Source organism: Streptomyces sp. NPDC008139, assembly GCF_042957025.1.
Lineage (GTDB): Bacteria > Actinomycetota > Actinomycetes > Streptomycetales > Streptomycetaceae > Actinacidiphila.
Genome location: NZ_JBIBHM010000012.1, coordinates 1 through 57671 on the forward strand (window position 1 = coordinate 1; position 57671 = coordinate 57671).

Annotated in this window: 43 protein-coding genes and 1 pseudogene (1 of these 44 running past the window's edge); 13 read left to right on the forward strand and 31 right to left on the reverse strand. The window is 69.3% G+C overall.

Translation table 11 applies throughout. The features are described from left to right. Positions 1–206 precede the first annotated feature (206 nt). The 6 genes and pseudogenes from ACFZBB_RS24830 to ACFZBB_RS24855 form a co-directional block, all read right to left on the reverse strand. Positions 207–414: pseudogene (locus ACFZBB_RS24830) on the reverse strand (ARMT1-like domain-containing protein); the annotation flags it as partial. A 109-nt stretch (positions 415–523) separates the two neighbouring features. After that, positions 524–1078 (reverse strand): flavoprotein, encoded by a 555-nt coding sequence (locus ACFZBB_RS24835; RefSeq protein ID WP_391126310.1) that lies wholly within the window; start codon positions 1076–1078, stop codon positions 524–526. A 108-nt stretch (positions 1079–1186) separates the two neighbouring features. Next, entirely contained in the window at positions 1187–2140 is a 954-nt protein-coding gene (locus tag ACFZBB_RS24840) for an FAD-dependent oxidoreductase (RefSeq protein ID WP_391126313.1), read from the reverse strand. Positions 2141–2203: 63 nt separating this feature from the next. Then, positions 2204–3106 carry an FAD-dependent oxidoreductase gene (locus tag ACFZBB_RS24845; RefSeq protein ID WP_391126316.1) on the reverse strand — a complete coding sequence of 301 codons (903 nt, stop codon included), beginning with the start codon at positions 3104–3106 and terminating at the stop codon, positions 2204–2206. Between the two features lie 4 nt (positions 3107–3110). Continuing rightward, the gene (locus ACFZBB_RS24850) at positions 3111–3680 is read right to left on the reverse strand and encodes an isochorismatase family protein (protein WP_391126319.1); all 570 of its coding nucleotides are present in this window, start codon (positions 3678–3680) and stop codon (positions 3111–3113) included. A 39-nt stretch (positions 3681–3719) separates the two neighbouring features. Continuing rightward, a complete protein-coding gene (locus ACFZBB_RS24855; RefSeq protein WP_391126323.1) occupies positions 3720–4805 on the reverse strand; it encodes a multiprotein-bridging factor 1 family protein in 1086 nt (361 codons plus the stop codon). A gap of 367 nt (positions 4806–5172) precedes the next feature. On the opposite strand from ACFZBB_RS24855, the gene ACFZBB_RS24860 reads away from it, so the two are divergent. The 3 genes from ACFZBB_RS24860 to ACFZBB_RS24870 all read left to right on the forward strand — a co-directional run bounded on the left by ACFZBB_RS24860 (position 5173) and on the right by ACFZBB_RS24870 (position 7552). Continuing rightward, entirely contained in the window at positions 5173–5457 is a 285-nt protein-coding gene (locus ACFZBB_RS24860; protein WP_391126326.1) for a hypothetical protein, read from the forward strand. Then, positions 5454–5879 (forward strand): hypothetical protein, encoded by a 426-nt coding sequence (locus tag ACFZBB_RS24865; protein WP_391126329.1) that lies wholly within the window; start codon positions 5454–5456, stop codon positions 5877–5879. Before ACFZBB_RS24860 ends, ACFZBB_RS24865 begins: the two co-directional genes overlap by 4 nt. 278 nt (positions 5880–6157) lie before the next feature. Further along, positions 6158–7552 (forward strand): hypothetical protein, encoded by a 1395-nt coding sequence (locus tag ACFZBB_RS24870; RefSeq protein WP_391126331.1) that lies wholly within the window; start codon positions 6158–6160, stop codon positions 7550–7552. A 167-nt stretch (positions 7553–7719) separates the two neighbouring features. On the opposite strand, the gene ACFZBB_RS24875 is transcribed toward ACFZBB_RS24870, so the two are convergent. Beyond that, complete coding sequence (locus tag ACFZBB_RS24875; protein ID WP_391126334.1) at positions 7720–9570, reverse strand: DUF262 domain-containing protein; 1851 nt, start codon at positions 9568–9570, stop codon at positions 7720–7722. Between the two features lie 168 nt (positions 9571–9738). Next, positions 9739–15318: a DUF4011 domain-containing protein gene (locus ACFZBB_RS24880; RefSeq protein WP_391126337.1), complete on the reverse strand. Its 5580-nt coding sequence runs from the start codon at positions 15316–15318 to the stop codon at positions 9739–9741. Positions 15319–15626: 308 nt separating this feature from the next. Here ACFZBB_RS24880 and ACFZBB_RS24885 point away from each other — a divergent pair, with 308 nt between their 5' ends. Continuing rightward, the gene (locus tag ACFZBB_RS24885; RefSeq protein WP_391126340.1) at positions 15627–16034 is read left to right on the forward strand and encodes a hypothetical protein; all 408 of its coding nucleotides are present in this window, start codon (positions 15627–15629) and stop codon (positions 16032–16034) included. A gap of 13 nt (positions 16035–16047) precedes the next feature. Here the strand turns inward: ACFZBB_RS24885 and ACFZBB_RS24890 are convergent, their stop codons facing one another. Further along, positions 16048–19323, reverse strand: coding sequence for a type ISP restriction/modification enzyme (locus ACFZBB_RS24890; RefSeq protein ID WP_391126342.1), 3276 nt, complete (start codon positions 19321–19323; stop codon positions 16048–16050). Between the two features lie 389 nt (positions 19324–19712). Here ACFZBB_RS24890 and ACFZBB_RS24895 point away from each other — a divergent pair, with 389 nt between their 5' ends. Then, positions 19713–21485: a hypothetical protein gene (locus ACFZBB_RS24895; protein WP_391126345.1), complete on the forward strand. Its 1773-nt coding sequence runs from the start codon at positions 19713–19715 to the stop codon at positions 21483–21485. Between the two features lie 161 nt (positions 21486–21646). Here ACFZBB_RS24895 and ACFZBB_RS24900 read toward each other — a convergent pair whose 3' ends face one another. Then, positions 21647–22396 carry a DUF6928 family protein gene (locus tag ACFZBB_RS24900; RefSeq protein ID WP_391126348.1) on the reverse strand — a complete coding sequence of 250 codons (750 nt, stop codon included), beginning with the start codon at positions 22394–22396 and terminating at the stop codon, positions 21647–21649. 134 nt (positions 22397–22530) lie between these two features. Here ACFZBB_RS24900 and ACFZBB_RS24905 point away from each other — a divergent pair, with 134 nt between their 5' ends. Continuing rightward, positions 22531–23073: an SMI1/KNR4 family protein gene (locus tag ACFZBB_RS24905; RefSeq protein ID WP_391126351.1), complete on the forward strand. Its 543-nt coding sequence runs from the start codon at positions 22531–22533 to the stop codon at positions 23071–23073. Positions 23074–23226: 153 nt separating this feature from the next. On the opposite strand, the gene ACFZBB_RS24910 is transcribed toward ACFZBB_RS24905, so the two are convergent. The 5 genes from ACFZBB_RS24910 to ACFZBB_RS24930 form a co-directional block, all read right to left on the reverse strand. Then, positions 23227–23583, reverse strand: coding sequence for a DUF6368 family protein (locus ACFZBB_RS24910; protein WP_391126354.1), 357 nt, complete (start codon positions 23581–23583; stop codon positions 23227–23229). A gap of 48 nt (positions 23584–23631) precedes the next feature. Further along, on the reverse strand, positions 23632–25863 hold the full coding sequence (locus tag ACFZBB_RS24915; RefSeq protein WP_391126357.1) for an FG-GAP-like repeat-containing protein: 2232 nt from the start codon (positions 25861–25863) through the stop codon (positions 23632–23634). Positions 25864–26167: 304 nt separating this feature from the next. Further along, complete coding sequence (locus tag ACFZBB_RS24920; protein ID WP_391126360.1) at positions 26168–27322, reverse strand: FG-GAP-like repeat-containing protein; 1155 nt, start codon at positions 27320–27322, stop codon at positions 26168–26170. A 170-nt stretch (positions 27323–27492) separates the two neighbouring features. After that, on the reverse strand, positions 27493–27957 hold the full coding sequence (locus tag ACFZBB_RS24925; protein WP_391126363.1) for a phage tail protein: 465 nt from the start codon (positions 27955–27957) through the stop codon (positions 27493–27495). A gap of 94 nt (positions 27958–28051) precedes the next feature. Next, on the reverse strand, positions 28052–28501 hold the full coding sequence (locus ACFZBB_RS24930) for a DUF2199 domain-containing protein (RefSeq protein ID WP_391126366.1): 450 nt from the start codon (positions 28499–28501) through the stop codon (positions 28052–28054). A gap of 175 nt (positions 28502–28676) precedes the next feature. On the opposite strand from ACFZBB_RS24930, the gene ACFZBB_RS24935 reads away from it, so the two are divergent. Continuing rightward, on the forward strand, positions 28677–29186 hold the full coding sequence (locus ACFZBB_RS24935; protein WP_391126369.1) for a hypothetical protein: 510 nt from the start codon (positions 28677–28679) through the stop codon (positions 29184–29186). A 46-nt stretch (positions 29187–29232) separates the two neighbouring features. On the opposite strand, the gene ACFZBB_RS24940 is transcribed toward ACFZBB_RS24935, so the two are convergent. The 4 genes from ACFZBB_RS24940 to ACFZBB_RS24955 form a co-directional block, all read right to left on the reverse strand. Continuing rightward, positions 29233–29904, reverse strand: coding sequence for a response regulator (locus ACFZBB_RS24940; RefSeq protein ID WP_391126372.1), 672 nt, complete (start codon positions 29902–29904; stop codon positions 29233–29235). Continuing rightward, a complete protein-coding gene (locus ACFZBB_RS24945; protein ID WP_391126375.1) occupies positions 29901–31163 on the reverse strand; it encodes a histidine kinase in 1263 nt (420 codons plus the stop codon). Before ACFZBB_RS24945 ends, ACFZBB_RS24940 begins: the two co-directional genes overlap by 4 nt. A 356-nt stretch (positions 31164–31519) precedes the next feature. Beyond that, complete coding sequence (locus tag ACFZBB_RS24950) at positions 31520–32338, reverse strand: ABC transporter permease (protein WP_391126379.1); 819 nt, start codon at positions 32336–32338, stop codon at positions 31520–31522. After that, positions 32338–33267: an ATP-binding cassette domain-containing protein gene (locus tag ACFZBB_RS24955; protein ID WP_391126382.1), complete on the reverse strand. Its 930-nt coding sequence runs from the start codon at positions 33265–33267 to the stop codon at positions 32338–32340. Before ACFZBB_RS24955 ends, ACFZBB_RS24950 begins: the two co-directional genes overlap by 1 nt. Positions 33268–33794: 527 nt before the next feature. Here ACFZBB_RS24955 and ACFZBB_RS24960 point away from each other — a divergent pair. Next, a complete protein-coding gene (locus ACFZBB_RS24960; protein ID WP_391126385.1) occupies positions 33795–34106 on the forward strand; it encodes a hypothetical protein in 312 nt (103 codons plus the stop codon). Between the two features lie 13 nt (positions 34107–34119). On the opposite strand, the gene ACFZBB_RS24965 is transcribed toward ACFZBB_RS24960, so the two are convergent. The 4 genes from ACFZBB_RS24965 to ACFZBB_RS24980 all read right to left on the reverse strand — a co-directional run bounded on the left by ACFZBB_RS24965 (position 34120) and on the right by ACFZBB_RS24980 (position 40376). Further along, a complete protein-coding gene (locus tag ACFZBB_RS24965; protein ID WP_391126388.1) occupies positions 34120–35943 on the reverse strand; it encodes an alkyl sulfatase dimerization domain-containing protein in 1824 nt (607 codons plus the stop codon). A 349-nt stretch (positions 35944–36292) separates the two neighbouring features. After that, the gene (locus ACFZBB_RS24970; protein ID WP_391126391.1) at positions 36293–37618 is read right to left on the reverse strand and encodes a SpoIIE family protein phosphatase; all 1326 of its coding nucleotides are present in this window, start codon (positions 37616–37618) and stop codon (positions 36293–36295) included. Positions 37619–38143: 525 nt separating this feature from the next. Further along, positions 38144–39445: a ricin-type beta-trefoil lectin domain protein gene (locus ACFZBB_RS24975; RefSeq protein WP_391126395.1), complete on the reverse strand. Its 1302-nt coding sequence runs from the start codon at positions 39443–39445 to the stop codon at positions 38144–38146. A 382-nt stretch (positions 39446–39827) separates the two neighbouring features. Next, positions 39828–40376, reverse strand: a complete 549-nt coding sequence (locus tag ACFZBB_RS24980) for an EF-hand domain-containing protein (RefSeq protein ID WP_391126397.1) — start codon at positions 40374–40376, stop codon at positions 39828–39830. 486 nt (positions 40377–40862) lie between these two features. Here ACFZBB_RS24980 and ACFZBB_RS24985 point away from each other — a divergent pair, with 486 nt between their 5' ends. Then, on the forward strand, positions 40863–43811 hold the full coding sequence (locus ACFZBB_RS24985) for an alpha-glucuronidase family glycosyl hydrolase (RefSeq protein WP_391126400.1): 2949 nt from the start codon (positions 40863–40865) through the stop codon (positions 43809–43811). Here the strand turns inward: ACFZBB_RS24985 and ACFZBB_RS24990 are convergent. Together ACFZBB_RS24990 and ACFZBB_RS24995 are read right to left on the reverse strand one after the other, a co-directional pair. Then, complete coding sequence (locus ACFZBB_RS24990; RefSeq protein ID WP_391126403.1) at positions 43808–44425, reverse strand: DUF6879 family protein; 618 nt, start codon at positions 44423–44425, stop codon at positions 43808–43810. The genes ACFZBB_RS24985 and ACFZBB_RS24990 overlap by 4 nt on opposite strands. Further along, complete coding sequence (locus tag ACFZBB_RS24995; RefSeq protein WP_355335978.1) at positions 44418–44687, reverse strand: hypothetical protein; 270 nt, start codon at positions 44685–44687, stop codon at positions 44418–44420. The genes ACFZBB_RS24990 and ACFZBB_RS24995 overlap by 8 nt, the downstream gene beginning before the upstream one ends. A 373-nt stretch (positions 44688–45060) precedes the next feature. Here ACFZBB_RS24995 and ACFZBB_RS25000 point away from each other — a divergent pair, with 373 nt between their 5' ends. Then, complete coding sequence (locus tag ACFZBB_RS25000) at positions 45061–46047, forward strand: tetratricopeptide repeat protein (RefSeq protein ID WP_391126405.1); 987 nt, start codon at positions 45061–45063, stop codon at positions 46045–46047. Between the two features lie 5 nt (positions 46048–46052). On the opposite strand, the gene ACFZBB_RS25005 is transcribed toward ACFZBB_RS25000, so the two are convergent. From ACFZBB_RS25005 to ACFZBB_RS25025, 5 genes are all read right to left on the reverse strand, one after another. Further along, entirely contained in the window at positions 46053–48125 is a 2073-nt protein-coding gene (locus ACFZBB_RS25005) for a UvrD-helicase domain-containing protein (RefSeq protein WP_391126408.1), read from the reverse strand. A gap of 248 nt (positions 48126–48373) precedes the next feature. Continuing rightward, entirely contained in the window at positions 48374–48994 is a 621-nt protein-coding gene (locus tag ACFZBB_RS25010; RefSeq protein ID WP_391126412.1) for a hypothetical protein, read from the reverse strand. 206 nt (positions 48995–49200) lie between these two features. Beyond that, positions 49201–49599 carry a hypothetical protein gene (locus ACFZBB_RS25015; RefSeq protein ID WP_391126414.1) on the reverse strand — a complete coding sequence of 133 codons (399 nt, stop codon included), beginning with the start codon at positions 49597–49599 and terminating at the stop codon, positions 49201–49203. Further along, positions 49596–50444, reverse strand: coding sequence for an IS5 family transposase (locus ACFZBB_RS25020; protein ID WP_391126417.1), 849 nt, complete (start codon positions 50442–50444; stop codon positions 49596–49598). The genes ACFZBB_RS25015 and ACFZBB_RS25020 overlap by 4 nt, the downstream gene beginning before the upstream one ends. Before the next feature lie 102 nt (positions 50445–50546). Beyond that, positions 50547–52616 (reverse strand): ATP-binding cassette domain-containing protein, encoded by a 2070-nt coding sequence (locus tag ACFZBB_RS25025; protein WP_391126420.1) that lies wholly within the window; start codon positions 52614–52616, stop codon positions 50547–50549. 318 nt (positions 52617–52934) lie between these two features. Here ACFZBB_RS25025 and ACFZBB_RS25030 point away from each other — a divergent pair, with 318 nt between their 5' ends. Together ACFZBB_RS25030 and ACFZBB_RS25035 are read left to right on the forward strand one after the other, a co-directional pair. Beyond that, on the forward strand, positions 52935–53864 hold the full coding sequence (locus ACFZBB_RS25030; protein WP_391126423.1) for a patatin-like phospholipase family protein: 930 nt from the start codon (positions 52935–52937) through the stop codon (positions 53862–53864). Further along, positions 53861–55069 (forward strand): hypothetical protein, encoded by a 1209-nt coding sequence (locus ACFZBB_RS25035; RefSeq protein ID WP_391126426.1) that lies wholly within the window; start codon positions 53861–53863, stop codon positions 55067–55069. The genes ACFZBB_RS25030 and ACFZBB_RS25035 overlap by 4 nt, the downstream gene beginning before the upstream one ends. A gap of 162 nt (positions 55070–55231) precedes the next feature. Here ACFZBB_RS25035 and htpG read toward each other — a convergent pair whose 3' ends face one another. Continuing rightward, complete coding sequence (gene htpG / locus ACFZBB_RS25040) at positions 55232–57196, reverse strand: molecular chaperone HtpG (RefSeq protein ID WP_391126429.1); 1965 nt, start codon at positions 57194–57196, stop codon at positions 55232–55234. 359 nt (positions 57197–57555) lie between these two features. Between htpG and ACFZBB_RS25045 the strand changes: the two genes are divergently transcribed. After that, positions 57556–57671, forward strand: partial view of a YciI family protein gene (locus tag ACFZBB_RS25045; RefSeq protein ID WP_391126432.1) — the start only. Its footprint extends 436 nt past the window's final position; only the first 116 of its 552 coding nucleotides appear in the window; it begins with the start codon at positions 57556–57558; the stop codon falls past the right edge of the window.

Sequence of the window (57671 nt, forward strand, 5' to 3'; positions counted from 1 at the left end):
AACTCTTCCGGATAGGGCTTGGGCACAGCGACATCCTTCCCACCTGCCATACAGGGCAAGCCAGTTCAGATGTCACCCGATCGTGCGGCAGACCCCACCTTGTTCCCGCGCGACCTGCATCGCTTGACGCCCTGACCGTGACCGGACGCTGGTGGCTTGGGGCTTTCTGCACAGCCCGAAGCCACCGGGCCGGTCAGGGCCGGAAGCAGATCGCCAGGCGTATCGACGTACGGCAGCGGAGTGCAGGAGAAGGAGTGGCTGCGCACGCTCAGCCGACCGCTGGTGAGCGCCTCTCAGCCGGGCGCCGATCTTCCCGACCTGGCCCGGGGCGTCGGTGATGCGGCGCAGGCAGTCGACGACGTCCGCAGTCGTGGCGTCGGACACCTAGTACGGATATGGCTTGCCGTGCAGCACATGCAGTGAGGCATCGACTCGGACCTGCGCGATCTCCCTCTGCTCGGCGAGCGACCACTGGCCCTCACACTCCGGAACGAGAGAACGCTCGCTCGGCCGGAAAGGGTGCTTACCGCCGCGCGTCCACAGCTGGGCCGAGCAGTTCCAGCGCCTCCTCCCAGCGGAACCGATCAGCGCCCTCGCCCGCCTTCGGCGGGTGCGGCTCGTAGGAACTGACCATGACGCCCATCCCGCGCAGCCGGTCCAGGCTCTCCTGGTAAGCGGGATGCGCGGCCATGGCCGAGTTCACGTACGGCAGCACAGCCGTCGGAATGCCAAGTCCGTACGCCTCGCAGAGAATGCCCAACGCCAGCGTGTCGGAGACCCCGGCCGCCCATTTGTTGATCGTGTTGAAAGTCGCCGGCACCACGGCGATGGCGTCCGCAGGCGGAAGCGGCCGCGGGTCGCCGGGCAACCGCCACGCAGACCTGATCGGGTAACCCGTCTGCGCCTCGACGGCCGCGGCATCAATGAAACCAAGCCCCTGCGGGGTGGCAACCACCCCAACGCCCCAGCCGCGGCCCTGCGCCATGGTGATCAGCGTGCCCACGTCCCCCGCGACACCCGCCGCGCACACCACGACGTACAGGAACGGCTTCGGTCGCTCGTCCAACGACTCGTTCATAGGCAACTCCCTGCTCGACGGTGGAGCACGGGGGTGCGCTCCTTGGGCCGTAACGGCGAACGGGCGCAGCGTTGTCCACCGCGCCCCTGAGCGGCTCGTTGTCCCTCGTCACCGCTCACCGAGCAGGGTCAGAACGTTCTCGGCGCACCCCCAGGACAGCGTGACGCCCGCCCCGCCGTGGCCGTAGTTGTGTACCACCAACGTCCCATCCGCCAGCCGATCAGCCTCGACTCGCACCTTGCTCAGGGTGGGCCTGGCTCCGACGCGGCCGCCGAGGACCCGCGCCTCCGCCAACCGCGGCTCAATCTCGGCGCACCTGCGCAAGATCGCCGACGCTGCCTCCTCGTCCGGTCCCAAGTGGCCCTCACTGTCGATCGCCGTGCCACCGAGTACGACGGTGTCGCCGTGCGGATAGATGCACAGGAGGTCCGGCGAGTTGCCGGTGTCCTCGGAGAAAAACTCGGTCAAGCCGGGGTTCGAGACGACGACGTGCTGTCCGCGGATCGGACGCAGGTCTGGGTCCGGTACGAGAGCGCGGGAGCCGAGGCCAGTGCAGTTGATGATCGCCGAGGACCGACCGGCTTCGGCGAGGGAGCCGAGGGTTCGCTGCTCAACGGTTCCTCCGGCCCTGCGCAGGCGCTGCTGGAGGTAGGCAAGGTAGACCGGCATGTCGATGAGGGGCACCGTGAACCGGTAGCCGGCGGTGAATCCACGCGGGAGTTCGGCCGGCTTGCACGGACGGAAGCCAGGCAGCGTTGTAGCCCAGTCCGGCGCGGTTTCGGCTGTGCGGGAGGCTTCGATGCCGCTGGTGAGCCGCACCCCTGTGGCCGAGTCCTCGCTCAATGTCCCGAAGATTTCCCGCGACCGTTGACTCCAGTGATCGACCTGGTCCTTCGGTTCTACCAGGTACGGTCCCCACATCGCCCCCGCAGCAAGTGATGTGGCCCCGGGAAGCCGATCGCAGACCACATGAATTCGCCAGCCGCTCTCGGCGAGCAGCACCGCCGTGGTCAGTCCGACCACACCGGCTCCAACGACCACAGCGCGCCTCTCTGAGGTCACGGGACGACCCTAACGGCTCGTGACATGAGGGGGTTCGAGCGCTTCTCGTTCGCGTGCCGCACGTTACGCAGACCCCACACCCCGCAGGCCGTAGTACGCCCCCAGGGCGGCCTCGCTCCCGGAGCCGGTAGCGGCCATGATGCGCTGGAAGCGGGAGGAGCGCAGGTCACCGGCGGTGAGGATGCGCGGGTGCTGGCGGTCCGGCGGGCAGTAGCCGGTGCTGTCGGGCACCAGGGCACCTTGCGGCGGTCGGGGGGCGCTCCCCAGGTTGAGGTAGGCAGCGTCGGCAGTCCCCGCACCGCGATGGCCGTCTCGCCCGAGCCACTCAGCGGTGAACGCCGAAGCACCGCCCGCCTGCACCGACAGGCGGGTGACCGGGAGCAGGGTGACGCGGGCGTCCTCGCGTACTTCGTCGACCTTGTAGTCGTCCTCTGGTGGATACGCGACCAGGACCGTCGCGTCGAGAGTCGGGTGAGCGCGGAGGAACGTGCCGAGGGGGCGGTCGGCGCCGAGTACGAGGAGAGGACCGGCCACTGTGTCGGAGACCTTGGCGCCCCAGAGGGTGGGCAGGTCCAAATGGCTTCCCACCATCAGCCACGAGGCCGCCGAGACGGGGACCGGTCCCACGCCGGTGGCCACGACCGCGTAAGAGCCGCTTACGGAGCGGCCGGTATCCATCGTGACCGCCACGTGGTCGTCGTAGGCACGGACCTCGGTCACCCGCGCGCCGAGGTCCACCTCGCAGAGTTCGGTACGGGCGATGTCCTCCGCGACGGCGGCTGCGAGTTCTGTCCCGCTGGTGTGGCCGCCCACGACGTTGTTGATGGCGGCGATGTGCCGGAGCTTGGCGCAGAGGGCGTCCGGCTCGATCAGCACGGACCGCATGCCGACACTCGCGGCCATCACCGCCGCCGCGCAGCCGGCCGGGCCTCCCCCGACGATGACCAGGTCCGTGATCGCTGTCATGGGGCTATTCCAGCACCGGGACTTCGAGCCTCGGGGCGAGTTGAGCCAACAGGTCCTCGGTGGTGATCAGTTGGCGTGGTCCGATGAGGCGGCGGGCGACAGTGAGGCCGGCATCGTGGACAGTGGGCCCCGCGTCACTGGCGGAGGCGTCGGTGAGGACCCAAGGCGCGTAGCCCCGCTCGAAGGCATCTACCGCGGACTTCAGAACGCAGCTCTCGGTCGCGATGCCGCAGAAGACGAGATCGGTCCAGCCCGCGTCGCCAAGCAGGGCGACCGCCTCGTCGGTGAACAGGGTGTAGCCGGCCTTGTCGAGCACGGCACAAGCGGACGCAGCCTGGTCTGCCAGCTCCGTAACGATGTCCGTCTCCGGTGGGCTCTGCAACCGGCTCCACCCGAAGAACCGCTCGAAGGGGCTCTCGGGATAGTTGCGATAGCGGGTGAAGACGACGGGACGGCCTGCGGTGGACCACCGTGAAACGAGGCTGGAGATCACAGGAACGACGTGTCGGCTGTTGTGGTTGGTGAAGCCGTTCTGCACGTCGACAACGATCAGGGCCGCGCCGTCGATGTCCACCGCGGCATCCGTAACCTCCATGGCGTTGTTCTCCCGTCGTCAGCCCACACTGTCCCGGAGAGCGTCCTGCGCGGCACGCAGTCGTTCCGCGAGTCCGCTCGTCTTCATGATGGCCTCTCTCATGAGGACATGCTGCGCGGTCTCCCGCGCTCGGGCGGCGGTGAGACGGGAAGACGCCGCCCGGAGGAACCGCCAGCCGAAGTCTTCGTGGGTCGAAGGGTCCTGGCCGTCCTCCACGAGTTGCTGAATCTGACCGGAGAAGCACCACAGTGCCTGGACGGTGAGTTCGCAGTCGACGAGTTCGTCGATCGTGAGGCTGCGCTCGTGCGAATGAGCGGCGTAGGCGACTCCGGACCAGCCCGCGTAGCCCGTGGACACACCGCGCACGCCGAAGGAGACGACGTCGGGGTGGTCGAATCCCCCGGCCAGCAGGGACTCCTCGACGGAGGAGTGGAGCGCCGTCGGCCCACTGGGCGTACCGCGGTCGACCAGCACGGAAGGTGTGGACAGCAGCCGCAGAGCGGTGTCGAATTCCGGGCCAGTGGTCCACGGGTCCGACGTCACCCAGTACAGCGAGAGGATGTACTCGGGGTCCGGCTGTTCGCCGGGACCGACCTGCAGCAGATCCCGCATCACGGATCCGGCCCACGGCAGGTCGGAAGCGTAGGAGCGGTACCTCCATACGGCCAGCTCCGTCAGCGATTGCGGCGTCCGTTGCTGGACGAGGTGGAAGACAACCACGCCACAGGCGAAGGCGTGCAGGGTGCAGACAGCGCCGTCGTCCGCGTGGTCTACACGGGCCCAGGACGACTCCAGCCAACTGTCTTCCGAGCCTGCGTTCATCCCGGCCCGAAGGTGTCGCGCCTGCTCCGTCCCGACGAAGACGGGCAGGAACTTGTGCGAGTCGACCCGTATGTGCGCCGTCTTGGGGGCGGCGACCGCCGGCCCGCCCAACGCCTCGGTGAAGCGTGCCCTGATCTCGTCCGAGGAGCGTGCCAGAGCCGTATCGAGCACCGCCTGCGAGTCAGGTCGCGGCGTGTAGTCCTCCCCGCCCGCCTCCCACTTGGAGATGACGCGGTCGCTGACGCCCAGGTGCGCGGCGAAGTCCCGGATGCTCATCCTCATCGACGCACGAAGCAGTCGGGCTTCCCGTCCGGTCCAGCTCTGCACTGTGGCCATGGCGGCTCCATCCCCCTCCCGCACGGCGAAATACCCAGCGTAACGAGTCGTGTTCGGCAGCGGTACAGCGTTTGTGCGGCATCCGTACGTCACTTCCGGTCACCGGTGTGCAGCATGCTGTTCCCGCGGCCGACGCCGGTCGGCCTCGAAGACCCCATCCGCAGCGAGGAGTTCTCCGCATGCCCGAGATCGTCAAGCGCAACGCCCGGGCCATCCTGCTCGACGGAGACGAGCTGGTGCGCCGGAGGTCCTGGCGGAGGTCCTGCCCGGGCTTTGCCGTATCGCGCTGGAGGCGGCGCTCCACGAGGTCGTCATGCGGCGGGTGTTCAACCGGGATACGCCGTCGTGGAAGACGGCAAAGATCGAGGAGTCCCTCAGCAAGGGTGGGAAGCTCGTGCAGCTCGCGTCGCTGGCACTGTTCGGCGAGCGGCGCGCTGACGGCGTGGTTTACGCCGAACTCACGCAGCAGCTCGGGGCGGAGGCGTCCCAAGTCATCGGCTGGTGCAACCGGGGCTCGCACACGGCCGTCGACGTCAGCGACCCGCCGGCCCGGATCGACCGGACCGCGCGGGTCGCGAAGGGGTTGAGGCAGCTGTGACCCCAGCAGAGCGGCTGTCGACGGTCGACGCGCTCCTGGTCACCGGCGGCGCTGCCGACGGCAGCAGGTCGTCCGGTTCCGCCGATGGATCCGCGGTTGCCATGCCGATTGCAAGCGCCCGCACGGTCCACACGCGCGCAGCTGCTTTTCTCCTGCGGCGTGCGCTGGACGACCGGTTGAACGCCTGTCTGCAGGCACACCGCCCCGTACTTCTGCGCTGCAGCATCCGCACCAAGACCGCATGGCTGGCCCAGCAAGCCGGATCCGCCCTGGCGGGACGCTACGCCGCCACCTGGCACGGCCTCAGCCTGGCGTGCCACTACCACTGCTCGGTCCTTCCTCCGACGCCCGCGGAACTTCGCGGATGGCGGGACGACGTGGCGGCGGTCCTGCGGGAGCTGTCGGAGTCGCCTACGCTCTGAACGCTGTGTACGGCGACGAACCCCCGTGGCCGACGCCGAGCGGCGCACGCCGCTCACGCAGGCGACGCGCACAAGGTCGTCTGCTGCCCAACCGCTTCGCCGGGGGCCATCAGCTTCCCGTAGGAACGCGCGCCTGGGCATCAGCATGCGAGAGGCCGAGGCGGTCGCAACGTCACCGTTCTACGTGGCACTGCCAACGCGGACGCAAACCTGAGTTGAATCAGTGGCCCGCACAATGGGTACCGAGATAGGGTGGCAAGGTGCCTTTCATAGTAAACTTGAACTCGGGCGAACTCGACGCCAACCGAGCGAAGTTCAGGATCGAACAGCGGTTCACCAAATCTCGCCCCAAGAGCTTGAACATTGATGCGTCGCTCGATGGACCACCCATTGTCCTCTTGATCGGTGAGGCGCCGTCTACAACAGGCGGGACGCGCTCTCGGTGGCTCGCCTGGCTAGGGATCGCCGCTCGTCATGGCACCGTCGGAGCGGTTGATAAAAGTATCACTGTCGATCCCCTCCGCGAATGCATGGCCGTCATCCCGTTCGACGGTCAGAACGGCATACTCAGTTCCATTCCCGAGCACTTACGAAGTGAATTCGATCTAGCTGCTCAGCCGGGCACTGTCGGTGTCTGCAGCAACGCCGTGTGGCAGGCCGTGGAGCGTGCGCTCCGCGCTAGGTTCCCAGAACTGGGTGACCTCCTTGACTGGCTACTCGCCCAAGCCGATCCCCCTGTATTCGAAGACAATCCAGCCGACCAATCCTGGCAAGAACAACGCGACGCCACAGGAAGCTTGCTCCGCCTGGCCGACTTCCCCCTCTCCGCTCTATCCGCGTGGCGTCGCCCACCATCAGGCGACGATCCATACACCGCCGGACTGATTCCTCAGCCCGTCGAGCACAGCCTCATCGACTACGACGTCCGTGTCGCTGGAGATGCGTTCGGCATGTTCAGCGAATGGCAGCAAGGCAGCGGTACTCGTTGCGACATCCACGTGCTGCACGATGCATCGGGTCGGCGGCTTGAGGTGGTCAACGTCAACGCCACGCCGGTAGAGTCTCGGCTCGGCACCGACATGCTCTATTACCACGAGCCCACAAAGAGCTTCGTGTTCGTCCAGTACAAGCGCCTTCATCCAGATACTCGATCCATCTATGTGGATGAGCGGTTGCGAGGTCAGCTCGACCGGCTCGAAGAGACAGCGCAGTTGAGCAACCCCCCCTCTCAACCAAGCGAGTGGCGTCTTGGCGGAGACCCCTGCTTTCTGAAGCTCGCCTATTGGCCACGGAACACGGAGAAACGTCCAGCCCAAGGGCTCAGTCCGGGCATGTACCTGCCCGTCTCGTACATCCGACTACTACTCAAAGACGATTGCACGCGGGGTGCAAAGTCAAATAGTACGGCGCGCATCCTCGGATACGACCAGGTAGAACGATACCTCACAGGCACACAGTTCATCGACCTCGTCAAGAATGGACTGGCAGGGACCGTAGGTACCACGAGGGAACAGTTGTACGCGCTGATCAAAAGGCGCGCACTGGCAGGTCAAAGCGTAGTGATGGCCACCGAGTCCAGCGAAGAATCGATTCGAGCTCGGCAGACTCGCGTACGCGATCGGGGAGCCAAACACAGGACCTATATCCATCGCACCTACAGACAGGACCGATAGAGGGATTGGAAGGTGCGACAGAAGTGGGTTCCAAAATCCCCTAACCCCAAGCGCTTTGCGTGGGTCCGAAGAGGGAGAGTGAGGGGACTCCTCGGCGTGTTCTGATCGGACTCAAAATTCGTTTGCCGGGGTATGCCGTACACCCCGACAGCACTGGGCGCCCCCCGTTATGTGGGAATAACGCCTACGTTGGCATTGGCCTCAAGTAGTTGCCCGGCCGACGGCCAAATTTTGACGGCCAGCGACGCAAGGTACGCGCCACGCTCCCGGATACGGTGCTCGTCCCAGGTGACCGCCCACCCCTCGGCAGCCGCGGTCGGTGGAGGGTTGAGCAGCGTGCCATGGGTGAGGCGGAGCAAGCTGTGTTCTCCTAGCCAGCGCTTCTTGTCATGCCACCCCATATTGCCGAGGGCCGGGTTGAGGCGGGCCGTGACGAGGGTGAGGTTGCCCAGGGTGTGGACGAGTTCGTGACGGTCGGCGCCTTCGCCGGCGTCGTCCGCCAGCACAGGCCAGTTCTCTTCCCAGCTCTGCGGCATGACGTGCTCGATGGTGAGCTTCGCGCCGAAGTGCTCGCCGACAGGGACGGTGAGCTGTTCGGTGTGCCCGGTACGGAGTTCGTCCTCAAGGCCCTCAAGGAGGATGCGGACCCGATGCCGATAGAGGCGGGCGTAGATGGGGTCCTGTTCCAGAGCGGCCTGAAACGCGGCATCGGTCGGCCATTCGCGGTGCTGCCCCTGCATCGCACGGAGAGCGTCGATGATCAGTTCGTCGGCCCGCTCGGGCCCCTGCGAGGCAGCAGCGACGAGATCGCGGAACACGTGGTTGTAGTCACGGTTACTCAGGTTGAGGACGGCCCGGCGGACGATATAGCTGTCGATGGCCCTGACGGCCCGCTCCCGCCGCTCAGGCGGCAGTACGGCGTCACCCAGTCCGTAGAGGAACAGCAGAAGGGGCATGGGGGTGGAGGTCTGCAGGACCTTCATCCTGTACACGAACCTTCCCTCGACGCCGTCGAGTGGATGCTGGTCGATCCGGTCGTAGATCTCGGCATACTGTGCCAGTTCCGCGAAGACGTCTTCTGTCGCTGGAGCATCTGACCTCAGCCAGTGCTCGAACTCCTTGAACAAGGCGGAGGACGTGAATTCGCGGCGGGTCCTCATGGTGAGCCAGTAGGTGAGGAAGACATCGAGCCGGCTGCGGGTGATGCGCCCTGTGGTCTGTTCCACCCGCCACTCCGCCTGGTCGAACGGAGACCAGTAGGTCTTGTAGAGCCGGTCGACGTCAGCCCCGGCGTGCTCGGCGTCGCGGAAGAGTAGGTTCTTCACCAGATCCGCATGCTCCAGTGGTGTGCCGCGGCTGTTGAGCGTCTCAAACACGACCTGGGCGTCGTCGTGCTCCTCCAGATCGATGATGACCAGGCGTAGCTGCTCCCGCATCGTCTGGACCAGGGCACTGAGACGATCTTCCGGCTCGGCTGCCTCTGCCACCCAGGTGTCGATCTCCTCCCGGAAGTAGCTCACCGCCTGAGCCAGGACGCCGGCGCCGCCCTGCCCGCTCATGACAGCCCTGAACTGATCCCGGTCCGCATTAGTGGGCCAGACCTTGTATCGGTGGTCCGGGTGCAGACCGATATCGAACAGGTCCTCGTCGTTCTCGAGGAACTTGCTCAGCAGACGGACGGAGCGCTCGTGGTCCATCCCCGCCGCAGACAACCGGGCTGCGTACAAGAAGAGCTGCAGGGTCGTGAGCCGCTGCTGCCCGTCGATGACCTGCCGTGTCTCCAGATTCGATGACAGGTACGGCGTCGTGTCGAACACCACCGCACCCAGGAAGTGCGGCGCCACGGTATCCCCGCTGTCACCCGCTCGCTCCGTCCGCTCGATCACTCGACGGATGTCTTCCCACAGCGCTGTCCAATTCTCGTCCCTGTTCCAGACATACGGTCGCTGGAACAGCGGCACTGTGTACCGCACGTCCTTGCCGAAGATCCGCCGCAAGTCGACCGTATCCGCCTTCACGGACCGCCCCTTTCGTCCAAGATTCGCCACCTACGGTATCGGCCAACTCGCTGCCAACGCTGCCAGTTGGTCAACTCGTCGTCCACGTTCGTCCCCGACGGCGCCACCCGGGCTCGCCCAGTCTGCCTGCATTCGGGACGAGGAGAGAGCGGCTCGCTCCAGCGTGAGTCAGTCCCGTACATGGCGAATACGGACATGGCTGCGGCCGCCTCGGCCGTCGGTGTACTCGACGCGGGTGCCCGCCTCGCGCCACAGCAAGGCGGCACCGAGCTCGGTGAACGGGCTCAGAACCTGGATGCCGTCAATGATCGGCCGCTGCGAGGTGATCTCGTACTCCTCGACGGCGTCGGTGCCGTCGAAGATCAACCCCACCAACCGGCCGGGGGCCACCACCGTGCGGCCGGAGGTCCGCTGCGCGGTGGGCACCGCCTGGAGCACCCTCTGCAAGTACCCGGCCCGCTCTTCGAGCTGCTCTCGGCGCTTCTCACGCTTGCGCCGGCCGTCGTCCGCTTCACGCGGTACAGGTAGCTGCAGTTCTGCCAGAGCCACGCGGATTTGAGTCAGCTCGTGCGTGAGGCGCTGGCGCGATGTACCCGCGAGAGCGGTGATGGGGAAGGTCTCCCGCGTCACCGAGATGGCTGGACAGTTGTGGGTAGCGCCAATCGGCGGACGGACGGGGGAGCGACGCCGCGCCGCGCCGCTCGCAGATTCACCGTTGGAGCGTGCGGCCGGCGCGGAGACTTCCGGCAGAACCGACCCTTGGGGGGCCATCGTCGTGGTGTGTTCGATGGGCCGGATGACCGGGGTATCCGGCACGACAGCACGCGCTATCGCGCTTTCGACCGCTGTGCGTAGCCGAGACTCGGCTCCGGCGCGGTCGCGGTACCAGTCAGTCCCCCATATGCGGTGGAGCTCCCAGCCGAGGCCGCGCAGCACACCCTCCCGAAGCCTGTCGCGGTCTCGTGCCGCCTTCGATGAGTGGTACATGGCGCCGTCGCACTCCACGCCGAGCACGAAACGCCCTGGAAGCTTGGGGTGGCGGATGCCGAGATCGATGCGGTAGCCGGCGACTCCGACCTGTGGCTGTACGTCGTATCCCAGCTTTTGCAGAACGGCGAGCACCGACTCCTCGAACGGACTCTCCGGCTGGGCATCTCCGTCCACCACCGATGGGGCCAGGGCTGCCAGGCCACTCTGGGCGTACCGGAGGTAGCGCTGAAAGTATCGGAAGCTCTCGCTGGCGGTCTCCCGCATCTGCCCCGGGTCGAAGGAGGCAATGACCTCCATCCGGTAGCGGGCCCGAGTCGCGGCGACGTTGAGGCGACGCCACCCGTCGGGCTTGTTCATCGGGCCGAAGTTCATGGAGAACTTGCCGTTCGCGTCCGCCCCGTACCCGACGGACATGATCATCACATCGCGTTCGTCGCCCTGCACGCTCTCCAGATTCTTCACGAAGAAGCCGTCCAGTCGGCCCTCGGAGAAGCTGTCATCGAGGTCGGGCCTGGTGCGTCGGGCGGCGTCCACCGCATCCTGGATCGCCACCGCCTGCGGCTGTGAAAGTGCCACCACGCCCAGTGACTTGCCTTTGCGGGTGGTGAAGTGGTGGAGCACCCGTCGTGCGACCTCGGCTGCCTCGCCGGGGTTGTCCCGTGCCGCGCCGCCGGACCGGTAGACGCCCTCCGGCGCGCGGAAGAACGCGACACCGACATCGTCTCCTTCGGCGTGGGCGCCGGGGAAGGTGGTCATCGACTCCTTGTAGAACTCGTGGTTGCTGAAGGCGATCAGGGCTTCGTGGCGGCTGCGGTAGTGCCACCGCAGCGACAGGCTGGGGAGCAGGCCGCTCGCTTTGCACATGTCGAGCACGGAATCGAACCGCTCCGGCAGCTCTTCGTCTTCGGCGTCCGCGTCGTCATCGCCGGTCGAGGAGAAGAAGGATGTCGGAGGCAGCTGCTTCTGGTCGCCCGCGACGATGAGTGAACGTCCGCGGTAGACGCAATTCACAGCGTCCTGAGGGAGGACCTGCGACGCCTCGTCGAAGATCACGACGTCGAAGTCGATGTCCGGTGGCAGGAAGCGGCTGACTGTCAGAGGACTCATCATGAAACACGGCTTGATCAGCCGCACGGTGTCGCGAGCCGTGTTGAGCACCTCCCGTACCGGTTTGTGCCGACTCTTCTTCTCTGCCTCTCGGCGGATCAGTACGGCCCCTGGCTCGATCACTGTCCGAGGGCGACGTGCGTCGCAAGCCTGGATGACCCGATTACGGGCGTGATCGGTAAGCTTGGCGTCCAGCTGCTGGAACCGCTTCACCAGTCCATCGCGGTCGACGGCGCGTGTGATCGCCAGCCGCTTGTCTGCGCCCAATTGCCCATCGGCCCAGGCCCGCAGCACCGCTCGTTCCACTATGCGGGGAAAGTCGTCAGGCGCGACCCTTCGGCGTACCGCACGGTCGACCAGGTCGCCCAAGCCCAGCTCGTCGAGAACGCTGCGCCCTTCGTCGTAGGCACGCCACTCGTCCGGACCGCCTCGATCAGTGCCCAGGACTTCGAGAGCCCGCCGCGCGGCGTATCCGCTCAGCTGCAACGCCGCACGGAGAGGGACTGCCCGCTCCGCACGGAACAGGTCGACCAGACCCTCGGACGTTTGGGACCACCTTCGTTCCGCGGCCTCCAGCTCGGGATCGGCGTCGGCTTCGTAGAGGACCTCGGCGACCGCTGCTCCCAACACTGCGCTTCTGTCCATGCCACAGGCAGTACGGAGATCAGCGACCCACGCGACGGCCGCCGTAAGCGCGGTCCCGCCAGTTGCACGACCCTCGTAGAGATCACCGAGCCGCTTCCGATCGGCATCCGCTGTGGACTCGAAAGCAGCGGACGCAGATCGCGCGTCCCGCACCCTCTGTACTGCGGCGCGGGATGCGGAAAGTGTCCACACTCCCGGAGCGAGATCCCCACCGCCGCCCGCCGCTGCGGTCTCCTCAACGATGCGGATGAGCGGTTCCGCCGCCCGCAGCGGTGCGAGATGCGCCCGGCTCCAGGCCGCGGCCGCGAGCAGGCTGCCGGCTTCCAGCTCGTATGAAGGCCCCGGAGTCGGTGGGAGCACCAGCGAGTTCCGCCACTTGGCCAGCCACGCAACCGTCTCTTCGGCGCTCCGTTGCGCCGCATGTCGAGGTGCACCGCCGGCGGCCAGCTCACGAGCCAGCGACTCCCGACTGAGCACCCGGGGAGCGAGCGTCACGATCTCCTCGGCCCGGACGGCTATGGCATCCAGGGTGGCGAAGTCGGTTTCCTCACCCTTCCACAGCGGGCCCAGTGCCGGAGCGTGGCTGCGCGTCGCAGCGCCGAGCGCCTGCGCGGCCTGCTGCCACGCCACGGCAGCCGGCAGCGCGCCGACTACGGCCTTGGTGACTTTGCCCTCTCCGACAACCCAGGATCTGACAAGCTGGCGATCAGCTCGCCGAGCAGCCGAAAGGGTCCCTGCAATGGAGCGGTGCACGGTGGCAAAGCGCTCAGCGACCTCACCCAGCGATTGTTCGGCCAGCACCCGCTCGTTGAAGATCGCACCCGCTTGTTGCCGGGCCGCCACCAGCACTCGCACCGACTCCCGTAGGGCCTGAACAGCCCTACGGGCGTCAGCAAGCCCCTCAGCCGTGAGCCAGGAAGGGAGCGGCTTCGCGTCGTCCGGAAGTGCGGCGAACGCCGCAAGGCGGCCGAGACGGAGGACTTCCTCACAGGTCTCCGGCTCCGGCAACCCGTACATACGAGCTACGGAAGCCATCGATCGGGCCGCCTGCTCCAACCCGACCGCATCCCTCTCCAGCCGTGTCGCGAGATCTCGGACGTCATCGGCGGTGAGCTGAGTCAAGTCCACTTGTGCTGGAACCAACGAAGAAAGGGCTATCTCATCAGGACTCGGCTCCGGATCCACGCCTTGAGGCAACCGATCCCAAACGGAACCAAGCGTCCGCTCGGCGGGACGTTCGGCCTCCGTCACCGCTTTCATTCGCTCCAGAAAGGCCCGCACATCGTCGCCCAGCGACTCCGGATCCGCCGTAAGCCATTCTCGGGGCACGGGCGGGCGCCTACCCGCAATCCGTAGCACCTCTGTCAGTCGGGCAGCGGCCCCGGGACCCTCCCAGTCCAGCGCGCTCAGCAGGTCGCCATGAACGCTGAGGGCCGAGTCGAGTTGGCTCAGCGCTTCGGAGGCCAGGTCCAGCGCCAGAAGAGGATTCCCGCTGTCCTTCAGGCCGTACCAGGAGAAGCCGGTGCCTTCCAGCGCCGGGCGCCAGGATGCGGCTACTTGGACCGCGGCGTTCTCCGCGTCGCTGAGAAGCTGCTCGGACAGCGCGCTTGCGTCGAAAGAGTCGTTCGCCGGCAGTGGGTCGGCTGTGTCCAGCAGCGCTATTCGTCCCAAGGCATCATGCAGGGACATCCCGAGCCCCGGCCTGATGTCGTTCATCGCCGACGCGTATTCGGAGAGCTCCTCGCGCAGCTTCCTTGCACGCCCGAGTTCCACCTGACTGCCGCCGGACAGGGTACGGCGCGGAGCTGCGAGCGCCCTGCCGAGCTCCTGCGCCACCTGCTTGCGTCCGGCAGTGTTGCTGTGCAACGCCAGAACGTAATCTCCGAGGCCGACATCACTCAGGCGATTGCGAACCACGTCGAGAGCTGCGGCCTTCTCGCTCACGAAGAGCACAGTTCGGCCCTGTTCGAGTAATCCGGCGATCATGTTGGTGATCGTCTGGCTCTTACCCGTTCCTGGCGGGCCGTCCATCACGAAACTACGCCCGTCGAGCGCTGCGGCGACACACTGCCGCTGTGACGAGTCGGCGTCCAGGACCATCGGGGCCTTCTCGGGCGGCTGCACCGTGTCAATACGCTCGATGTCAGCAGGCTCAAAGTCGAACGTCGCGGCCGGAAGACCGGAATCCGCGCCGAGGCCTAGAGCACGGACCAGGCTGCTGCCCATAACCCGGTGCGCGTTTTCCAACAGGTCCCGGTACATGACCTCTTTGCTGGAATTGAAGGTGTCCAACACGATGCGCGTCGTCACTGTCCAGCCTCGGTGTTTCGCCACCGCTCGCCGCACGCTGTCGATCAGGTCCGGGATGCTCGCGAGCTCCACCTGGTCAGGACGCGGCCAGTCGACACTGAGCTCGCCCATCTTGATGCCGAGAGCCGGATTGAGCACCGGCTCCTCATCCGTGTTGAGCTTGAGGACGTAGGTATTTCCACGCCGCTCCAGCACTACAGGGACCATGACCAAGGGCGAGCTGAGACCCTTCTCCGCAGAAGGCGTGGGCTTCCACTCGAGGAAGCCCACGCCGAGATGCAGCACCCACAGGCCGTAGTCGTTGTACTTTTCGCGCGTCACCACCGCCAGGCGTTTGAGATGACGGTCCTGCTCGACCTGGGAAGTCTTGGAGGTGGTCAGGCTCACGGCCGGCCGACGGCCGCCCACTCCCTGGCGAGAGGCAGGAGTGTCAATGGGTCGGCTGTCCGCGGGGAGCGCCACCGAATTAGTCTTGGCCAGCGCCACTCCTCGGCCGGGCGCTCTCTCGTCATTCGTCTCAGCCTCCTTCACCTCGGCAAAGCCACAGACGCGGCTGAGCCCTTCGAGGACTGAGAGCAGGCCAGGCGCGGCGATATCCATCCCGACCGACGTCGACCGACGCTGGTAGCTGAGCAACCGGTTGCGGAAGCTGAGATCGATGAGCGAGTCCCGCCAGGAACCCAGCAGGTTCTCCAACCGCTTCCGATCCGCCGGGCCCATCGGAGGTCGGACATTCATACGGCGGAGCTCCTCACAGTGGCACTACGGCAGTTGTGGAGATTTAGTGAACGGAGCATAGCGGCGCATGGCCGCATGCGTCCGTGATTGTCCGAAGTCGAACTGGTTCTGCGCGATGCCAGGTATACGAAGCGCTCGTGGCCCTGTGCGCAGCGCCCCCGCAGTGAGACCGGCCCATCTCGCGCGCCACCTTGCGCAACTTCCAACAGCTCGCCAGGCGGAGTGGAGACGCACTGCTGTCCGTGCAGCGTGCTAGGCATGGCTTCATGCACTCTGCCGCACCCCTGCCTCACCTGGATCTCACGGAAGCGCAGTGGAGACTCCTGGCACGGCTGGCCGAAGGATCGGTCCCGGACCCGAGCGATCGGACGGCCTTCGTCGAGGCGTTGGCCTTGGACGGGCTGGATGCGGATCTGGCCCGGGAGGACCTGCCGACGCTCCGCTGGATGAAACTGGTCGACCTGGCCGACGGTTCGCTGGCGCTCACGGATCTGGGCGCTGCCGTCCACTTCCGGGCGTTGTACGAGTCCTCGCAAGAGAGGCTGGCCGAGATCGCCCGCCTGGCCGACCTGCGCGAAGCGGTGGCCCCGCACTTCGCACGGGCGGTGCGGAGTGTGGCTGATGGCTCCTGCTCACTGCCAGAGGCGCTGGCGGGTATGGACGAAACCCCGTGATTTGCGGTTGGGGTCACGGCACCTCGTGCCCCTCGAAGAGGACATCGACCGCAGCGTGCCGCGCCTTCCGGGCAGCCGCGGCAACAGGCCACACTCCAGCTGCAGTCAGCTCCGCCTCCGTGATCACGGGGCTGGCGAGAATCTCCCCCAACAGCTCGCTCTGGCGCGGTTCGAGGTCGGTGATCCGGCGGAGTACGGAGAGCAGTTCAATGAGTTCCGTCGTCCATTCGTGCGGCCAGCGCTCCGCGTGGATGTCGTCCAGCGGGCTCGTCCGCTTGCTGGTCGGCGCAGCCTTCCGGTATCCGAACCACTTGCTGATGATCTTCATGCCGCCGACGTCGTACGCCCACACGGCGTCGGGAATGGGAGCGAATGACCCGTCCCCGAGGTGGAGCGTCCTTGTCGCTGCGTCATACTCCAGTCGATCGGGAATGCGGCTACCGATCTGCGTCAAGTAGCGGACCTGCCGCTCGTCCCCCAGAGGGAACTGCACTTCACCGGCGAGCCGTCCGAGCGCGGGGTCGGCGCACCGCTCGCCATAGGTCGCGGCCCACAGGATCTCCCTGCCGAGTCCGACGGCGCGTGTCCACAACGCTCCTTCTCGGGTGAGCGGTATGCGTACGCCTGGAGTCAGCAGTTCCTCGGCGAACCTTTGTGTGAAGGCGCCGTGGCCGGTCACAGCCACGACATAAGCGGCGAGGTCAGCGGCCGTGACTCGGTCCTGGTTCGTTGCGCGCGCCAGGTACGGGAGCAGTCCCGGTGGCAAGTTCGGCGAACCATCAGGGTGCAGGAGCGGCAGAATCCGTCCTCCGCGACCGTTGAAGTGGTGCGTATCGGGGACGAGGTGTGTGGCCACGATCGCGGGGCCGGAGTCGATCTCATGGGACGACTGCTGGTTGAGAAAAATCTGCCCAGCCTGGAGGGACGCCCACAGGTCGGGGCGCGGGTAGTCGAGTACGCGGTTGTCGGCGATCAGCCACTGACGGTCGAAGCTGCGGAGCGAGATACGTATGAGGTTCGGTCTGGTGTCGGTCTCCTGCGCCAACGAATGCAGGTGGACAGGCTGGCCCGGTAACGGCTCTCTTCTGGTATTCAGATCGCTGTCTCGCGTCTCCTTGAATTGCTTGGCCTTGAGGGCCGGGTCGCCGCTTCTGATCAACGTGGTCCACCGTCGGCGAAGTACGTCGTCCGATGGATCGCTCACCCACGAGCGGTTGGACTTCGCTCCAGGGCTCCCCCACGGGAACAGGTCGTCCAGCGCTGGGAAGTCCTCCCAACCGGACTGCGTCACAGGTGTGAAGGGCCGCGGGCTCCGGGAGTGGGCGTCACGCCAGCCGTCGTCGTCGATCTGCGCCGCTTGCAGCTGGGCGAACTTTTCCGCCCGGCGGCCGGCGAGGGCCCGGTAATGCACCCTCGCCCGGTGGCCCTCATCCCGTTCGGCTGCCGCCTTGCGGACGAATATGGAGATCGCTAGTGGCTGCGCTACGCCTGGGAAAGGGCGTGTGGCCACGTCGGAGCGGTGTCCCTCCGGGGACAGGTTGATGATCCAGCCCTCGTCACAGGTGCGCCGCAGATACTCCCGCATACCCCGGCCTCCAGGACCAGTGGCCCAGCCTGAGGGCGTGATGAAGCAGACCACGCCGTGGCGTTCGCCGTCGTCCGCGTCGAAGACCTTCCAGGTGGCCCAGCGCCAGAAGTACACGTACATGTTCTTGAGCACGTGCTCGTAACGCCCGTTGCCTGGATAGCGGAAGGCGTCGAGCAAGGGCACCTCGGCGCGGTCGGTGCGCTTCTCCACCCAGCCGCCGCGGTCTTCGGCCTTGTCGTCGTAGGGCGGATTCGCGATGACGACGGTCACGGGAACGTTGGCCTTGACGTTGTTGGCTCGCCGTCGGGACTCGGACAGGGCCTCGTAGGTGGAGGCCAGATATTCGTCCTCGACAAACGGGTTGTCGAGCGTGTCGGTGACGAAGAAGTTGAGCCCTCCGTCAGGCAGCGGGGCCTCGTAGCGCTTGAGCAACTCGGAGGCCCGTAACTCCGCGACGGCGAACGGTCCCATCTGCATCTCGAACCCGTACAGCCGCGGCGCAAGGCGGGAGATGGCGTCGGCGGACATCGCGTGTCCGGAGCCTTCAGCGGCCTGCGCGGCGACCCGTTCGATGATCGTATGGAGAAAAGTCCCCGTGCCCATGGCGGGATCGACGATCCGAACGCCGTCGCTTCGGAACCCGTCGGACTGGCCGAGACGCGTACGGAGCACGTCTTCGGTAAGGCGCACCATCTCCTGAACGACCTCGTGCGGGGTGTAGTAGGAGCCGCTCCGCTGGCGCAGTACCGGGTCATAGGTCGTGAGGAAGTGCTCGTAGAGATGGAGGTAGGCGTCACGGTTGCCGGTGCGGATGGCCGGCCAGTCCACCTGGGCAATGGTTCGACGTAACAGTTCCAACGTGACGGTGAACCGCTCGTTGACGTTGTCGGTGAGGAGTTGGAGGGCCTTGCCCATGAGAGCGTGGTCGGCATCGAGGCGGCGCCCGATGTCGTGGAGGCCGATTCCCTCTTCAAGCACACCCTCGGAACGGGCGAGCAGCAGGGCGAAGGTGACGGCCTGGGCGTAGCCGTCGGCGAAGGTCGCGTCGTCCGCGGACGGGAACAGCATCCGCCGCCAGTCGTTCTTGAGCCCCGTGAACGGCCGGGCACGGACATCATCGTCCCGCTTGGACGATCGGGCCTCGGCCGACAACTGCTCGAGGACGGCGGCGCGGAGCAACCGGCAGAGCGGAGCGACGTGCTGCACGAGCCGGGCGACGCGTTTGATGGCCGGAGGTTTCCACACAAGGAACTGCTTCAGCAGCGCATCCAGTGCGCCCGGGTCCGCCGGCGCGAGACTTTCACCCGCCGAGCGGAGCGATCCTGTGAAGCAGACCGTCTCGCCGAGCTGCCGCCCGTCGCGGAACAGTCGCCACTCAGTGCCGTTGGAGTACAGCAGGTTAGGCAGGTTCCGGAGCTTTTCCCACTGCTCCCGGTTGCTCTTGCCAAAGGTGTCGGGATCGACCGACAGCCCCGGCTTCTTGAGCTCGATGTAGCCCGCTAACTCACCGCTTGCACGGATGGCGTAGTCGGGTCGGACGCCAAGGTCGGGGACACGGAACTCGTCGTGCCAGGAGATCTCGTGCTGTTGGTGATGCTCGCCAACGGCCTGGAGCAGCGCCTCAAGCGGTGCGCGTATCGCGGCTTCCGGGCTGCCGCCGCCCGACAGTTTGACCTTGCAGGCACGTCCGAACTCCGACACGGCAGCGAGCAGCCAGCTGTCTAACCCCCCTGACATCTTCCCCCCAAGGATCGCGTCAGGGCGCCGATGCTATCTACGTATGGTCATCAGGGAAAGACAGATGGTGATATGCGGTCGAACCGCCGAGGCACTGGGGGGCGCACTCGCCCCGAGCGGCGTAGTCGCGCCGCAGCGCCATAGTCGCCACCACGCTCTGCCTTTCGCCAACCTCAGCCACTGACCGCTCCATAGCCCAGCCGCCAGCCGCGAAAACTGTGACTCGGCCCGAGGGAATCTAAAAGTGAGTCCCGTAGGTGAATCCAGGCTCGCTGCGGGGCGGCCTCCCGTACCCTCCGGCAGGGAACGCTTACGGCGTCGGGCTGTTCCACGCCGCTGGGGGAGGACATCGCATGCAGGATTCTTCGGACTCGATGGAGGCCGCCGAGCCCGAGGAGAACGGCCGGGGTGACACCGCCGACGCATGTGCTGCGGACAGTCCGGCGTCGCCCTCTGGCAGCGACTCGGCCGCGACATCGACAGTCCTGGTAGAGGTCCGGCCGGCGGTTGTTGTCGCTTTCGGGGAAGTCCCCGCAGAGCTCATTGCGGAACTCAAGCTCGATCCGCTGGACATGGGGCTCATATCGGTCGACGACCGCACACGCCTCTCGACAGCAGCCCTGGCCTCGATCGGCAACGCGGCGACAGTGGGCGGCAACCTCGGCTCCGCGTTCGCCAGCGTGGAAGGGATCTATAGGCTCGGCGAGACGACGAGGGCGTTTTTGAGCGCCGGTGGAGCACTCGCGGCCAAGGACGGTGCGAATCTCGGAGCGGTGATCGCCAACGGCCGGATAGTCCATCAAGCCCGCTTGATCCCTGTGACTGGGGTGAGCGCAGCCGAGTTCGCGGCCGCGACCGGGCCCGCGCTGGCCATGGTCGCGCTTCAGGCGATGCTGAGCGAAGTCACCGGCCTCGTGAGGACGAACATCGCGCTGACAAGCGAAGTCCTCACGTCCTTGCGCAACGAGCAGTGGGCCGAACTGACCTCGCTCGTCGACACCGTCGACCGCGCGGTCAGTCGCGCGCGTGAGCTCGAATCGGTCACGACGACCGAGTGGGAGAAGGTCGCAGCCAAAGAGGACGCTCTGCGTAAGCAGCGCGAGACATACCGACTGAACGTCGGCGAACATGTTCGGCAGCTCGGTCGGCTGGACACGCCCAGCCGACGTGAATACCTCGAGACGAACGCTAGGGCAATCGTCTTCGACGCCCACGCCCTCCTGTCGTCACTCAAGGCATGGACCGGCTACCAGACGCTCCACGCTGCCCGCGCCAGGGCCGCCGGCCGCGAAGAGGCCGACGAGGCGCGGCTCGTCGAGATCATTGAGCGCGAGACCAGCGAGGAGCTCAACTCCGCCCTGGCACACACGACGAACCTCGTCGACTCGCTGACGCGGGAGCTACGCATCATCGCCGAGCTCCCCGGACGAGCAACAGTGCCGCTGATAGGGAAGCGGAAGGACGCGAAGAAGGCCCGCCTCACCAGTACCCACCTTCTGGAGGCGATCCAACCGCTTGCCGACGCCCTCCACCCGCCGGCCCCTCCGCTCGAGATTCCCGAAGTCGTCTGCGCGCCCACGTCGCTGAATCTCGAACGGTATCTTCGCATTCTGCGCTGGCGCATTGAGGACGGTGAGACCCTCCGCGCCCTCGGCCTCGATGCCCCCGCACGGATCGGAGCGATCCTTGATGGAGCAAAGGAAAAGGTGGCGCCGGCGATGGACAAGGCGGCGGCCAGGAATTTGGTCGCCGTTACGGATCGCCGCATCATCACAGCCAAGGCAAACGCCTTCCTCGGCCAAGGCGAGATCGGTCAGGACATCCCGATCGATCGTGTGCGATACGTCCGGGCACCGGCCACACGAGACGGAAACGGGCGCTCGGTGATCGACCTCATCACGTCCGAAGACAACCTCAGGTGGCTCTTCGATTCCGACATCGACAGCACTCACGTCGCCGCGCTCGCCGCCGTACTGGCCGAGTCGATGAACATCCCGGACGACGAGCGGGCTCAGCTCCAACGACCGCAACTCGCCTCGCTGAAAGCGGGCACCAAAGGCGAGAGCGTCGGTACGGAGTCCGGGGAACCGTCCGGGTCTGATGCCACGGGCGCCGATGCCGAGTAACTCTCAAGCCAAGCTGGACCGGAACCGACCGCACGCACCAATCCCAGTTACGTGCCGTGGCGCTACCTGTTCGGTCCCAGGCGTAGGTGTCGGGCCGGCTGGAGTTCCGCGGTATCAACTTGCCGACGGCTCACCGGCTGAAGCGGCTGGCTTCCTGGCGGTTACACCGCGGTGATGGTGCCGTCCGCCTCAAACCGCAGCACCCGGTGCCGGTGCATGGCCGCCACTCGCTGTTGCATCTCCGCTCTGAGCTTGGCCGCGTCGGGGCCGTTCGGGTTGGTGACGCGGTAGCCGTTCAGCAAGACTGCGCCCGGGTCCACAAGGGCGGGCGACGGTCGGCCCTCCAACACGAACCCTGCGAACGCTCGCAACGCCTCCTCACCCAGTTCGAGGGGGTGGAAGGCCAGTGGGTACGGTGGCTGGTCATCGCCCCACTCCGGAACCGGCTCGACCGGGTGCTCTCCCGCCCAAAACGGCACCTCGAAGTCGTACGGGGCACCGATGTCCTCGACGATCCCACTGTCCGGCGAGAGGCTGAGGGAACGCACCAGCTCGCCGTTCTCCCAGACAGCGAAGGTGAGGGCATCCGAGACGCTGTGCATCGCGTGGAAGAAGACCCGACCCCGGCCGCTCGCTTCCAGCAGATGCTCGGGCATGGCAGATGGGCGGAGGCTCATCAGACGCCGATCACAGACGACGTCCACACCCGAGAAGCTGGCCGCGTAGCAAACGCCGTCGGGCGGATACATCGCCTCCACCAGGGTCGTGCCATCGTCGGGCTCCACAACCCAACCCGGATACAGCCGCTGGAGCAGGTCGGCCGTCGCCGAACCGTCAACGACGTGGGCACCCCGTAGCGCGGACGGCGCTTCCCCGTCCGAAGAGATCAGAAGACTTGTCTTGGCACCCATGACGCCGTCCCACTTCCCCTGCCTTCGTTCCAACGCCCCGACGCTACCCGAGGGTTCTGACATGGCTAGCGTCTCCGATAGCGGAAGCCCCGCGGTTGATCCGGATCCGCCCGACAACTGGCCCTGGAGGCCGCGTGACCGACCTGGCACGGCTCTTTGAGCGCGTACGTGCGCGCGCCGAGCAGCAGTCGGCTGACCTTCCGCCGCGTGTCGGCGAACAAGAGATCGCGCAGGCTGAATCCGTTCTCGGCTTCACGCTTCCACCCGTACTGAACGGGCTGTACCGCCACGTCGCCAACGGCGGCTTCGGCTCCGAGTACCACCTGCTGCCGCTGACCGGGAACGGCCGGACATCTGTCGCCGAGTATGGGCAACTGCGCACAACCGCCGCCGAGTACTGGCCCCACGGTGTCCTGCCGATCCTGGACTGGGGCTGCGGCATGTACGCCGCCGCCGACTGCCTTCACCCCGATGCACCCGTCCTCCTCTTCGAACCCAACGCCGGCCCCGCCGACTGGGCCGACGCCTGGTTCCTGGACTCGCCCTCGCTCACGCAGTGGCTGTCCGCATGGCTGGACGGGACCGGTTGGTGGGAGGAGGACGTGATGGCGGCCAGCAATGTGGTGGAGCCCACGCCCTGGGCCGACGCCGCGGTGCGCATCGCGGCGAAGGGCTGAAACTCCGCAGACGGCCTGCGGAAGGCGATGTGGGCGCCGCATTTCAGTGGAGCGGTTCCAGCCCTGTCAGGAGATAGGCCACGTCAAGGCCCGCTGTGAGGTACCGCTCGAACACCTCGTTGTTCAACGCCCAAGGCGACCGCTTCCGCCGGATCAGGTCCACGGTTCGGTCATCACAGCGAGGATGCCCGGGAGGACAGCCGCAATCGGCAGCTGGTCCTCCCGTAGTTCGGCGTTGGCGACGCCGCCGGCCACGTCCATGACAGCGGCGGTCAGCAAGGCCGCGACGGCGGGGGCGACGTGGTCGGCGGGGTCGGCGGGGTCGGGCCAGAACGCGACGACATCCACGGCGTGGGTCGGGGCGGGGCCCATCAGGGGTTCCTGGTACACCTCGTCGGCGTGTTCGGTGCCGAGGAGCGGTCCAGTGCGGGGACGGCCTCCGCCGACTCGATCGCCAATGCCGGTCCGGCCATGACTCGGAGCGCGTCCAGCCGAGTCATCGTCCCCCATGGATCACGCGGATAGCGCACGAGCTGCTACGCGGCAGGGAGCTGGCGGTCAGAGGGCGGTGTTGTACTGGTGGGCGAAGAGGACTCCGGTGAGCTCTCGTTTGGCGAAGGGGGCGGCGGCGTTTCCGGTGCCGAGGTAGCGCCATGTCGTGCCGGTGCTGTCCCGGGTGATGAGGTCGGGCTTGCCGTCGACGTTGCTGTCGCCGATGCCGAACATCTGCGTGTAGATGTTCCAGCCGGGACCGATCTTCGTGCGCGGGGCGAACGTGCCGTTGCCCTTGCCCGTGTAGAGCCACAGCATGCCGGCGTTGTCCCGGGCGATCAGGTCACCGGCTGAGGAGCCGGCGATGTTGCCGACCGCGACGATCTCTTTGTAGATGTTCCAGCCCGGACCGATCTTCGTGCGGGTGGCGTAGGGCGCCTTGGCGTTCCCGGTGCCCCGGTAGAGCCACAGCGCACCGGAGCCGTCGCGGGCCACGAGGTCCGCACGGCCGTCGCCGGTGAAGTCTCCGGTTCCGGTGATCTGCGTGTAGATGTTCCAGCCCGGACCGATCTTCGTCCGCGCGGCGAACGTGCCCTTGCCCGTACCGGTGTAGAGCCACAGGACGCCCGCGCTGTCCCGGGCGATCAGGTCACCGGCTGAGGAGCCCGCGACGTTGCCGACCGCGACGATCCGGCTGTAGACGTTCCAGCCCGGACCGACTTTGACCCGATCGGAGCCGGTCAGTTGGTGGCTCCCGGGGTAGTACACGGTGTCCTCGCGCCACAGGGCGCCGGAGCTGTCGCGGGCCAGGATGTCCGGGGAGCCGTTGTCGGTGTAGTCGTGCGGAGCGGGCGGGCGCGCGACGGTGAAGCCGCCGCTCACGTTCAGCGTCGGCCCGAGGTTGTCGTACGGCTTCGCCGTGATCTGCCAGGTGTAGGCGCCATTGGGGGCGGAGCCGCTGTCGATCCCCCCCGTCCAGTCCATGAAGATCCGTCCGGCCCAGTCCATCCGCACCCAATCGGTGGTGTTGTCGGTCCGGTCCAGATGCCACCGGCCCACGGCTCCCGTCGCGGTGTGGCGCAGGGTGAGGGTCACTTCGGCGTTACTGCGGGACAGTTGCCACCGCGCCTTCCACGGCGCCGGGTCGAGGGTCGCCACCGCGGGGACGCTGGAGCTGAGGAGAGCGAGCTTGGTCGGAGCTCCCTTGCTGGCGACCATGTCGGCGACCGGCGCGCCGTCGGGGCCGACGGAAACCCGGTACACGCCCTCGCCCTTGGCGACGGTGCCGCCCGTCACGAGCACCGCGCCGTCCGGCGCGGGAACGACGGTGGTGGCGTGGTCCAGGACCTTGCGCACGGCGCCGCCGCCCACCGGGACGGCCCGCAAGGAGAAGTCCCAGTCGGCGGAGCCCGCCCCGAGCGGTGTGTTCGGACCGAACACCGCCCAGTTCCCTACCAGGCCGGTCAGGGGGTAGCCGGGACCCAGCGCGGACAGCCGCGTCACCGTGCCCGTGGCCCGGTTCTCCACGCTCAGCACCGGAGCGTTCCCGGTGCTCACGCTGGACACGTACGCCGGGGACACGGCGGTCGTGAATCCGGCCGAGGCGAGGTGCGACGTGGTCGCGGTACCGGACGCGAGGTCGACCACCGCGAGTCCGTCGGCCGTGGTCCCGCCCGCCGCGGAGGTCTTGTAGGACAGCGCGAGCGCACCGGTCGTGGCGGCCGCCGCCCGCAGTCCGAAGGCACCGCTGGGCAGGCCCGTGACCACCCGGTCGGTCGTGACTCCGTCAGCGACACTCATCAAGTGCGCCTCGGTGCACGTGGCATCCGTGGGATACGGCACCCGGCACGCCACCACCGTCGATCCGACGACCGCGTTCAGGGAACGGTTCCTCCCCAACGGAACGACCGAGATGTCACCGGTCCCCATGTCGTGCAGTTCCACCCGGTGGTCCGTGTCGTACTCGGTGCCGCGCTCCAGGGCCACGACGTCGGACACCGACCCGTGCATCAAGGTCGCGGTGGACCGGCCGATGTCCCTGCCGAGCGGCGTGGTGGCGCCGCCTGCGTACCGGGTCCACAGCAGGTCCGAGTCCTGGCCGATCGAGAGGAAGCCGGTCGTACCGGCGCTGATGACATCCGCCGGAACCGGCAACGTGGGCAGCGCCGAGGGTGCGCCGCCCACTCCGTCCGCGCCGTCCGCTCCGGACTCCGCCGCCGACGGCACCGCCAGTGGGCCCGCGACGACCGCGAGCGCGAGCGCCGCCGTCACGGCCGTCAGCCGTCGAGAAGCGCCCATGCGCGTCACATTTCCTCCTACGGGAGCCGTCGCGCGGAACACGGCGGCGTGGCGCGGGGCGCAAGGAGGGACGGTTCGAACGGTACCGATCCGCCGGGAACGTGAATCCTCCGGCGGCCCCCCACGTTCGAATTCGCCACGATCGTAGCAGTCCACGGTCTCGATCGCCGAGGTCCGCGCGGCGGGCCCGGACCCCGGCAGCTTGGCTGATCTGCGGCTCCGCGCCCCGGCCGACGCCGACAGTGACACCTCATACCTGCTGATCAACTGCGCTGCGCAAGCCGGGAGTTGGCGCGTGCCGGGGTCAGAAGGTGCCGTTGAGGCCGTACCAATCGGCGCCGGTCGCCTTTGCTGCGCGGAGGGTTCCGTGGCCGGTTCCGGAGTAGAGGAGCTGTCGGCCCTCTTCTCCGTCGTGATAGGTCCGGTTGGTGACGGTGTTGAGGTCGTTGACGCCGTCGCCGTCGGTGTCGCCGACGCTGATGAAGGAGTCCATGGCGTTCCAGCCGGGCCCGAGGAGTTTGCGGGTGCCGAAGGTGCTGTGGCCGGTGCCGGGGTAGAGCCAGAGCTTGCCGGTGGTGTCGCGGGCGAGCAGGTCGTTCTTCCTGTCGCCGGTGAGGTCGCCGGGGCCGGTGAGGGCGTTCATGGTGTTCCAGCCGCCGCCGACCAGGCGGCGGTTCATGAGGTGGCTGCGGCCGGTGCCGGGGTAGAGCCACAGTTTCCCGGTCTTGTCCGCGGCCAGGAGGTCGTTGACGCCGTCGCCGGTGAGGTCGCCGACGGCTGCGATGCGGGTCATGGTGTTCCAGCCGGGGCCGATCAGGCGGCGGGCCATGAAGCCGCCGCGGCCGGTGGCCGGGTACAGCCAGAGCTTGCCGTCCTTGTCCCGGGCGAGCAGGTCCTCGATGCCGTCACCGGTGAAGTCGCCGTGCCGGGTCATCGCCGTCATGGAATTCCAGCCGGGGCCGATCAGCCGTCCGCGACCGCTGCTGCCGGGAACGAACCACAGCCGTCCGGCCAGGTCGCGGGACAGCACGTCCGCGTACCGGTCGCCGTCGATGTCCCCGAAACCCGCCTTCACCGGGCTCTTCTCCGACAGCCACCAACCGTAGGACGGCTCTGTGCACTCGCGCTCGGTCTTGAAGAACTTCAGCGAGGTCATCGTCCGCAGATACGAGCCACCTGCGCCTTCCCCCGCACTGCCGGGCTGCTGGCTGGTGTAGGTGCCGTCCGTTCCGTACAGGCACACCACACTCGACGTACGGTTGGCGGTCGACTTCAGCTTGCCGTTGAAGGACCCCAGCGAGGCCAGATTCGTCTTGGTCTTCATCATGCTGCCGGTGGCGCTTTCGCCTTTCCACCCGCAGAAGTAGCCCTTCGGGCACGCGTAGAACCCTGTGGCCGCATGCGCGGGTACCGCGGCCGACACCACCCCCAGCACCGCGCCCGCCGCTGCCACAGCCACAGTCCGAACCGTCACTTTGCGCACCAGCGCACTCCCCCACCCTCACCGTCCCCGCCCCGGAGACATGGCCTGGGAATATAGCCCACCCGGCGGGACACCGATCCGTCGAGCCGACGCCAGGCGGTTGTGGGGGACTTGACGCGATCAGGCGGTGGCCGGCGCAGGGCGGGTCAGTATTCGCCCTTGATCACGAAGAAGGAGCCGCGGATGGTGCCGGCCAGTTTGGATTTTTGGCGGGCGAATTTGAAGTGGGGGGAGAGTTCTTCGGGGACTTCCATGCCCTCGGAGAGTTTGAATCCGACCGCGCGCTTGGCGCCTTCTTCGATGCCGTACATGACGTTGACGGAGAGGCCGGACTCGTAGAAGACGTAGGCCATTCGTAGGCCGTCCACCTCGAAGGAGGTGACTTCGAGGGGGCGGGAGGCGAAGACGAGGTCGCGCTCGGCGGAGAGGATGCGGTGCACCCAGTCGAGGGTTTCGGGTGCTTCGTCCGCCGGGCTGACGGTGAAGACGTGGTCGTATTTGTTCTTGTAATAGCGTGCTTCGTTGGCGCGCAGTCCGGCGAGGGCCTCGGCGACCGGGGAGGATTCCAGGCCGACGGTGGACACGTTCACGAAATCGACGGCGTACGGCACGGGACCTCCTGATGACGACCGGTGAGGGCGACTGTAATGCCACGGTCCTCGGGAACGCGGGCGCCGGGCCATTGCCGGTTTCCCTCGGGCGTGGTCAGGCCGGGTGGAGCACCGCCGTGGCGATCTCGCGGACGCGGGCGGGCGTGATTCCGGTGCGCTGTTCGACGGCGAGGGGGTGGTCGGTGGGTTCGAGCTTGATGAAGGGGCGGGTGCCGAGCGGCCGGGTGTGGACGTTGGTCTTGAGGTCGGTGGTGCTCTCGGGATAGAGGGACAGCTCGGTGCTGAGCCAGCCGAAGTACGGCTTCTCGGCCTCGCGGCCCTCGGTGTCCCACAGGTCGAGGGCGCGGGCGAAGCTGTCCTTGCTCAGGGAGACCCAGACGCCCCACGAGAAGACGTCCTCGCCACCGATCACGGGTATCTCGATCAGGCCCTTGACGAAGAAGTGCTGGCCCCTGATGACGCACTGGTCCGACGACAGCATGCTGTTCGTGTCGGCCTCGAAGACGGGGTCCCAGACGTCCGGGGCGAGGGTCGAGTAGCTCATGGGGAGCTCCGCGTGATGGTTTCCGCAGCACGAACACGTGAAGCCGAGATCGTCAGACATGGCGGGATCCTAGTGGTCACGAAGCGCGAGGCCGCACCCCGAGGTTTCGGGCCCGCGCCCCGGGGATTCCCGTTGCCCGTACGCATCGCCGGGCGCGTACGGGAGGATCGGTTCCATGCCGGACCCGGTCGACTCCCCCCAGCGGATCTGGGACGCCTGCGCCGCGTACGGCGACGCGGTGTTCGACGTCCACGACGAGGTGTCCTGGCAGCGCGAGCGCCGGCTGGAGGGCTACGTCACGTCGCGGATGACCGCTCCCGCGGCGGACGGCCTGAGCAGGGCGCTGCTCGCCCTGAGACTGTTCGCGCTGTCCAACGACGCCGCCGTCGCCACCGGACGCCCCCTGAACCGCGACGAGTTGGCCGCCGTCCCGCTCGCACGCGTCGTCTCCGCGTCCCGATCGCACTACGAACTCTTCGTCGGCTTCGACGCGGTGACACCGGACCCCGCACGGTCCCACTTCCTGAACATCCTCAAGCTGCTCACTTACGAACGGCCGGGCGGCGCACTGACGTTGGCCCGGCTCGACGGGGCGCTGCACACCGTCGTCGACCGGCTCACGGAGCGGTACCGGAATCCCGGTCTCACCGCCGGTGACCTCGGGTCCGGGCGCGGGCCGGGCTGAGCGTGGGACGTGGCGGAAGGGCGGCGGAATACGTACGTTCCGGCGGTCAGCGTTTGGAACGGACCAGGCCGGCGTCGTAGGCGAGGATGACGGCTTGGATGCGGTCGCGGGCGCCGATCTTGGCGAGGACGCGGCCGACGTGTTTTTTGACGGTGGACTCGGAGAGGACGAGGTGGCGGGCGATCTCGGAGTTGGTCCAGCCGTTGCCGATGGCGACGAGGACTTCGCGTTCGCGGGCGCTGAGTTCGCGCAGGCGGGGGTCCTGGGCGGCCGGGGAGTCGGGCGGGGTGAGGACGTGGTGGGCGTGGGCGTCGAGGAGGCGGCGGGTGAGGCTGGGGGCGACGACGGCGTCACCGGTGGCCACGGCCTGGATGCCCGAGACGAGTTCCTCGGGGCCCGCGTCCTTGAGGAGGAAGCCGCTGGCCCCGGCGCGCAGGCCCTCGTAGGCGTACTCGTCGAGGTCGAAGGTGGTCACGATGAGGACGCGGGTACGGCCGCCGGCGGCGACGATCTGGCGGGTGGCCTCCAGCCCGTCCATGCCGGGCATGCGGATGTCCATGAGGACGACGTCGGGGCGCAGTTCGGCCGCCATGCGGACGGCCTCGGCGCCGTGGGTGGCCTCGCCGACGGGGGTCACGCCGGGGCTGCCCTCCAGGAGCATGCGCAGGCCGAAGCGCTGCATGGGCTGGTCGTCGACGATCAGCACGGAGGTGGTCATGGCAGGTGGCTTTCCGCCTTGTGGTCGGTGGGGTCGACGGTCGCGTCGAGTTGGACGTCGACGGTCCATCCGGGCTGGTCGGTGGTCGGGCCGATGGTGACCGTACCGCCGTAGAGGGCGACGCGCTGGCGGATGCCGACGAGGCCGTGGCCGTGCTCGTCGTCCCCGTTGGCGGGCGCCGCGGGTCCTGCGGCGTGCGACGGGGGGCCGGTGTCGGTGACGTGGATCCGTACCGTCCCCGCGTCGGCGGTCACGGTGACCTGCGAGGTGGTGGCCGTACCGGCGTGCTTGAGGGTGTTGGTCAGGGCTTCCTGGACGATGCGGTAGACGGTGAGTTGCAGGCCCTCGCCCAGCTTGGCGAGTTCGCCCGTGGTGCGGTACGTGACCGCGAGGCCCGCCGCGCGGACCCGTGCGAGGAGCATGTCGAGGTCGCCGATGCCCGGTTGCGGTCTGAGCCGCCGGTCCGCGGCGTCGTCGTCCCCGCGCAGGACGCCCAGCACGCGGCGCAGTTCGCCGAGCGCCTGCCGCCCGGTGTCGCCGACCATGCGCAGGACCGGGGTCGAGCTCTCGTTGTTGCGGGCGGCGAGCGTCGAGGCGCCGTCGGCGAGGGTGACCATGACGGAGAGGTTGTGGCCGACGATGTCGTGCATCTCGCGGGCGATACGGGTGCGTTCGGCGGCGGCGGTGAGCCTCGCGCGCTGGTCCCGTTCGACCTCCAGGCGCCGGGCGCGGTCCTCCAGCGCGGTCAGGTACATCCTGCGGGTCCGCAGGGTCAGACCGGTGGCGACGGCGGCGGTCACCAGCCCGAGGAGGAAGAAGAGGACGAGGAACTCGCTGCCCGCGGGCTCCAGGGCGAAGACGTCGACCACATTCGCGGCGGCGGCCACGGCGGTGGCCCAGCCCAGCACGCGCGGGGAGCTGTGCCGGGCGACATTGTGCAGGGCGATGAGCGGGCTGAACGAGGCGACGAGCCCGGCGTCCATCGCGGACTGGACGAGGAAGGCGGCGATCGTCACGACCAACACGGTGGCCGGGGCGCGGCGGCGCCACCACAGCGGCAGGACGAGCGCGGCGAACAGCACGTAGAGGGTGGCGGTCGACGGCGCCCCCTGCGCGTCGGCCGCCGCGACGGCCGCGGACGTGCCGCCGGAGAGCAGGTTGGGCAGGCAGACGCCCGCGAAGAGCAGGACGACCGTGGTGTCCAGCAGCCAGGGGTGGCGCCGGTCGTACTCCCGCAGGAAGCTGCTGCCTTGCAGCATGAGGTTCAGGACCGGGTGCCCCAGTCCCGCCTCGGGCCCGAGGGACGGCACCGGCGTCCCCCGGTCCGGGGCGGCGAAGGCGGTTCGGGGGTCGCGGTCGGAAAATCCGACCCCGGGGCCCCGGTCCCAGGCGGAGACCTCGACCCGCGGGTCCCGCCTCCTGGCCAGAAACCGCGCCCTGACATCCCGGCCCCGAGCCGAGAACCCGACCCTGAGATCCCGGCCCCGAGCCGCGAGCTTGCCCCTGACGTCCCGGCCCCGAGCCGCGATCGTGGCCCTGACGTCCCGGTCCCGGTGCATAAACCTCATTGTCACCGCTGGTGACCCTTCCGACGAACGGTCGGCCGCTGCGACGATCAGACGTCGGACCGCTTCAGCCGGATGGCCGCGGCGGCCAGGGCCACGGCCACCCAGGCGGCGAAGACGGCGAGTCCCGCGCCGGGCGACAGGGAGTCCGACGCCTTGTGCAGGGCGTAGATGGCCGAGCCCGCGTTGCCGGGGGTGTACCGCTCGACCGCGTTTTGGAGCGAGTCGGGCAGCAGCGCGGTCAGGCCGGGCAGCAGCATCAGCAGGCCGACCAGGGCGGCGATGCTCCCGGAGGCGGACCGGATCAGCGTTCCCAGGGCCACGCCGAACACGGCGAACAGCGCGAGGTAGACACCGGCGCCGACCAGGCCGCGCAGCACGCCCTCGTCGCCCAGGGACAGCGCGATGTCGTCGCCGCGCAGGCTCGCCGCGCCCAGGCCGAAGGTGACCACGGCGGCGACCGCGGTGAGGACCAGGACCAGCGAGCCGATCACGGCGCTCTTCGACGCCAGGACCAGCCACCGGCGCGGCACCGCCACGTAGGTCGAACGGACCATGCCGGTGCTGTACTCGCCCGCGGACATCATCACCCCGAGCACGCCGACGATCAGGCCGGTGACGCTCGCGCCCGTCAGCGCCAGGCCGACCGGGTCGTCGGGCGTGCCGGTCGCGTCGGCGCCGGGGGGACGGTAGACGGCGGCGGCGATCACACCGAAGGCGACGAGTACGGCGACCGAGGCCCCCAGGGTGATCCAACTGGAGCGCAGCGAAAGGAACTTGCTCAGCTCCGAGCGCAGGACGCGGCGGCCGGTCACCCCCTGCCCGTCCCGATCGGTGGGTACGGCGACGGCGATCGTGTCGGTGGTCATCAGGCGGCCTTCCGCTCGGTGCCCGCGGGGTCGCTGTGGTACTCCACGGAGTCATGGGTGAGACGCATGAAGGCCGTCTCCAACGAGACGGACTGCGGGGCGAGTTCGTACAGCGCGATCCCGCAGTGCGCGGCGACCGTGCCGATGTCACGGGCGGCCCAGCCGTGGACGAGCAACTCCTCGTCGGAGGAGGACGTGATGGTGACGCCCGGCGCGGCCAGCGCCTCACGCAGCCGGGCGGCCTCGCCGCTGACGACCCGCACCCCGCCGCCGCCGGCCTGGTGCGTGAAGTCCTTGAGCGAGGTGTCGGCGAGGAGCCGTCCGCGCCCGATGACCACGAGGTGATCGGCGATCAGCTCCATCTCGCTCATCAGGTGCGAGGAGAGCATCACGGCCCGGCCCTCGGCCGCCAGCCCGGTCAGCAGATTGCGCACCCACAGCACGCCCTCGGGGTCGAGGCCGTTGACCGGCTCGTCGAGCATGACGGCCTCGGGGTCGCCGAGCAGGGCGGCGGCGATGCCGAGCCGCTGGCCCATGCCGAGCGAGAACGCGCCCACCCGCTTGCCTGCCACGCTGCCGAGGCCCGCCAGTTCGATGACCTCGTCCACCCGGCGGCGCGGAATGCCGTGCGTGAGCGCGAGCGCCTTGAGGTGCCCGAACGCGCTGCGCCCCGGGTGGACCCCCTTGGCGTCGAGCAGGACACCGATCTGGCGCAACGGCGCCCGGTGCCGGGCGTACGGGCGGCCCCCGACGGTCACCGAGCCCTGGGTCGGGGCGTCCAGGCCGACGATCATGCGCATCGTCGTCGACTTCCCCGCACCGTTCGGCCCGAGGAATCCCGTCACCTCACCGGGCTTCACGGAGAACGACAGCCGGTCGACCACCGTCTTGTCCCCGTACCGCTTCGTCAGTTCACGCACTTCGATCATCGGCCTCTGGTCCCCTGGTCCTCTCACGTCCCGCGCACACGCCTCGCGCACGGAACTCACGCGCTCACCGCGTTCGCAGCAGTCGTCGCACCCATCGCAGTCGTCGCAGTCATCGCACTCGTCGAGCACGCGGCGCGACCCGCACCTTCGACGTTACGAGGGCGAGCGGGCGGATTCCTGGAACCGTGGGAGACCCTTCGGCACGGCACTGGTACCGCGGTACCAGTGCGCTCTCATCACCCAGAATGACGGGCGCCGCCCCTTCCGGACCTCCGGCGCACCCCGCGGTGACGGTCCGTGGCCGCGCAGTCGGCCGCGCCGCCGTACGGACCGGGTCCGTCCACCGCCGAGGGGGTACCCCGGTACCACCGGTCCCCGCGAAGTGTCGCCCGCGGTCCCACGGGACGGGCCGCGTCCGCCCGTACCGTCGAATGTGCCGATTCCGGCGGGTTCGTACGGCACCACGCGCGTACGCACTCCGCTGTCGGCGCGCTCCGCCAGCGGCCCACGAACCGGAGGCGACCTCCATGCGCAAAGTCCGTGCTCTCCTGGCCGTCGCGGCCGTCGTCGCCGTCTTCGCGTGGTCCCAACACACCAGGCAACAGACGGCCGCGCTCCCGGACTTACGGGGCCTGTCCCTCACCCGGGCCCAACTGGCCGCCCAGACCTCCGGTTTCCACCAGATCACCAGCGAGGACGCCCTCGGCCGCAACCGCTCCCCCATGTGGTCGAGCAACTGGACCGTCTGCTCCCAACACCCCTCCCCCGCCCGCTACAACGTCTCCACCGTCGTCATCGTGAGCGTCGTGAAGTCCAAGGAGAAGTGCCCGCACCGCTGAACCGCGACCGGACTCACGGCGTGACGAGGGGGAAGTCCGGGTCCGGGGTGGCGAGGAGGGAGAGGAGGCGGGAGAGGGTGTCGGGGGTGCCCTCGGTGGTGACGTTGTCGAGGTTCCGGGTGGCGAGGGCGGTGAGGAGCTGGGCTTGGGTGAGGGTAAGGGTCAGGTCCGCGGTGGTGGCGGTGGGGGCGCCGGGAGTGGACCGGTAGGTGAGGGCGCCGTTGGAGAGGGTCAGGCGCCAGGTGCGGCGGTGGTCGGTGACGTGCCAGTCCATCGTCAGCCGGGTGTCCCAGGCGCGGGGGCCGTCGACGCGGACGGCGAGGGAGTCGATGAGCTGGTCGACGGTGAGGGCCATGGCCATCTCGGGGTTGGCGGTGTCGAGGCGGACCTTGGCGAGGTGGCCGCGCAGCTCCATGGCGCCGGTGAGGTAGAAGTTGCGCCAGGTGCCGTTCTCCGCGCCCTGGCCGAGGCGGTCGTAGACGGCGGCCAGCGCCTCGCGCGCGCCCTGGTGTCCGGGCTCGGCGAACACGGCGTGGTTGAGGAGCGTGGCGGCGAACCGCAGGTCGTCGGCGTCGGCGTACTCCCGGCCCTTGGCCACGAGGGCGTCGGTGCCGCCGTAGTCGGCGGCGAAGCGGCGGGCCTGCTCGACCGGCGGGTGCTCCCACAGGTGGGCCGGGTTGCCGTCGAACCAGCCCATGTAGCGCTGGTAGACCGCCTTGACGTTGTGCGAGACCGAGCCGTAGTAGCCGCGGGCCGCCCACGTACGTTCCAGAGCGGGCGGGAGGGTGAGCTCTTCGGCGATCTCCGGGCCGGTCAGGCCCTGGTTGATGAGCCGCAGGGTCTGGTCGTGGAGGTAGGAGTAGAGGTCGCGCTGCCCGGTGAGGAACGCGGTGATCTCCTCCTGGCCCCAGGTGGGCCAGTGGTGCGAGGCGAAGACGACGTCCGCCTTGCCCTCGAACATCGCCAGGGCCTCGGAGAGGTAGTGCGCCCAGATCCGGGGGTCGCGGACGACCGCGCCGCGCAGGGTCAGCACATTGTGCAGCGTGTGGGTGGCGTTCTCGGCCATGCACAGGGCCCGGTGGTCGGGGAAGAGGAAGTTCATCTCCGAGGGGGCCTCGGTGCCGGGAGTGAGCTGGAAGGCGATACGTACGCCGTCGACCGTCTCCTCCTGCCCGGTGCTGGTGATGTGCACCGTCGGCGGCACCAGGCTGATCGTGCCGGTCGAGGTCGTCGCGCCGAGACCGGCGCCGATCTGGCCCGCCGGTCCCTTGGGCAGCTCCGACCCGTACATGTAGACCGCGCGGCGGGTCATCGCGGTGCCCGCGTACACGTTCTCCGCGACCGCGTGCTCCAGGAATCCGGCCGGGGCCAGGACCGGGATGTCCTGCTCGGTGCCGTGCGGGACGATGGCGCGCGAGCCGCCGAAGTGGTCGCCGTGGGAGTGGGTGTAGACCAATCCGGTGACCGGGCGGTCGCCGCGGTGCTCGCGGTACAGCGCCAGGGCCGCCGCCGCGGTCTCCGTCGAGATCAGCGGGTCGATGACGACGACGCCGCGCTCCCCCTCGACCAGGGTCATGTTCGACAGGTCGAACCCCCTGACCTGGTAGATCCCCTGCGTGACCTCGTACAGGCCGTACCGGGCGCAGAGCTGCCCCTGGCGCCACAGCGACGGATTCGCGGTCGGCGGGCACTGCGCCGCCGTCATGAACGCGTACGCCCCGCAGTCCCACACCACCGACCCGTCCTCGGCCGTCACCGCGGTGGACGCGGGCGCGGCGACGAAGCCGCGGTCGGCGTTCGCGAAGTCCCGGACGTCGTCGAAAGGGAGGTCAGCCATGAGACGAGGCTAGGGCGCTATACGGCTTTTGTCCTCAGGGCGCCGAGGTGAACAGGGGGCGGCCCGGCGGCGCGAGCGGTCGGAGACCGGCCGCGCGGGGCGGTCAGGGTCAGAGACCGGCCGCGCGGGGCGATCAAGGTCAGAGACCGGCCGCGCGGGGCGGTCAAGGTCAGAGACCGGCCGCGCGGGGCGGTCAAGGTCAGGGACCGGCCGCGCGGGGCGGTCAAGGTCAGAGACCGGCCGCGCGGGGCGGTCAAGGTCAGGGACCGGCCGCGCGGGGCGGTCAAGGTCAGGGACCGGCCGCGCGGGGCGATCAGGGTCAGGGACCGGCCGCGCGGGGCGATCAGGGTCAGCGACCGGCCGCGCGGGGCGGGACGCGGAGCGCCAGCAGGGCGGTGTCGTCGCTCGCCCACCCACCGCTGTGGTCGTCGAGGACGCGGCCGATCCGCCGGACGATGGAAGGGGCGTCCATGCCGTGGCAGGCGGCGAGGGCGGCGGCGAGATTCTCCTCGCCGAACAGCGGCCGCGGGGCTCCCGGGACGATGGGGCGGGGACGGGCCTCGGTGGCCCCGTCGGTGTAGAGCAGAAGCGTGTCGCCGGGCGCGAGCCGGAAGCGGACGTCGGTGAGGCGCACGTCGGGCAGGACGCCCAGCAGGCTGCCGCGGCGGCCGGACTCCTGGACGCGGCCGTCGGCGCGCAGGATCAGGGCGGGCGGGTGCCCCGCGGTGCACAGGCGGCCGGACACCCCGGTGGCGGTGGTACGGAAGGTGGCGTGCACGGCGGTCAGGAACCGGCCGTCCTTGCGCTGGTCGAGCAGCGCGGAATTGAGGTGGTCGAGGACCACGGCGGGCGACAGGTGCTGCGTGGCCTGCGCGCGCAGGGTGTACCGGGCCAGCGCCGTGACCTTGGCGGCCTCCGGGCCCTTCCCGCACACGTCGCCCATCGTGGCGCACCACCAGGGGCCGCGCGCCTGGAAGAGGTCGTAGAAGTCGCCGACGACCATCCCGCCGTCCGCCGGCGTGTACGAGGCGGCGGCGTCCAGACCGGAGACCGTCGGCAGGACGGACGGCAGGAAACTGTCCTGGAGGCTGCGTACGAGGTCGGTGGTCGCGGCCAGCGCGGTGCGCGCCGTCTCCAGCGAGGTCCGCAGATTGATCTCGTTGCCGACCGCCCGCGCGAGGGTGGCCAGCGTGGCCAGTTCCGTGGGGCGCCAGGCGTGCGGGCGGTCGTCGATCACGCACATGCTGCCCAGCACCTCGCCGCCCGGTCCGAGGATCGGGTAACCCGCCCACGCGCCGATCTTCATCGGCTGTACGGAGGGGTGGTCGCGGGTGCGCGGGTCGGCGGCCGCGTCCTCGACGGCGAAGGGCTCGCCGTCCAGGCCGACCAGGAAGTAGCAGAAGCTGTCCCGCACCGGATTCTGCCGCCCCGCGATCTCGGTGATGTCGACCCCGACGCACGACTTCCAGAACGAGCGGCGCTCGTCGACCAGCGTGATGAACGCCCGTGAGCAGCCGGTCACCGCACCGGCCAGGGCCGCCAGGTCCTCGAACTCCGGCTCGGGACCGGTGTCCAGCAGGCCGGTCGCGGCCACCGCGGCCAGCCGCCGCGGATCGTCGAGCGCGGCGGGCAGCCCGTCCGCCCGCAGCCCGCCCCGGAAAGCCACACCCTGCATCGCAGTGCCCTCCCGGACGATCCCGGCCACCCGCGACCGGGGGCCGCAGAGGAGCCGCCGCGCACACCGACGGACGCCAAACATTTGACGTATGGCAACAATAACCACGGACGGGGGCGGGGAGCGGTCGGGCGGGCCACATTCTCCCGCCGCGGGAGGCCGGGCGGCGGCGGGTAGCCGGGCACGCCACGACCACGGGCACCGCGACGCCGAGCAGTGTGATCGTGAGCACAGGGGTCGGGGGCGCGGCGGGGGCGTGGCCGGTGCCTGGTCGGGGCCCCGTCTGGGCGTGGCCGGGGCCTGGTCGGGGCCCCGTCTGGGCGTGGCCGGGGCCTGGTCGGGGCCTGGTCCGGGAGCGGCCGGTGCCTGGTCCGGGCCCGGTCGGGGAGGCCGGCATCGGGGACGGGCGTAGAGACGCACCGCAGGGGCGTACGTACGCGGGCACGTACGCCCCTCCCGCCGCCCGGACCCGCGAACCGGCTTCTCAAGGCGCCGGCCGGTCACCCGCCCGGGGCCGGGCCGGGCTCAGCCCGGAAGCGTCCACGCCTGGTTCGCGCCCCCGTTGCAGTCCCAGATCTGCAACTGCGTCCAGTCGGCCGTCGAGGAGCCCGGATCGTCGAGGCAGCGGCCCGACTGCGGATTGAGCAGGGACCCGTCGGACCGCGCGACCCAGCGCTGATTCGCGCCGCCGTTGCAGGACCAGAGCTCGACGAGCGCGCCGTTGGCGGTGGCGGCCCCGGCGATGTCGAGGCAGCCGCCCAGCGCGCGGACCGCGCCGCCCGCGCCGGGAGTGACCGTCCACTTCTGCGCGGCCGTGCCGTTGCAGGTGTAGAGCTGGACGGCCGTGCCGTTCGCGGTGCCGCTGTTCGCGATGTCGACGCACTTGCCGGGGATGCCGGAGGTGATCGCGCCCGCCGTCGTGACGCCGGTCGACGCGAGGGCGGACTCCACCAGCGACGCCGCCGCCCGCATGCCCGCCTCGTTCGGGTGGTACGAGGTCCGCCCGGCCGCGACGGTGTACTTCTCCACCCACGGCGTGGCCGCGCAGGCGTCGTGCCCGTGGCTCGCGCCCGCGAGGTCGACCAGCGTGGCGCCGGTTGCGTTCGCCGCCGTCACGGTGACGGCCGCCAGCCGTGAGGCGATGCCGCGCTCGTACGACGCCTGGTCGTCGGTGAGCGGCACGCCGGAGCAGACGCCGGTGTCGGGCAGGATCGTGAAGTAGTCGACGAGGTAGACGCGGGCCTGCGGGGCCGTGCTGTGGACGGCGTTCACCACGTTCTCGATACGGCCCGCGAGTTCGCCGAAGGTCTGGTCGATCGCGTTGCGGTCGACGCTGCCGCAGTTCGCACCACCGCTGGTCTGGCAGGAGTAAGTGCCGATGCTGCCCAGGTAGTTGACGTCATTGCCGCCGATCGTGACCGTGACGAACCGGGTGTCGGCGGTGACCGCGGTGATCTGCGGCGGCTGACCGTTCTGACTTGTCGTCAGCACGTTCGCCGTGGTGGCCCCGCCGCACGTGGCGTCGGAGAGATTCGCCCCCAGGTCGTGGGAGACGAGGCTCGCGTAGTTGTTCGCCGAGCGTCCGCACGCCGATGCACCCGGGCTCGTCTGGAGCGGCGGAATGCCGGGCCCGGAGGCGAACGAGCTGCCCATGGCGACGTAGTTGAGGCCGGAGGCCGTGACGCTCGCGGCGGCGGGGCGGACGCTGGCGGTTGTACGGGCGGCCGTCGTCGCGGGCCGGCCGGTCGGGGTCGTACGGGCGGCCGGGGTCGTACGGGCGGCCGGGGTCACGGACCGGGCGGCCGGGGCCGTACGGGCGGCCGTCATGGCGGCCCGATCCGTCGCGGCCGTTCGCCGAACACTCGTGTCCGCCGAAACCGTCGGTGCGAGCAGGGCGGTCGCCGCCGCGGCGCCGAGGCCCGCGGTCACCACCCGGAGCAAGAGGCGCCTCCGCGACGCCCGTGCGCTGTCGTGCGGACTTCTCATCGCGAGACCTCCACCGGACGAGAACCGTAGCGGGCGGTGTCGCTGAGGCGGCTACGACTCTGGCAACGTTGTCAGCAGCGGACAGTAGCACCGCGTGCGCGGCGCGCCAACAGGTTGGACGGGTGGAAGTGGCCGCAGTGGCTGGTGAGTTGAGTGGGAGGAAGGCTCCCGAGCGGACCGACCGCGGGCCCGGCGCTTCACGCACGGGCCCGCGGCGGCGACCTCAGTGCCGCTGCGTCGGGAACCGTCCGCACAGCCAGTTGCCCGGCTCCGCCGGGTCGTCGCTGATCCAGAACTGGCGCCACAGCAAGGTGAATTCCTCACGGCTGAGGTGGCCGTCCCCGTTGAGGTCGAGGAGCGCGAAGACGCCGGTCATGTCGACGGGCTGACCGTTCCAGGTCTCGACGAGCGTGCGGTGCTCCTCAGGGGAGATGACGCCGTCACCGTTGGCGTCCACGGCCTCGAACACGGTGTCGGCGGTGGCGACGACGTCCGCGATCATCGTGGGCAACCGGTCGACGAGCGCGAGCAGTTCATCCCAGTCGACCGCGCCGTCCCCGTTGGTGTCGCCGGTCTCCAGCAGCGCCGCCCACCAGCCCATCAGCAGCGTCTCGACCCGTGCGCGCAACTCCGTGCCCGGCGCCACCGCGGGCAGCCGGTTCCAGCGGGCGACGAGCGCCCTGAAGTCCTCCTCGCGCAGGTAGCCGTCGCCGTCGGCGTCGAACGCGCCGAACATCCCCCTGAGCTTCTGCTCCTGAAACGCGCTGGCCATGAGCGGTCCCCCTCGACCTCGACCCGAACCACGAAGCACCCGTGCCCGCCGCCGCGCGGCGACAGCGGGCAACACACCACGGTAGGCCGGGACGCGCTCACGCCACCACAAGCACACATGTATGGATATTCACCCTTTGGGGCGAGCCGCCCCCCGGCCTCCAACACCCGTCCGCCGCGCGGTAGTCGACCCTGACGGATGCCCGACAGATGACTGACGCAGCCTCAGCTCTGTTGGATTCCGATCGTTTCATACCCGGCCGTCGTTCATGTAGATAGACATGGCTCCCGCAAATCCGCGCACTTCTGGCACGCGCTCCCCACTTTCACACCCCTCTTGTGAACCAGACCTCATGCACACCACGGAGCCGTCATGTTCTTTTCTGGCCGATTGTGTTGACACGTGTCATAGCGCATGTGACGGTTGCGCCAGTTGGTGCTCACCCCCTGAACGTGCACTGCTCGTCCATCGGCGGAAGTGAGAAACATGAGCTCAGGAATACGGCGGCGCAGCGTCCTCACGGCAGCCGCGCTGGGAAGCGCGGCCGGTTCACTCGCCCTCTCCGCTCCGGCGTCGGCGCAGGCGGCGGAGGTGGCGCGAGCGACGGAACCGGCCACTTCCGGTGGGTCGTCGGGGGGCGGCGGGCTGCCCGGCGAGGACGGGTACGAGCTGTGGCTGCGCTACCGGAAGGTGGACGATGCCGGGCGGCTCAAGCAATATCGGACCGCGCTGAGTTCACTGGTGTGGGAGGGCGGCGGGCCCGTACAGCGGTCGGCCGTCGACGAGTTGGCGCGCGGATTGAGCGGGCTGCTCGCCAGACGCGTGACGCCGCGCGGCAGGGCGACCGGGGCCGCGGCTCTCGTGGTGGGCACCCCGCACAGCTCCCCGCTGGTCCGCGCGCTCGTACCGGCGAAGGCCCTGGCCGGGCTCGGCGACGAGGGGTACGTGATCCGGCGGGTCACCGACCGCGGCAGGCCCCGTACCGTCATCGCGGCCAACGCCGACCGGGGGGTGCTCTACGGGGCGTTCCACCTGCTGCGGCTGGTGCAGACCGCGCGCCCGTTGGAGCGGGTCGACGTCACCGAGCGGCCGGCGGCGCCCCTGCGCGCGGCGGACCACTGGGACAACGACGACGGCTCGATCGAACGCGGTTACGCGGGCCGGTCGTTCTTCGACTGGGACAGGCTCCCCCGGCTCGACGAGCGCTACACGGACTACGCGCGCGCCCTCGCCTCGATCGGCGTCAACGGCGCCGTGATCAACAACGTCAACACGACGGCGGCCTATCTCGCCGAGCCGTTCCTCACCAAACTCGCCGCGCTGGCAGGGGTGTTGAGGCGCTACGGCGTGGCGCTGTACGTGACGGCGAACTTCGCCGCGCCCATCGACATCGGCGGCCTCACGACCGCCGACCCGCTCGACGCCGGTGTGCGGGAGTGGTGGAAGAAGAAGGCCGCGGAGATCTACGGCAGGATCGAGGGCTTCGGCGGCTTCCTGGTCAAGGCCAACTCCGAAGGCCGTCCTGGTCCGTTGGACTACGGGCGTACGCACGCGGACGGCGCGAATCTGCTGGCCGGGGCGGTGAAGCCGTACGGCGGCATCGTGATGTGGCGGTCGTTCGTACACGACACGGACGCGAATTGGGACCGGCAGGCGTACGCCGACTTCACCCCGCTGGACGGGAAGTTCGCGGACAACGCCGTCGTGCAGATCAAGAACGGGCCGATCGACTTCCAGGTGCGCGAGCCCGCGCACCCGCTGTTCGGCTCGCTGCCGCGTACCAACTCGATGATCGAACTCCAGGTGACGCAGGAGTACACCGGCCACTCCACGCACCTGTGCTACCTGGTGCCGCAGTGGAAGGAAGTCCTGGACTTCGACACGCTCAAGCCGGACGCGGGCAGCACCGTGGCCCAGGTGGTGACCGGACGGTCGTACCCGTACACGCACTGCGGATTCGCCGGCGTGATGAACTTCGGCGACGCCAGGAACTGGACCGGCTCCCACCTCGCCGCCGCCAACACCCATGGCTACGGGCGTCTTTCGTGGAATCCGGGACTCTCCGCCGACGAACTCGCCGACGAGTGGACCCGGATGACCTTCGGCAACGACGCCCAGGTCGTGACGACCGTCTCCGCACTGCTGCTCGGCTCCTGGCGCACCTACGAGGACTACACCTCGCCGCTGGGCACGGGCTACCTCACCCACCCGCCGGACGGCTCGGTCACCGGGCACTTCGAGCCGAGCCCGACCACGACCACCCAGTTCCACAAGTCCGACCGCAACGGCGTCGGTTACGACCGCACGCTCGCCACCGGCGACGGCTACACCGGCGTGTACGCGCCCGCGACCCGCGACATGTACGAATCACTGGCCGACTGCCCGGAAGAGCTGCTCCTCTTCCTCCACCACGTGCCGTACACCCACCAACTGGCCAGTGGCAGCACGGTGATCCAGCACATCTACGACACCCACTTCTCCGGCGCGGCGCGCGTGGCGGACATGCGCGACGCCTGGGACGCCCTGCGCCGCCGCGTCGACCACCGCCGACTCGCCGACGTGCACGGGCAGTTGGAGCGGCAGGCGGCGGAGGCGGCCAAGTGGCGCGACACCCTGGTCGCGTACTGGTTCGAGCTGAGCCGGATACGCGACGAGCGGCGCGGCTGGCTCCAGGCCGTCGTCGCCCCGGCCGACACGGTCCTGCTGGGCGGTGAGCTCAACGAGCTGCCCGTCCAGGTCGTCAACGCCACCGGCTCCGGGCTCCGTACGGACATCTCCCTCGACGTACCGGCCGGTTGGCGGTCAGAGCCCGCGACCGCCTACGTGGACCCGGCGGGCGACGCGACCGTGGAGCTGACCGTCGTCCCGCCGCGGACCCCCTCGCTCACCACGATTCACGCCCTCCCCCGGTCCGGCTCCGTCCAGGCCCTCGACGCCTCGCTGCGCAGCTTCGCCAAGACCGTCGTCGTCCCGCCCGCCGCGCGGTGCCTGTACGCCCTCGACGCCGGGACCTCCTCGTCCCCCGTCCTCAAGGGCTACACCCGCCTCTCCCCCGACTCCGCCTGGACCGAGGGCGCGGGCTTCGGCTGGGTCGGCGGCAGGCCCGAGGCCACCGACACGGGCCTGTTCGACGTCGTCCGCCGCGACTACGTCCGCTCCGCGGCCCCCACCGTCCTGCGCCTCACCCTCCCCGCGGGGCCCGCGACCGCCCATCTCCTCACCGGCGACCCCAACACCTTCAACCGCCCCCTGATCGTCCGCGCCGACGGCAAGGAACTCGCCCGCACCCCCCAGCTCGACGGCCGCGAATTCGCCTGGCTCCCCGTCCCCCTCGACGGCGGCCCCTCCGGCCGCTCCGTCGACCTCGAACTCTCCACCCTCCCCGCCAAGACCTGGCACCTCACCGCCTGCGTGGTTCTCGCGGACACGCCCTAGCCGACGCCGTCGATGACCGGCGGTGAGAGCGTGGCGATCTCGCGCTCGAAGAAGTCGCCGAAGGGCTCACCCCGCGCGTAGAGCGACGCGAACCCCGCCCTGGTCTCCGCGATCAGGGCGGGTTCCGCATACCGCCTGGCCCCGTCCGCGTTTCCCTCGTCGTCGTACTGCACCTCGTACATCACCACGTCGCCGAGGATCACGACCTCCGGCACCGTGCGCTCGCGTTCGATGTCCGCGATCGTCCGCGCGTCCAGGACCCTGATCCGGTCGCCCACCGCCGCGCGCAGGCGCAGGACGTGCAATTCCCACTGCACGTACGGCGTCACGGGGAATTCGACGACTCGGAGCCGCCGCTGCGCGACGCCCAGCTCCTCCGCCTCGGCGAACTGCTGGGCGTAGGCCGGACGCCTTTCCTCGATGAGCGCGAGTGCTTCTTCCCAGCGCCCGGCGGCGAATGCTTCCCAGCTCGCGAAACCGCGTTCCTGGAAATGCTGGCCGCGTTCCAGCTTGTCCTGGCTCCTGACGCCGCTTTTGAGGATTCGGAAGAATTCCTCGTGGTAGGCGGGCCGGGCGAGGCGTTCGAAGGTGCCGTTGGGAAAGGAGTCAAACACTGGGAATGTCCGGTTTCGCCGCGATCAGCATGTTTCTTGGGATGACGACGAGTCGCTCGTCGGAGCCGACCGAGACCCCGGCGGGCAGATTCCGCCCGAGGGAGGCCGTCAGATCCCGGCCGATGACGGCGATGTCGCCGTTCTCCAGCTCCCAGATGTCGGGGCAGTCGGGGGTGTCGGTCGTATTCCCCAGCTCCTGAGGTGATTTACCGAGGCGCTTTAAGAATGTGGTGTCGGGATTTGCTTCCCATGGTCTGGTCATGGTTGCCCCCAGGATCGGCTACGTACTGTCGCACCGCGTGCGGATCGTACCCGCACCGGCGTCACTACAGCCGGAGAGTACCCGAAAACCAGCCGTCTGGCATATGCCACGACGAGAGGTGACCACCTTCGGATGCCTATCGCAATTCAACTCCCGGTGCAATAATGATCCACATCGGACCCGACCGGTCCTCGTATTGACTCAAAGGCAATATGATCAGATTATTAAATGGCAGGGGGAGCCGTGGATCCGGAACTGGCGGTGCTCACGCGGACCGCCAGAGCCCCCGTGGTCGCCCCGATGGCGACCGACGCCCGGCGACAACGCGGGGCTGCGCTGCGTTCTCGGGCACGGCGTACTGCTCGACAGTGTCGTGGCCGCCACCCCGGCGGCGCAGGCCCCTCTGCTCGACGCAACGGCCGGCGGTCTGCTCGGCGCCGCGCTGCCTGACGTGCCCGACGCGGGGCCGTACGATCCGCGGCTGCGGCTCCTCGCGCCCCACGTACGCGCACTGCTCCGGAGGACGGGCGAACCCGCCGTCGTCGCCGAGGTGTTGGAGGTGGCCACCCGGCTGGCCACCGCGATGCACCGCACCGGCGACTACCCGTCGGCGTGGGAGACCGTCGGCGCGGCGGCGGACATCGCGGCGCGGACGCTCGGAGACGGACACCGGGCCGTACTCGCGGCACGCTCACGCGCCGGACGGGTCCTGTTCCGGCTGGGCCGCTACGCCGAGGCCGAGGAGTCGCTGCGGCGCACGCTCACCGCCCAGCGGCAGCAGTTCGGAGCCGAGGACCCGGACAGCCTCGACAGCGCGCACGGGCTCCAACTCGTCCTGCGCAATCTCGGCCACGCCGAGGAGTCGCTGACGCTCCTGTACGCCACGGCCGCGGGCCGCCAGGCCGCGCTGGGGCCGTGGCATCCGCTGACGCTGCGCTCCCGGTCCAGCATCCTGGCCGCGCTCGGCGCCGCGGAACTGACCGCGGAGGACGGACGCACGGGCCTGCTGTCGCTGCCGGGGCAGTGCGCGGAACACCTCGGCGTCGACCACACCGTCTCCGTGGGAGCCCGCCACAACCACGCCTGGGCGCTCTTCCAGTTGGGCCGTCTCGAGGAAGCCGACAGCGAGATCGGCGAGGTGACCGAGACCTATCTGCACCGCTTCGGACCCGACTACCCCATCGCCCTCGCCGCCCGCCAACTCCAGGCCCGCACCCGCACCGCGCTCGGTCACACCGGCGAAGGCATCGCGCTCATGGACGACGTCGTCGCACGCCGCGCCCAGAGCCTCGGCCAGGACCACCCCTTCACCGTCGCGAGCCGTGACCTCCTGCGGAGGCTGCGGGCCGAGCGTCCGTAGGCGCGTCACGCTCGCGCGGTGGGCGTGACGCTGCCCAGCCAGAGGGTGTCGCGGGCGCGGGTCATGGCGACGAAGAGCTGGCTGCGGCCGAGTTCGCGGCGCTCGCGCTCGGTCTCGGTGAGCCCTTCGCCGCCGGTCAGCAGGGAGGTGTCGTACCGCGGAAGGTAGACGCGTTTGAACTCAAGTCCCTTGGCGCGCCGGTAGCTTCCGAGCTTGACGCCCTCGACGGCGTGACCGGCGTAGCGCTCCAGCGGGCAGACCTGGACGCCGGAAGCCGTGAGGAGGTCGCGGTAGCGGCCGATGGCCCGTACGGACGGGCAGAGCACGGCGGAGTCGGCCCGCTCGGCGGGGGTCAGGGCCAACAGCGCTTCCAGCAGGGCCCGGTCGTGGTCCTCGACGGTCGGCCGGTCCACACGCCGCACCTGGCCGTCGTGGTAGGTCAGGTCGACTTCCCTGGCGCCGGAGCTGCGTACGCCGTCGATGTCCTCGAAGGCGTCGTCGGCGACCACCGCGAGGGCCGCGTCGAGGATGTTCTTGCTGTTGCGGTAGTTGGTGCTGAGCACCTGCCCGCGCTCGCCGCGGATGTCGATGCCCGCGTCGGAGAGCCGGAATCCCCCGGGGTAGACGGCCTGTTGCCCGTCCCCGACGAGCAGCAGGCCGTTGGGAGCGTCACCGATCAGGGCGTGCAGCAGCTTGACCCCGACGAGGGTCAGGTCCTGGACCTCGTCGACGATGACGGCCGCGTACGGCGCGGCGTCGGTGGAGCTGCTCGCTTCGGCGAGCGCGAGGGTCAGCACATCGTTGAAGTCGTGCACGCCGCGTTGGGCGAGCAGCGACTCGTACGCCTCGTAGAGTCCCCAGACCGCCTGCCGGTGGGGCCTTCGCAGGCCCACCCGACGGCGGCGGCGCGGCAGGACGGCGTACTCCTCGAAGGAGGTGATCCCGCGGCCCTTGATGACGTAGTCGATCTCGTCCTTCCAGTAGCGCGGCAACGGGTCGAGTTCGGTCAGCGGGCTGTCGCGCCCCGCGTGCGTCCAGGCGAGGCTGAAGGCCGTCTCGGCCTTGTCCCCGTTGAGATTCACCGGCACACCGCGGTCCTGCGTGTACTGCTGCGCCCACGAGTGCAGGCTGCGGAACTCCACCCGGTCGGCCACCGCGGGGGACATCGCGTGCAGGAACGTCTCCTGCACGCGGGGGAGGTTGCTGGCGAAGGTCACGTACAGGACGCGTCCTGTGGTGCGTTGGGCGAGGTAGGACGCGCGGTGCAGACCGACGACGGTCTTGCCCGTACCGGCGGGGCCGCTGATACGGGCGGGGCCGGACCAGTTGCGGCGGACGAGGGACACCTGGTCCTGGGCGAGGAAGGTCATCCACTGCTCGATCGGTGCCCGCATGGCGGCGTCCAGCGCGGCCTCGCGCATGCGGTCGAGGTCGAACAGCCCTGCGGGCGGCTGTTCTTGGCGTCCGGAGTTCGGGGCGCTGGACGGCTCTGCGGCCGACTCTGTGGCCGACTCTGTGGCCGACTCTGTGGCCGACTCTGTGACGGACGATCCCTCGTACTCGGGGAACACCCGCTCCAGATGGTCGGCTATGGCGCGCACCGAGTCGGCGTTGAGCCGGTGGCGCTCCGCCAGCAGATAGGGACCGACCTCCCGCTCCCCCAGGAGCCGGATTCTCCCCAGCACGGTGTCCACGCGCTTGTCGGCGAAGACCATCAGCGGCCGGACCGCGACCGGGGACATCCCCAACGAGGCGACCGCCGTCTCGGCGGTCTTGGTCACGGCCGAGAGCTTGCGCGCGTGGTCGTCCCTCACCTCACCGCCCGCGAGGAGCTGGCCGTCCTCGACCTCCGGGTCGGCGCGCCAGTTCTTGACGTCCACGACGAAGACACCGGCGGGCCCGACCAGCAGCATGTCCACGTTCGCGGACCGCGTACCCGGCCACCGCCGGTCCACCAGAAGCCGCCAGCCGCGCTCGGTCAGCACCAACAACTGTGCGCTGACGCGCTGTTCTCCCTCGCTCGCGCTCTCCCACTGCCGCGCCTGCCGCCGCGCCGCCTGCCACTGCTCCCGCAGCAACCGCTCCTGCCGACGCGCCTCTTGAGCCCGCCGCGAAGCCGATCCCCCCGCCGCCATGACCCACCCCCTCCCACGTAGCGCGACGATCATAGGACGCTCCGCTACGAAGCGGCAGGGGGCGTCGGCCGGGGCGAAGTGCGGCCGGACCGGCAGCGTGACGGCACTCCGGGCGCCTCCGAAGTCGTCACCCGGTCTCAGAGGGAGGTTCGTGAGTTGATGTCCGCTTCTGGGTGAGGCTGGGGCAAGGCTTACGTCCGCTGGTCGGCCTCGTCCATCAACTCGTCGAGGGCCGCACGCGCGAGAGAAACAAAGCGCCGCTGCATGTCGTCCACGTGAAGGCCCGTTTCCGCAGCGGAGGAGCGATAGCGATCCTTCTGCTCACCGGTCAGCGGCCCCCTGCTCAGTTCCATCAGGTATTGAATGGGCGGGTGGATGTGCTGATCGATGGCTTCTGCGTACTCGGCGCCGGCCTGCGCCACAGCGGCGGGTCCTTCGAGCTCAACCGTGTTGGCAGCCTGCCGAGTTGCCCGTACCGCATCGATGGCTGCACCACGCCATGTGTCATAACGATGCTGGTCATAGGGCTCCAGGGTCAGCCGTGACAGTTGCCAGATGGCCCCCTGCGCTTCATGAGCTGCATCCATCAAGGTTTTGTAAGCAGCTTGGCGGCGGTCCCGGCGCCACTTCTGGTGCTCAACCCGCGACTCACGAAGCGCAGTGCGATCTTGTGCGGCCTCCTGGCGTATCTGCTGCCGCTCCAGAGCCTCATTCTTCCGCCGCTCAGTCCGAGCGGTTACAAACGCCGTCAGTGCGCTGCCCAGCAGCGTGCCGACAATCGCAATGGCCGTGGTCATCCAGGTGCTCGTCACAGGGAGACATTGTGAAGCACGACCTCGCACCCATCCGGGCGATCAGCGCAAAGCCCTCCTCGGTTCAAGCAGCCCTCGGCAGGAGGCTGTTCTCGAGCCCGTCCTCCCCTGCCGATTCCCTTGCACTCCGAGAACAGATCCCGAGAGGAGGTTCGTGGGTTGATGTCCGCTTCTGGGCGGGGCTGGGCCAAGGCTGCTGGTGTCGGCTACTGGTTCCTGGTGAAGATGCCAGTGTCGGCTTCGGTGAGGATGCCCAGCTTGACCAGGCGTTTCAGCTTGGCCCGGGTGCCTTCGATGTTCGTCGGCAGCAGTTCGTGGTCGAGGGATTCGCAGACGTCCTTGGCCCGCAGCGGTCCGGTCGTGTCGTTGAAGACGGCGAGGATGCGGGGGTAGTCCGGGTGCTCGGGCAGGTCCGGCGGGCCGGCTGGGAGCAGGTCGGTGAGGCCGGTGACGGTCTTCCGAGTGATCGCGAGCTGCTCGAGATGGGTTTCGGCCTCCCGTAGGCGGGTCTGCAGTTTGCCGATCTGCGTGCGGAGGTCGTCGGCCAAGGCCCGGGCGGCGTCCTCCTGGATGTTGAGTGCCTCGAGCAGGGGCTGGATGTTCACGCGGCCGCCGTCTGCGGGTCGCGCCACGTGGGGGTGTTCGCGTCGGTGAGACGGCGGGCCATGACATCGGTCATGGCCCAGTAGACGCGGGAGACGGACGAGGACGGGCGGTGCTCGTAGTCGCGGACCAGGCGCCGGTGCAGTATCAAGATCCCGTAGGTCTGTTCGATGACCCACCGCTTCGGTTGCGGGACGAACCCCTCGTCCTGCGGGTTGCGTTCGATGATCTCGACGCCGATGCCGAGGCGGGTGCCGTGGGCGACGACCTGGTTCTTGAAGCCCTGGCCGACCAGTGCCTTGCGGACGGTTCCGCCGGCGTTCTGGGCGACATGGTTGAGCAGGGCGATGCCCGCCGCCTTGTCGTGCGCGCTCGCGGCGAGGACGTTGACGGCAATGACCAGACCGAGCACGTCCACGGCCAGGCCCCGCTTGCGGCCCGGCACGCGCTTCGCTGCGTCCCGGCCGGTCGTGGAGGCGGGGACCCCGGAAGAGACGTGGACACTCTGGGTGTCCAGCACCACCAGGGCCGGGTCCTCTAATCGGCGGGCCCGTTCACGGACCTGGCAGCGCAGGAGTTCATGGACGACCCGGTCGGTCCCGTCGTTCCGCCGCCCGGCGAAGTAGTAGTACGTCGCGCTCTTGGGCGGCAGGTCGTGCGGGAGGTAGGCCCACTGGCAGCCGGTCCGGCTCTGGTAGAGGATCGCGTTCACGATCTCCCGCATGGCATAGGCGCCCTGGTGGCCGCTGACCGAGCGATGCCGGTCCTTCCACGCGGTGATCACCGGCTCGATCAACGACCACTGCTCGTCCGATAAGTCGCTCGGGTACAGCTTGCGTTCACTCACCCCACCACCCCAACAGTCCATCGGCTGCAGGCCAGCGGATTCGGCCCGCACCCACACCATCAGGCGATGACAGAACATCTCAAAGCCTCACGAACCGCCCTCTCAGAGGTCGGCCGTCTGCTGCTGCTCCACGGGACCGGAGGGCTGGGCGGGGATGCCGGGCTCGCGGTCGTTCTGGAGGAGCCACAGGTCGTGGAAGAGGCCGGGGGTGTCGCGGAGTTGGGTGAAGGTGCCGTACTGGACGAGGCGGCCCTGGTCGAGGACGGCGATCTTGTCGGCGACGGTGACATTGGTGAGACGGTGGGTGACCAGGACGACGGCGCGGTCGGCGGCGAGGGTGCGCAGGCCGGTGAAGATGCGGTGTTCGGCTCGGGGGTCGAGGGCGGCGGTGGGTTCGTCGAGGACGAGGAGACCGGCGTCGCGGTGGAAGGCGCGGGCGAGGGCGACGCGTTGCCACTGGCCGCCGGAGAGTTCCTGGCCGCCCCACCACTCGCGGGCCAGGAGGGTGTCCAGGCCCGAGCGCAGGGAGGTGACGACCTCGTCGGCGCCGGAGGCGCGGGCGGCCGTATCAACAGCCGAGTTCGGGTGGTCGGTTCGGGGCTGGCCGAGGGTGATGTTGTCGCGGGCGGTCAGCGGCCACTTCGCGTACTCCTGGGGTACGACGGCCACGCGGGCCCAGGCGGCGTGCGCGTCCAGGGTGCGGGTGTCCGCGCCGTCCCAGGTGATGTGGCCGCTGTCGGGGAGGTAGAGGGCGGACAGGAGTTTGCTGAGGGTGGTCTTGCCCGAGCCGTTCTCGCCGACCAGGGCGAGGACTTCGCCGCGCCGCACGTCGAGGCTGACATCGAGCAGGGCGGGCCGGTCGGCGTGCGGGTAGGTGTACGTGAGGCGGTCGGCGCGTACGACGGCCGGGCCGGTCGGTACGGTCTCGCCGCGGGCGATCCGGTGGCCACCGGCCTCGTCCAGGAAATCTGACCAGTCGTCAAGGTACATCCCTGTACGGAAGATGATGGCGCCGTAGCCGATGATGCCGTGCAGCCCCATGGCGACCGTGCGCAGCGCGAACGTCGCCGTGCCCGCGGACGCGACGGACACGCGGCCGGTGCTGATCAGGAAGAGCAGCGCCGCCCAGACCGCTCCGGCCGCGACTCCGCCGGCCAGGCTGCCGATCAGGGACATCTTCGCCGCGCGCCAGGCGGCCCGGTCGGTCGCGGCGTCCACCCGCGCCCCGGCCGCCCGGTACTTGCCGAGCAGGAAGTCGGCCATCGTGCCCGAACGGATCTGGTCGGCGTGCTGCTTGTCGACCAGATTCCACCGCAGGACGCCCAGCAGGCGGCGGTCCTTCATCGTCTCCAGCGACGCGAGGTAGTTCAGCCGCGCTCCCCGTACGCCCGCGATCGCCTGCGGCAGCGCCGCGAGAACGAGCAGCGGCAGGAGAACGGGGTGGACGCTGGTCAGTACGGCCGCGGCGGCGATCAGGGAGGCGGCGGCTGCCAGGATGTTCTGGGACTGGTTGAGCATGTCCTGGGAGACCTCGACGCCCCGGTCGGCCGCGTCCCAGCGGTCGTTGTAGCCGGGGTGGTCGTACGCGGTCAGCTCCGCGTGGGTCGCCGCGTCCAGCAGCCGCAGTTCCGCCTCCCGCGAGATCCGCGGAGCCAGGCGCGTGGACAGACCGGTGACGGCGATGCCCAGCACCGCTCGTACGCCCGCCGCCGACGCCAACAGAGCCAGGGAGGGCGCGGCTTGGCGGAGCCGTTCGTCGATGTGGCCCGACGCGATGACGGCCGTGATCGTGCCGGTCACCGCCAGCAGGCCGAGCGCTTCCAGCACGCCGGACAGGACTTGGCAGGCGAGCAGCGCGGTGACGGCCTTGCGGTCCACGTGCCAGGCCATGCCGAGTGCCCGGCGCACCAGTTGGGGCAGTCGGCGGGCCATCGCGCGCAGCGTGATCGCGTAACCGGCCTCCTCACTGCGGTCGCCCGGAAACGCCAGGCGCAACTCCTCGTCGGGAACGGCCTTTTCGTCGTCGTCGGCAGCAGCGGTGCCCGCCGTGGCCGTGGGGGGCCCGCCGGTCGTCGGGGACTGGCCGGTTGTCGGGGACGACGCCACCGGCCGAACGGTGGTCGTCGGAGGCTCTTCGGTCGTCGGGGGTTCGGTCGTCGGGGGTTCGGTCATCGGTGTACGCCCTTCGCCGTGACGTGGCGGTCGTCACCGGACCGGCTCGGCGGAAGGAGGACGAAGGCACCGGCTCGGCCCGCCCGGCTCGCCCCGACGCGACGCGGCCCACCAGTCTGCTCCAACCACCCCGCCGCCACCCCCCGCTCGCGAAGCCCCGGTCGGCGCAAGGACGCAGCCGCCGCCTCGACGGCGTACGCCGGTCCGCCACGGGCGGCGCCGTCCGCCGCGAAAGCGCCCGGCCGTCGAGGCGGCGCCGCGGCTGTGGCGAGTTCGGGCGGCTGATTGGGGGGAAGGAGTGGGGGCACGCGTTCTGGCATGGACCACAGTGCGGGTGAAGCGGGGGGACCGGCGTTCGTGCTGGGGGGCGGTGGGGCCCTCGGGGCGTACGAAGTGGGCATGCTCAAGGCCCTGTTCGCCCAGGGGGTGAAGCCGGGGATGGTGCTCGGGACCTCCGTCGGGGCGATCAACGGGGCCGCCGTGGCCGCCGAGCCGTCGCAGACCGCCGTCGGCCGGCTGATCGAGCTGTGGACGGGGCTGGGCAAGGCCGGGGTGTTCGCGGGTTCGCTGATGGGCCGCGTGAGCACCGCCGTGCGGAGCCGTACGCACCTCTACACCCCGGCGCCGCTGGTCGACCTCCTGCGTGAGCACGTACAGGTCGCGCTCATCGAGGAGTTGGAGGTGCCCTTCCAGTGCGTGGCGGCGAGCATCGAGAACGCCGCCGAGCACTGGTTCGACCGCGGCCCGCTGATCGAGGCGGTCCTCGCCTCGTCGGCCGTGCCCGGACTGCTGCCGCCGGTCGACGTCGACGGCGAGCACTTCGTGGACGGCGGCCTCGTCAACAGCATCCCGGTGGGCAGGGCCGTCGCCCTGGGCGCGCGCGAGATCTACGTCCTCCAGGTCGGCCGGATCGAACGGCCGCTGACTCCGCCGAAGTTGCCGTGGGACGTCGCCATGGTCGCCTTCGAGATCGCCCGCAGGCACCGGTTCGCCCGCGACATGGCCGACCTGCCGTCGGACGTGACCGTGCACGTACTGCCCAGCGGGGCGGCGTCCGGTGAAGCGGCCGGGGCGCTGGGCCAGTTGCGGCACCGGGCCTTCGGGCAGACGGCGGACCGTATCGAGCGGGCCTACGCCGCCTCGTCGCGGTATCTGGAGAGCGCGCTCGACGGGGCCGCCGCCCCCACGTCCTTTGTTCCGGAGGGCTCCGACTCCGAGGACCCGCACTCCGCTGAAGGTCCGGCGTGACGGGCCTCGACTCGGGCCTGAACGCGGGGACGGGTCCAGCGGGTTCAGCTACGGGTCCAGCTACGGGTCCAGGCACGGGTCCGGCGGGTCCAGGCACGGGCCCGGCGGGTTCAGGTACGGACGCGCTCGCGAGCGCCGACCCGGCCGCGCGGGTCCGGCCGACGACCCGTACCGGCACCGCCGTCGCAGCCGCGGGCGCCGCGCTGGGCACGGCCGCCCGGCGTACGGTCACCACTGCGCTCGTGGTCGCGCTGATACCGGTGGCCGCGGCCCTCCTCATCGCCGTGACCGTACTCAGCGCGCCGGTGTCGATCCCGTCGCGCGGCGCGTGGCGGCCGACGCGTCTGGCCGGTTTCCTGCTCGTCTACCTCGTCGTGGACCTCACGGGAGTGCTGGCGGCGTCCGCGCTCTTCCTGCACCACCCCAGGGCGGACCGGGACCGGCGGGCGGCCGAGGCGTTCGCGCTCCTCGCGCGGCTGCTGGCCGTACTGCGCAAGGTGGCGGACCGGCTGTTCCGCCTGGAGGTGGAGATGACGCCCGCGCTGCCCGTGGGCGACCGGCCGCCGGACGTACCGCTCGTGGTGTTCGTACGGCACGCGGGCGTCGGCGATTCGTTCCTGCTCCTCCAGACGCTGCTCACCGACGTACGCCTGCTGCCGCATACCGTGCTGAAGGGCGTCCTGCGCGCCGATCCGTGCCTCGACGTCCTGCTCGGCCGGGTCCCGCACTGCTTCCTGCCCCCCGCGCACGGCACCGCCGAGGACGCGATCACCGAACTGGCGGCGGGGCTGCGGTCGCGCGACGCGCTCGTGATCTTCCCCGAGGGCGGCAACTTCACCCCGCGCCGCCACCGCCGCGCCATCGCCAGCCTGCGCCGCCTCGGCCAGTACCGGCGCGCGGCCCGCGCGGCCCGGCTGCGGTACGTGCTGCCGCCGCGGGACGCCGGAAGCCTCGCCGTACTGGCCGCCGCGCCCACCGCGGAGGTGGTCTTCGTCGTCCACTCCGGCCTCGACGTCATCGCGTCCGCGCGCGCCGCCTGGGACTTCCTCCCGTTCCGCCGCCCGGTGCGGGTCCACTGGTGGCGGATACCGGCGGCCGAGGTCCCGGTCGGGGACGCGGCGCGCAGCGAGTGGCTGCTCGGACAGTGGGAGCGGATGGACCGGTGGACGGCGGAGCAGGCGGTCGCGGCGACGCCGCACGTGTAGGGGGCGCGCGTGCGGCGGTTCGCGTACGGGGATCGCGCGTACAGGGGCTCACGTACAGGGATCGCGCGTGCGGCGGCTCACGTACAGGGGCTCACGCGTAGAGCCGGGGGCCGCACGGCGATCCGTACGGCCCCCGGCCCCAGCGCCCTCAAGAGCCCTGTCTCACAAGGTGCGTTCGAGGCGGTCCGCGACCAGCTTCACGAAGCGGGAGGGGTCGGGGAGTTCGGCGCCCTCGGCCAACAGGGCCAGCTGGTGCACGAGTTCGGTGGTCTCTTCGAGGGCGGGGTCGTCGGGGCGCTCGGCGTGGGTGCGGTTGAGCCCGACGACCAGCGGGTGCTTGGGGTTGAGTTCGAGGATCCGCTTGGCGCGCGGGATCTCCTGGCCCATGGCGCGGTAGATGTTCTCCAGCGCCGGTGACACGTCGTTGGTGTCCGAGACGACGCAGGCGGGCGAGACGGTGAGCCGCGAGGAGAGGCGTACGTCCTTGACCTGCTCGCTCAACAGTTCCGTCATACGGGCGAGCAGGCCCGCGAACTCCTCCTGCTGCTTCTCCCGTTCGGTCCCTGCCTCCTGCTTCTCCTCCTCCGTGCCGAGGTCGACCTCGCCCTTGGCCACGGAGCGGAACTGCTTGCCGCCGAACTCCGGTGCCGTGTCGACCCAGACCTCGTCCACGGGGTCGGTCAGCAGCAGCACCTCGATGCCGCGGGCCTGGAACGCCTCCATGTGCGGGGAGTTCTCGACGGCCTGCCGCGATTCGCCGGTGACGTAGAAGATGTGCTCCTGGCCGTCCTTCATCCGCTCGACGTACTGCGCGAGCGTCGTCGGCGCGTCCTTGTCGTGCGTGCTGGCGAAGGAGCTGACGCCGAGGATAGCGTCACGGTTCTCGAAGTCGCCGAGCAGCCCCTCCTTCAGGACGCGGCCGAACTCCCGCCAGAATGTGGCGTATTGCTCGGGCCGCGCGGCCATCATGTCCTTGACCGTCGACAGCACCTTCTTCGCCAGCCGACGGTGCATCAGCTCGATCTGGCGGTCCTGCTGGAGGATCTCGCGCGACACGTTCAGCGACAGGTCCTGCGCGTCGACGACTCCCTTGACGAAGCGGAGGTACGGCGGCATCAGCGCTTCGCAGTCGTCCATGATGAAGACGCGCTTCACGTAGAGCTGGATGCCGCGCTTGTAGTCGCGCATGAACAGGTCCTGCGGCGCGTGCGCCGGGATGAACAGCAGCGCCTGGTACTCGAAGGTGCCTTCCGCGTGGAGGCGGATGATCTCCAGCGGGTCGTTCCAGTCGTGGCTGATGTGCTTGTACAGCTCGTGGTAGTCGGCGTCGCTGACCTCGTCGCGGGAGCGGGCCCACAGGGCCTTCATGGAGTTCAGCGTCTCGATCTGGGGCTCGGCCTCGGGCTTGGGAGCCGCCGCGTCGGTCCCGTTCTCCCCATCGGCCTCGCCTTCGGGCACTTCGGCTGCGGGCGCGGGCTCCGCGGCCATCCTGATCGGCCAGGTGATGAAGTCCGAGTACCGCTTGACGATTTCCTTGATCTTCCACGGCGAGGTGTAGTCGTACAGCCGGTCCTCGGCGTCCTCCGGCTTCAGCCGCAGCACGATCGCCGTCCCCTGCGGGGCGTCCTCGACGGTCTCCACGGTGTACGTCCCCTCACCGCTGGACGTCCACCGCGTGCCCTCGGTCTCCCCCGCGCGCCGCGTCAGCAGCGTGACCTCGTCCGCCACCATGAAGCTCGCGTAGAACCCGACCCCGAACTGCCCGATCAGGCCCTCGGCGGCGCCCGCGCCCTCGGCCTCCTTCAGCTCCCGCAGGAACTTCGCCGTCCCCGAGTTGGCGATCGTCCCGATGAGCTGGACCACTTCCTCCCGGGACATCCCGATCCCGTTGTCCCGCACGGTGAGCGTACGGGCCTCCCGGTCCACCTCCAGCCCGATGTGCAGGTCCGACACGTCCACGTCCAACTCGCTGTCCCGCAGCGCTTCGAGCCGCAGCTTGTCCAACGCGTCCGAGGCGTTGGACACCAACTCGCGCAGAAACACGTCCTTGTTGGAGTAGATCGAGTGGATCATCATCTGCAGAAGCTGACGCGCTTCCACCTGGAACTCGAACGTCTCGGTCGGCATGGTCCGCTGTTCCTTCTCACATCGCCGGCTGACAGGCACTGACCGCAGCACTGTAGATGAGCCCCCGCCGCCCGCACGTCAGCCTTCGCGGCCCGCGACGAGTTTCCGCCCCGCCGTCCAGCCCCACCCCCGCCACCACCCCCAAAAACCCGACGGATGGCGAGCCGATCACGTACGCGACCGTCTCGCTGCCCTCCGGAGGGCGGACCAGCGCCTGGCCGCCTTCGGCGCGGGTACGCACCGCGACCGACTCGGACCGTCCGCGTCCCCATTCGCTGTCGGGGAGTTCGCGCGGTGGTACCGCGAGGGAACGGGGGTCGGTGAGGGGCGGGGGGAAGGGGGTGGGGGAATCTGGGGGGATGGAGTTTCTCTGTTATCACCGGGATCGGGTCGGGTCGGTCGGGCTGCGGGAGGAGTTGGGGGAGGCGCACTGGGCGTATATGGACCGGTACGCGGAGGGGCTGATCGCGCGGGG

Bases quoted from the DNA above. Each gene is read 5' to 3' on its own strand.
- ACFZBB_RS24955 (WP_391126382.1), bottom strand. From the start codon at position 33,267: ATGATCGAAGTGCGTGAACTGACGAAGCGGTACGGGGACAAGACGGTG.
- ACFZBB_RS24860 (WP_391126326.1), top strand. From the start codon at position 5,173: ATGCGGCGGGTGTTCAACCGGGATACGCCGTCGTGGAAGACGGCAAAG.
- ACFZBB_RS24980 (WP_391126397.1), bottom strand. From the start codon at position 40,376: ATGGCCAGCGCGTTTCAGGAGCAGAAGCTCAGGGGGATGTTCGGCGCG.
- ACFZBB_RS24960 (WP_391126385.1), top strand. From the start codon at position 33,795: ATGCGCAAAGTCCGTGCTCTCCTGGCCGTCGCGGCCGTCGTCGCCGTC.
- ACFZBB_RS24915 (WP_391126357.1), bottom strand. From the start codon at position 25,863: ATGGGCGCTTCTCGACGGCTGACGGCCGTGACGGCGGCGCTCGCGCTC.
- ACFZBB_RS24930 (WP_391126366.1), bottom strand. From the start codon at position 28,501: ATGAGCTACTCGACCCTCGCCCCGGACGTCTGGGACCCCGTCTTCGAG.
- ACFZBB_RS24835 (WP_391126310.1), bottom strand. From the start codon at position 1,078: ATGAACGAGTCGTTGGACGAGCGACCGAAGCCGTTCCTGTACGTCGTG.
- ACFZBB_RS24950 (WP_391126379.1), bottom strand. From the start codon at position 32,338: ATGACCACCGACACGATCGCCGTCGCCGTACCCACCGATCGGGACGGG.
- ACFZBB_RS25025 (WP_391126420.1), bottom strand. From the start codon at position 52,616: ATGACCGAACCCCCGACGACCGAACCCCCGACGACCGAAGAGCCTCCG.
- htpG (WP_391126429.1), bottom strand. From the start codon at position 57,196: ATGCCGACCGAGACGTTCGAGTTCCAGGTGGAAGCGCGTCAGCTTCTG.
- ACFZBB_RS24970 (WP_391126391.1), bottom strand. From the start codon at position 37,618: ATGCAGGGTGTGGCTTTCCGGGGCGGGCTGCGGGCGGACGGGCTGCCC.
- ACFZBB_RS24945 (WP_391126375.1), bottom strand. From the start codon at position 31,163: ATGCTGCAAGGCAGCAGCTTCCTGCGGGAGTACGACCGGCGCCACCCC.
- ACFZBB_RS24910 (WP_391126354.1), bottom strand. From the start codon at position 23,583: ATGGGGGACGATGACTCGGCTGGACGCGCTCCGAGTCATGGCCGGACC.
- ACFZBB_RS24975 (WP_391126395.1), bottom strand. From the start codon at position 39,445: ATGACGGCCGCCCGTACGGCCCCGGCCGCCCGGTCCGTGACCCCGGCC.
- ACFZBB_RS25030 (WP_391126423.1), top strand. From the start codon at position 52,935: ATGGACCACAGTGCGGGTGAAGCGGGGGGACCGGCGTTCGTGCTGGGG.
- ACFZBB_RS24855 (WP_391126323.1), bottom strand. From the start codon at position 4,805: ATGAGGATGAGCATCCGGGACTTCGCCGCGCACCTGGGCGTCAGCGAC.
- ACFZBB_RS24940 (WP_391126372.1), bottom strand. From the start codon at position 29,904: ATGACCACCTCCGTGCTGATCGTCGACGACCAGCCCATGCAGCGCTTC.
- ACFZBB_RS24995 (WP_355335978.1), bottom strand. From the start codon at position 44,687: ATGACCAGACCATGGGAAGCAAATCCCGACACCACATTCTTAAAGCGC.
- ACFZBB_RS24900 (WP_391126348.1), bottom strand. From the start codon at position 22,396: ATGGGTGCCAAGACAAGTCTTCTGATCTCTTCGGACGGGGAAGCGCCG.
- ACFZBB_RS24895 (WP_391126345.1), top strand. From the start codon at position 19,713: ATGCAGGATTCTTCGGACTCGATGGAGGCCGCCGAGCCCGAGGAGAAC.
- ACFZBB_RS24965 (WP_391126388.1), bottom strand. From the start codon at position 35,943: ATGGCTGACCTCCCTTTCGACGACGTCCGGGACTTCGCGAACGCCGAC.
- ACFZBB_RS24935 (WP_391126369.1), top strand. From the start codon at position 28,677: ATGCCGGACCCGGTCGACTCCCCCCAGCGGATCTGGGACGCCTGCGCC.
- ACFZBB_RS24885 (WP_391126340.1), top strand. From the start codon at position 15,627: ATGCACTCTGCCGCACCCCTGCCTCACCTGGATCTCACGGAAGCGCAG.
- ACFZBB_RS24845 (WP_391126316.1), bottom strand. From the start codon at position 3,106: ATGACAGCGATCACGGACCTGGTCATCGTCGGGGGAGGCCCGGCCGGC.
- ACFZBB_RS24985 (WP_391126400.1), top strand. From the start codon at position 40,863: ATGAGCTCAGGAATACGGCGGCGCAGCGTCCTCACGGCAGCCGCGCTG.